Below are 57,671 nucleotides of genomic sequence, written 5' to 3'. Positions count from 1 at the left end.
CAGAAGCCCCGCGAGCAGCAGTCCGAAGAACGGCTGCAGCAATTGCAGTTGGCCGACTCCCGCGATGCCGCCAAGCGCGAGGCCGCGATACCAGAACACGAAGCCGATCAGCATGCTGAACAGCGACACGTACGCGAGGCCCCACAGCGCCGCATGGCTGACGCCCTCGAACGACGCGGGCCGGGTCCACCAAGCAAGCGGAAGCATCAGCGGAAGCGACAGCACCAGCGCCCACGAAATGACCTGCCAGCCGCCGAGGTGCCGCGATAGCCGCGCGCCTTCCGCATAACCGAGCCCGCACGCGACGATCGCCGCGAGCATCAGTGCATCGCCTACCGGAGACGCGTCGATGCCGTGGCGCATCGCGAACGCGACCACTGCGCCGCTGCCGAGCGCGGAAAACAGCCAGAACGCCGCTTGCGGACGCTCGCCGCCGCGCAGCACGCCGAAGATCGCGGTGGCAAGCGGCAGCAACCCGACGAATACGATTGCGTGCGCCGAGCTGACGTGCCGCAGCGCAAGCGCGGTCAAAAGCGGAAAGCCGACCACGACGCCGAGCGCGACGACCACGAGCGGAATCACGTCGCGGCGCGCGGGACGCGCCTCGCGAAAGAGGAGCAGCAGCGCGAGACCGAGCGTGCCTGCAATGGTTGCGCGCGCGACCGTCAGGAACACAGGGTCGAGCCCTTGCACGGCAATGCGCGTGGCCGGCAGCGAGCCGCTGAAGATCAACACGCCTATGAACCCGCTCAGCCAGCCGTTCGTCGTCTTGTCCATTCGAAAAGTCCGTGCGCAATGAAATGAAGCCTATAGCATCCGCTCCCGGCATGAAAACGTTAAGCTACGGATCAGTACAATTCATGCAAACTGTACCGACGAAGGAGCAGTACAGATGGGCGATAGTGGACAGAACGCCAACGGCGAAAAGCCGCAAGGCACGCGGGTTGGCATCGTCATGGACAATCTGCGTGAACGCATTGCCAGCCGCTCGCTGATGCCAGGCGCACGCGTGCCGTCGATCCGCGTGATGACGGACGCGCTCGGCGTGTCGAAGTCGACGGTGGTCGAGGCCTATGACCGGCTCGTTGCCGAAGGCGTGATCGTCGCGCGGCGCGGCTCGGGATTTTTCGTGTCGGGCCACGCGCCGCCGCTCGCGCTCGCCGATCTCGGGCCGCGTCTCGATCGCGAGGTCGATCCGCTGTGGCTCACGCGGCAGTCGTTGCAATCGGACTCAAAGGTGCTCAAGCCCGGTTGCGGCTGGATGCCGGCGTCGTGGCTGCCCGAGGACGGCGTGCGCCGCGCGTTGCGAGCGATAGCGCGCGATCCGCAGTCGCCGCTCGCCGATTACGCGAATCCGTACGGTCTGCCCGCGTTGCGTCAGCAACTCGCGTGGCGGCTCGCGCAGCACGGCGTCGACGCGCCGCCCGAGCAGATCGTGCTGACCGACGGCGGCACGCATGCGCTCGACCTCGTGTGCCGCTTTTTGCTCGAACCGGGCGACACGGTGTTGATCGACGACCCGTGCTATTTCAACTTTCAGGCGCTGCTGCGGGCGCATCGCGCGCGTATCGTCGGCGTGCCTTACACGCCGTCCGGGCCGGATCTCGCGGCCTTCGAGCGGGCGCTGATTACGCACCGTCCGCGGCTTTATGTGACCAATTCCGCGATTCATAATCCGACCGGCGCCACGCTCGCGCCGGCGATCGCGCATCGGCTGCTCAAGCTCGCGGGCGAGCACGATCTGATCGTGGTGGAGGACGATATCTTCGCCGACTTCGAAGACGAAGCCGCGCCGCGTCTCGCGGCCTTCGACGGGCTCACGCGCGTCGTGTCGATCGGCAGCTTTTCGAAAACCCTGTCGGCGGCGGCGCGTTGCGGTTATATCGCTGCGCGCGGCGAGTGGATCGAGCCGCTGATCGACCTGAAGCTCGCCACGACGTTCGGCAACGGGCAGCTTACGGCGAGCGTCGTGCATCGATTGCTGGTGGATGGGACGTACCGGCGTCATCTCGAGTCGATGCGCGCGAAGCTCGCGGACTCGATGGGCGAGACCATGCGCCGCCTCGGCTACGCCGGCCTCGATGTGTGGACGCGGCCGCGCGCGGGCATGTTCGTCTGGGCGCGTCTGCCCGATTCGCTCGACGCCGCCGACGTCGCGCGTCATGCGTTAGGCGCCAATGTCGTGTTCGCGCCGGGCAATGTGTTTAGCGTCTCGCAGTCGGCTGGCGGCTATTTGCGCTTTAACGTATCGCAATGCAATCGGCCGAAAGTGTATGAAACCTTGCAGCGGGCGATGGAAAGCGCGGCCACGCGCGGCGAGCGCGAGCGGGCGTGACGGTGCGTGAGGGCGCCTGTTTGCTCGCCCCCAATTCAATTCATTTGCACAGCAAAAGCAACCGCTCCTGGTTCGTACACGTGCTGCGCGGTTTTTGCGCGACCTGCGCGGCGGCGGCCGCCGCGTTGACGCTCGCGGTTCTGTTGGCGAGGCACGCACGCAGATGCTTCTCGACCGGCGGGTAATACTTCCAGCCGCGTACGAGCGTCGGCAACTCGAGCTTCACCTGCTTCCACTTCGGATGCCCGTGTTCCTGCAGGTTATCGAAGTTCGCGCACAGCGAGTCGGCAAAGTGATTCAGGTTGCCGACGGTATCGCGCAAGCCGTAGTCGTAAGTGACGAGGAAAGCCTTGACCGTCAGCGTCGGGACGTCTTCCTTCAGCCAGTTCGGATAGCTGGTTGCGCGGATCGTCGCCGGGAAATAGGTTTGCTTCGCGCGGGTCGTTTCCGGCGCGGCGGAATCGGCCTTTAGCAGACGGATTTGCTGCAACAGCTCCGGGTTCATGTCGTTGAACAGTTTCGCGGGCTGCCCGACGACGATGATTGCGACGTCCACTTTTTTCACGATCAGTGCGGCGAGTGCGTCCTCGTTGCTCAGATGCTGGACGTTCTGTTCGGGAATCGCCTGGCCGAACATCAGGCGATACAGCGTGGTCGCCGACTGCGCGGTGCCGCTGCCGAGCAGGCCGACGCTGATGGTTTTGTCCTTGATGTCGCCTAGCGTTTTGAGCGGCGAATCCGCGCGCACCACGACGTTTATCTCTTCGTCATAGAGCGGCATGATGAGACGCAGCGGACGAATCGCCGTACCGGCATCGGGATTGCCGGAGTTGGCCATGTCGATGTACGCCTGATACACGTCGGACTGCACGAGCGCGAGCTTGACCCCCGGCTCATAGCGCATGCGCTGCACGTTCTCGGCCGAGCCCTTGGACGCGACCACGGCGAGGTCGATGCCCACGGGTTGCGCGACCCATTTCGACAGGTCCTGACCGATCTGGATATACGTGCCCCGTTCGGGGCCGGTGACGATCTTGTAGTGCGCGGGTTCGGCACTGATCAGCGAAGATGCGAGGAGCAACGCCGCTCCGAGCCATCCCGTCAAAAGTTTATGTAGCATGGTTCGCACCTATCGGTCAGTTGGCACAACCTCGTCCGTTCGATTCGGCATCCGAAATATCTGTTTGATTAGTTGGTAGTCTGACGGACGGTTTTTGCACTGGACGCCGTCTGCGAGTTGAGCGGCGCCCAGCCCGTTTCGCGGATCACGCGCTCGAGGATCGTTTTCGCGGCGTCGCTGCCGCTGTCCAGCGCGAGCGCCTCGTCTGAATGCTCGCGCGCGCAGGGCCACGACTGCTGATCGGCGCACATTTGCGCGGCGAGCAATGCAGCGTCGCGGCGCGCCGTCAACGGCTTCAATCGCGCGGCGAGAGTCTGCGCCTCGCTGCTGTCCGGTTGCAGCAATTGCACCGCGGCGAGAGCGGCTTGCGCCGCGCTGAGATCGTTCGCGGCGAATGCGGTCCGCGCTGCCTGCAACGCCTGGCCGGCATCGCGGAATTGCGGCGTGGCCGCTTTCGTTGAAGGTATCGCGATCGGCACGGCGGCCGGCAACGCCTGCGTGGTGCTTCGTATGGCGCCGGCGCTAATCGGTTTGCCAGGCACGGCGCCAACACTCGTGTTCGCCGCCTGATCCGGCGAATACCGTGCGATGGTGCCCGTCGCGGTTCTCGCGTCCTGCGCGGATTCCAAAGCCTGGTCGCCGTTGCCATGCAGGTCGCGGCTCTCGCTCAATAGCGCATAGCCGACATACGCCAGGCCCGCGGCGACAACGGCCACGCTCGCCACCACCACGTGCCGCACACGCAGACCGGCGCGCTGCACCACCTCGCCAGTTTCGGTGACGGGCAGCAACGAAGTATCCGGCGCGACGAGCGGCGAAGGCGCCGTTTGAAGACTGGCCACCGGCGCGAAATTCAATCCGGCATGTAGTGCGCCGCCAGGGAAGTCGGGCTCGCTGAATGTCGGCACGGTGAAGCTGTCGTGCAACGTCGACATGTTCAGTGTATTCAACGTTTTCGGCCTGCTTTCATGCAACGCGCTGCGGGTAGACGCGTCGTCATCGAGCGGATGAAAAGCGCCGCAATACGGGCAGTGTTCGAGTTGCCGGTAGAGGGCGCCGCCACATCGGTTGCAGGGCGTCGGAAATTGATGGCCAGCTAAGGTTTGAGTGGACATGCTATGGCTCCACCTGTGGAAAACAATGCCGTTACGGCATGCTCCCGATCGCGTTTGAGGCGGGGTCGGCGTCCGCGGAAACCACGATCTACATGCGCCAGAGAGTCCGGGCATGCACGAAGAGAACGTTGCATGCCGTCGTTTTCAATATGTGGCGTTTCGAGACGCGCGTCAATGGACGATCGACCCTATGTTATGTGCGCTACCGCACATTACCAGGTAGGACGAATGATCGTGCATGTGAGGAAGACGAGCGCGCGCCGCTTTTTTTATGCTATTGGCGCGCCGCTCGAAGATGAATTTCGGGCGCTTGCAACTAACGTTGGCATTAAGCGACCGACAGAGAAGAAGCGCAATGCGATTACTTACTGCTTGCGCAGCGGATGATCTTTCAGCAGCCACGCGCATGCGAACGCAAGCAGCACCACGCACGCCGCTGACAGATACACCATATGCAGCGCGCCTGCGAATGCCTGCAGATAGTCGGCGCGCAATGCGTCGGGCAACTGGTGAATCGCCGCGGGTCCGAGTGCGTGGGGCAATTGGGTGTCCGGTGGGATCAGCTTCTCGAGCCGCGCGGCAAGGCCGTTCGAAAACACTGCGCCGAACGCGGCGACTCCGACCGAGCCGCCGATCGAACGAAACAACGTCGCGCCCGATGTGGCCACGCCCACATGCCTGAATTCGACCGTGTTTTGCACGGCGAGAATCAGCACCTGCATCACCATGCCGAGACCGCAACCGAGAATGCCCATGTCGAGATACATCACATGAATCGGCGTGTCGATCTGCAAGCGCGCGAGCAGCAACATCGCGACTGAGACCAGCAGCGTGCCGGCAATCGGGAACATGCGATAACGGCCAATCTTGCTGATCGTGCGGCCAGTCACCATCGACATGACGAAGAGGCCGCCCATCATCGGCAGCATTTGCATGCCGGCTTCTGTCGGCGTGGAGTTCTTCACCACTTGCAGATAAAGCGGCAGGAACGTGACGGCGCCGAACATCGACACGCCGACGATAAAACCGATCAGACTGCTCACGACGAACGTGCGCTGCCTGAACAGTTCGAGCGGCATGATCGGCTCGACGGCGGTGCGCTCCTCGTGGATGAAACCCCAGATCGCGACGAGCCCCATCCCGAGCGTGAACCAGAGTTCCGGCGACGACCACGGCAACGTCGTGCCGCCCTCGCTCGTGAAGAGGATGATGCAGGTCAGCGCGCCCGCGAGAAACGCGGCGCCCATGTAGTCGATGGTGTGCTTGACGTGGCGCACGTGCGGCTTGAACACGGCGCCGATCACCGCGAGCGCGACAATGCCGAGTGGCAGGTTGATGTAGAAAATCCAGCGCCATGTGAGGTGTTCGACGAGAAAGCCGCCGAGCAACGGCCCGACCACGGTTGCAAGACCGAACACGCCACCGAACACGCCTTGATAGCGGCCGCGCTCGGCCGGCGGAATCACATCTGCGATAGCGGCCATCGTCACGACGAGCAGGCCGCCGCCGCCGAGTCCTTGCAACGCGCGCAACACGATGAGCTGCGTCATGTCCTGAGCGATGCCGCACAACGCGGAGCCCACGAGAAAGAGTCCGATGGCGGTTTGCAGCACGATCTTGCGGCCGAACAGATCGCCGAGCTTGCCGTAGAGCGGCACGACGATAGTCGAGCTGAGCAGGTAAGCCGTCACGACCCACGACAGGTTATTGAGCCCGCCCAATTCGCCGACGATGGTCGGCAACGCCGTCGACACGATGGTCTGGTCGAGCGCCGCAAGCAGCATGACGAGCAGCAGCGCGGGGAACAGCAGGCGAATCGGCGGATGGCCGGCGGCTTGCGCGTCCGCCTGATTTTCCGCCTGCCTGTCTTGCCGCGAACCGGCGTGCGGCTCAGCGTTCAGCACGCGCTCGGGTTGTGTGATAGTGCACTCTTGCATGGGGGCGTATTGAAATTAATTAATGCAGAAATTAATATATGCGACATCCGGTCGCGCGTCAAACACGAGAGCAATGAAAAGGACTTCGTCGGTGGGCAAGAAGATGAGCAGTGGGAAGGCGGGCGCGAGTAGCGCGGGCGCGGCCAGGGTGCGCAAGAGCGCGACGCGCGGTGCGGGCCCCGCGGGCGGTGCTACGCGCGGTGCTGCGGCAAAGGCAGCGACGGCGGCGTCGGCAGCCGCGCCGCAAGACGTTGCCGCGCGACGGCCTGGCCGGCCTTCGGGCGCGGCGCGCGGAGCACAGCAGCGCGACCGTCTGCTCGACGCGGCGCTCGAGCTGTTCGCGCGCCAGGGCATCGTCGATACGACGCTCGGCGAGATTGCCCGCGAGGCCGGTTTCACGCCGGCGATGATGCATTACTACTTCAAGACGCGCGAGCAGTTGCTCGACGTGCTGATCGACGAACGTATCGGACCGTTGCGCGCGGGTCTCGGCGTGCCATTCCAGGAGCATGCCGACGATCCCGTCGCGGCCATCACGCAGCTTGCGCAGCGGATGGTGCGGGGGGCGGTGGAGCATCCGTGGTTTCCGTCGTTATGGGTGCGGGAAGTTATCAGCGACAGCGGTTTGTTGCGGCAGCGCATGCACGAGCGTTTCGGCGACACGAACCAGAAGATGTCGCTTGCCGCTATCGAACGATGGCAGAAAGAGGGGCTTCTCAATGCGGCGCTCGAACCGTCGTTGATGTTCGTCACATTGCTCGGGCTGACGGTCCTGCCGCTCGCCACGTCGAAGCTGTGGCGCAACGATCCGAAGCGCCGCCAGGTCGGCGGTGACGAGATCGCGCGCCACGCGGTCGCGCTGCTCACCCAGGGGATTGGTCCGAAGAAAGCTCAGTGAGCTGATTAAAAGCGATAACGCGCAACCGGTTCGCGCACGTTACGTTGCACCGATGCGCGGCACATAACGTGCTACCGATGGGATGAACGCGAACGCTGCGCAACGGGGCTGCGGGCGTCGCACAAAAATCTGCGGAAAGACGAAAAGAAGCCGCGGCGGCGAGCTACGTGCGGAGCATCGCACGCGCTGTCGCGGGAATCGGGTGCCGGCACCGGTTGTCCTCGCAAGGACTCCGGGAGCCGTTTTTTCATTGGCGTGCAATTTTGGCGCGTTATGGTGCGCGCGTTGCAGGGACCCTTGTTTACAATCGTGCGCTTTCCTGCAACTCGGCACCTGAAATCGAGTCGGAACCATGAACAGCAACATCGCGGCCGCACAAAACGGCGGCAAGCAGCAAAACCAGCATAGTCAGCAGGGCGACACGTTGGCCAAGCCTGACGGCCTAACCGGATTTTTAGAGCAACAACAGAAGATGAACGGAGCATTGAGACTCGATCAGGCCACGATCGTGCTCGTAGAAGACGACCCGGACAGCCGGGAGTCGCTGACCCTGCTACTCGAAGCGGAAGGGGCAAACGTCGTTGCAGTGGCGGATGCCGAAGAGGGCGTCGAAGCGGCCGTCCGGCTGCTGCCCGACGCGGTCGTATGCGACCTCGAACTTCCCGCCATGGACGGCTTCTACCTGATCCAGCGTCTGCGTGATCACGAGATTCGCGGAGATCATGCGCCGTCGGTGGCGGTTGCGCTGACGGGCCATACGGATGACGCTTACCGTCTGCGAAGTATCGGCGAGGGTTTCCAGCATTTCATGACGAAACCTGCGTTGCCGGAAGATCTGGTGACGCTGCTGCACGACGCGATTGGCGCGCGTGCGGCGCGTTGAGTAGGTGAATTAACACGCTGCCCTGGCACGCCGCCCTGGCCGGCGGCACTCCAAACGCCGCGGCGAAATGCGGCGCGAAGCCGATACCGCTTTGCGCCGCCGTTACAGTCAAACCGCCGTTATTTCGCGGCGACGGGCGCCGTTGCTCCCGCCTTTGAAGAAACCGCTGCGGCGGCCTCTGCCGCCTGGCAGGCGGAACACAATCCCTTCAATTCGATTTCGTCGCTGGCGACGCGGTAACCCGCGTCTTCGATCTGCTCGATGAGCGCCTGGCGCAGTTTCGGCTGATGCAGTTCCGTCACGTTGCCGCATTGCTGGCAGACCACGAGAATGCCGTGCTGGCATTGCGTCAGGTCGTGGCAGACCGTGAATGCGTTGATGGACTCGATGCGATGCACGAGCCCCGCCGACAGCAAAAAGTCCAGCGCGCGATAAACCGTGGGCGGCGCCGAGCCCGGATGAATCTGGCGCATTTCGTCGAGCAGCGAATACGCTTTAGTCGCGCGGCCCGAATTGAGCAGCAATTCGAGCACTTTGCGGCGAAGCGGCGTGAGCTTTTCCCCGCGTTCGCGACAATATTCCTCGGCAAGGGCGAGCGCCGCTTCGGGTGACTCGCCATGCGTGTGCGCCGGCGCGTGCGTATGAGCATGCGCGTCGGCGGAAGCGGCGGGTTTCTCCGTTTTCGCGGGACTGGCGGAATGGGCGGCGTTCGCGGCGGGCTTGGCGTTCTTCATGCGTCGATTATAAAGGCCAACGCGCTATTGCTGCCGGGGCGCAAATAGCATCGCCGTCCGGCCCTGGACGTTCCCACCTGGCCGAGGCAACGCGGTCGAAGCTCACGTCAACGGAAAGTCGACGTATTTCTTGAAGCCCGAACGCGTCGCGATGCGCGAATACCACCGCTCGAGATTGGGCAGCGGCGGACGCTCGACGCCATCCAGCCCGAACCACCGCTTCGCGTACGCGCCGATCACGATGTCGGCGAGCGTGAACTTGTCGCTCTCGAGGAAAAAGCGTCCTTGCAGATGCGTGTCCAGCAGGTGCCACAGCGCGGTGACGTTGCGTACGTCGTCGGCGAGCTTCGCGGCGTCGCGCTGTTCCGGCGGCGTGCGCACAAGCGCCCAGAATACCGGCCGCTCCGCCGGTTGCAGCGTGGACAGCGACCAGTCCAGCCAGCGGTCGATGCTCGCGCGCAATTTCGGCTCGTCAGGATAGAGCGGACTTGCGGCGCCGTATTGCAGCACCAGATAGCGCAGAATCGAGTTCGATTCCCACAGCACGAAGTCGTCGTCGACCAGCGTGGGAATCTTGCCCGTCGGGTTCATCGAAAGGTAGGCGGGTTCGTTGTTGCGCCCGAACTGCAGGCCCGCGTCGATGCGCTCGTACGGCAGCACCAGTTCATCGCAGCACCACAAAACTTTTTGCACGTTGACTGAATTCGCGCGTCCCCAGATCGTAATCATCCGGTCATCCTTTTTTGTCGACAGTTGGCAAGCCGCGCCTCGCGCGGCGTTCAACCAGTAACGATACACGATGCGCATGCTTTGCATGCGAGTGCGCCGCGCACGGCATGATGCGTTGCGTACAATGAGCGCACCGCAAAACGACGAGGCACCGCATGGCCCGCATTGTCCCCGACGACTGGAAGAGCCTCGCCGCCACCGGCGCGGCGGCGCGCGAACGCGAAACCCTTGCGCTGCTCGAAAAGGCGCTGCCTGAAAACTACACCGTTTATCACGGCGTGCACTGGACGCGTCTGAACCAGAACTTCTCGGTGTTCGGCGAGGCCGACTTCGTGATCGTCAGTCCCGCCGGACGCGTGATGATCGTCGAGCAGAAAACCGGCTTTCTGCGCGAAACGCCGAAGGGGCTCGTCAAGGTCTATCTGCAAACCGAGCGCAACGTGGCGATCGCGCTCGCGCATACCATCGAAGGGTTGCACCGGCGCTTTACCGCGGCGTTCGGCGCGGGCACCTATTTCATCGAGGAACTGCTGTATTGCCCGGACCATATCGTGAAGGACGCGGCGATTGCGGGCGTGAATCCCGCGCGGATCGTCGACGCAACCCGGCGCGATCGCCTCGCCGCAGTGATTCGTGAAGCGCTGCCCGCAGACGAGCCGCGTCTTCCGTGCGCGTCGAAAATCCATCACTTTCTCGCCGATGAACTGGCGCTCACGCCGGACGCAAGCGCGCTCGTCGGTCAGGCCGGCACGCTCGTCACGCGGCTCGCAGGCGGCCTTGCAACGTGGGCGCGGCGGCTCGAGTTCTCGCCGTTCCGGCTGCGCGTGGTCGGCACGGCCGGCTCAGGCAAGACGCAACTCGCGGTGCAGGTGATGAAAGACGCCGTCGCGCGCAGCCAGCGTCCTTTGTATGTGTGCTTCAACCGCGCCGCTCGCCGATCACATCGCGCGCGTCGCGCCGCCCGAGGCGAAGGTCGCGAACTATCATCAACTGTGCGACTGGATCGCGCGCGATGCGGGCCGTCAGCCCGATTTTCAATCGGGCCAGGTGTTCGATCAGCTCGAAGCGATGTTCGCCGAAACTCCAATCGACGCGCGCTGGCAATTCGACGTGCTGATCGTCGACGAAGGGCAGGACTTTCAGGAGCCGTGGGTCGCCGCGCTCGAACGTCTGCTGAGCCCCGGCGGCGCGTGGTGGTGGCTCGAAGATCCGCTGCAGAATCTGTACATGCGCGAACCGGTCGCCTTGCCCGGCTGGACGACGCTGAAGGAAACCACCAACTACCGCAGCCCGCGCGACATTCTCGATTACGTGCGCGAGGTAGTCGGCGGCTCGGTGTCGAGCGCGGCGGCGCTGGCGTCAGGCAGTCCGTTCGACGGCTCCGACATCTCGCTGTCCGTCTACGACGAAGCGAACGCGGCGGAGGGGCGCCATTGAGGCAACCAAGCGCGCCATCACGCAGGCGCTATCGCTCGGCTTTCGCAAGCAGGACATCGCAGTGCTGTCGTTTCGCGGACGCGAGGGCTCCGCGATGACCGCGCAGGATCATCTCGGCCCGCATCGGCTGCGCAGCTTCACGGGCAAGTACGATTTGTTTGGGAATCCGGAATATCGTGACGGGGACGTTCTGTTCGAGTCGATCTATCGCTTCAAGGGTCAGGCGGCGCCGTGCGTGATCCTTACTGAGGTCGACTTCGATACATTCGATGAGCGTATCGCGCGCAAGCTGTTCGTCGGCGCGACGCGCGCAACGATGAAGCTGATCATCGTCGCTTCGCAGCGTGCCGCGCGGCATCTGCATCTGCGTGACGCGAAGGACGGCAAGGAACGGGAGATGCGCGAAGCCTGACGCGCGCACTAGCTATTGCGCGAGTTCATGGGCAAGCGCGGGCCACGCGCGCGCGGCGACCAGCACACCGCTGCGCGTGTGCGCGTCCCACCAGATCACGCGCAACAGCGGCGCTTGTTGCGCGATCAGCAAGGCCTGCACCGGATCGCTTTCCACAAAGTGCGTGACGCCGCCCGCGAGCGCCGCCGACGCCTTGTGCGCGGCCGCGCCGGCCGGGCTTTCGTCGTGCGTGCCGGGCACGCGCATCACCAGTTGCATATGGTCGAAGCCATGCCGCTCGAGCCAGGCCTCGGTACGCGCGCGGTCCGTTTCCGGCCGGCCGGTGATGATCGTGCGAACGCGTTGCAGGTCGATCCCAGGCAGCACTTCGAAGGGCAGCAGCGCGTCGCGTTCGAGCAGCGCGGCAGCGAGGTCTTCGTCGTAGCGCGCGAGCGGCACATCGGGAAGCAGAATGCCGTCGAGATCGATTGCGTAGGTTGCGTAGTGATGGTCGTCCGCCATCGCGGGCGCTTCGCCGGCTTCAACGCGCGCCCAGTCGTCGCGATAACGCTGCGTGTAGGCCTGGCGTTCCCACGGAAATAGCGCGAAGTAGCCGCGTGCGTCGATCGCGTAGTCGGGCTGCGTGCGGCTCAGGTCGTCGACCGCGCCGGTCAGCGTCCTCACGACGAGGCCATGCTGCTCGAGGAACGCGATGCAATCGACGAGCGTAAAACCGCGCCCCGCAATGTCCTCGCACAACAGCACCTTGGAGCCGGCGGGCGGGATCGGCAGCGTCGAGTCCCACGCGACCTTGCGCGACGCGCGGTCGTAGCGCAGAAACGCAACCGGCGCGCCGGCCGAATGCGAAACCATCAGCGCGAGCGGCGCACCGCCGCGCAGAATGCCGATTGCCATCGCAAGACCTTCGGCGAGCAACGCGGGCTGCAGCGATTCAATCCAGTGATCGAGTTGCTCGTACGTGAGGGGCAAAACCGGCTTGTTCATAACGCTCGTTGAGTCGCTTAACGCGAGTGAGAAGGCGGCCGCCCAGCGGCGCGACGCGCTAGCGAAGGGCGCTTTAGCGAGCCTTCGTTTTTTCCCTGCAAAGAATTTTGACATATTATGCATGCCGTTCGGCAATCGCGCGTCGGGGTGATGCGCGTTACGGCAAGCCGGGGCACCGCGTTCCGCGAGGGCGGCGGCGCCGCAAAAGAACAGCTACGGATAAAAAGAAATGACCAAAGCGACAGCAACAGTGCAACGAGGATTCGGCGCGCCTGCGAGCGTGCGCTGGGCAATGGGGTTGATCCTCGCGCTGACCGCGTGGAGCGTGCAGGCGCAGACGGACGCGACGGCGCTCGCGCTCGACGTCACGGGAAAAATCGGCAAGACCAACGACGCCGCGCACCGTTCCTATCACTTCGACGAGGCGCAATTGCTGGCGCTGCCGGCTCGTTCGATCACGACCTCGACCACCTGGACGCCGCGTTCGAGCTTCACAGGACCGCTGCTGGCGGATATTCTGAAGACGGTCGGCGCGTACGGCACGCAGATCGAGATTCACACGCTCGACGACTATACGTACACGGTGCCAGTATCCGATTGCGACCGCTACGGCGTCGTATTGGCATACAGCATCAACGGCCGGCGTCTAAAAATCAGCGACTTCGGTCCGCTGTTTCTCATCTACCCGCGCGATGCGTTCCCCGATGAACTCGCGGGCGCCTCGGGCGATTCGAAATTCGTATGGCAGATCAAGGCACTCATCGTCAAATAAAGCGCCGTCCTGGGCGCCGGTTTTTTTATGTGCTGATCTGGCTCACCGCGCTTGCGGCGCCCGCCGGCGCGATCGGCTATCTGCTCTACGCGAACCTGCTCAATCCCGACACGACCGAGTCGCTGACGGGCTCTTACGACGGCTTCTACTGGGACGCGGCGCAGTTGCAGATCGCCTACGCGCGCTTCGAAAACCAGTTGCTGCTGTATCAGGCCGGCGTTGACGACGATTACCCGCGGTTGACGTTGCGCTATCAGTTGCTGCAATCCAAGCTGCATGTGATGGAAGGCTCCACGCGCCGGCTCACCACGCAGGTCGCGCTGGTGCAGCGGCAACTGGATGAAATCCACGCGCTCGACCGCATGCTCGCCGGTCTCGCGCCTGACGTCGCCGCGCTGCCGACCGATCGGGGCGGCGTCAACCGCATCGTCGCGCAATTGCGCCAGCACTGGAACGAAGTCAACGATCTCGCGCTGAGCCGCCGTTTCGCCGATGTCGCCGACCGTGAAGCGATGAACCGCGACTTCATCGACAAGCGCCGGCTGCTGTTTGCCGGCGGCATGATCCTGCTGCTGCTGTCCGCGGCGGCCACGTTGCTGCTCGTGGTCAACGGCCGGCGCCGCACGCGTCTCATGCATCAGCAGCACGCGGCGCTTCAGGCCGAGCACCAGGCGAGCCGCGCGGCGCGCGAGGCGAGTCTCGCGAAAGACGCGTTTCTCGGCATGATCAGTCACGAGCTGCGCACGCCGTTGCATGCGATCGTGTCGTCGATCGAACTGCTCGGCTTCAACTATCACTCCGAAGCCGACCGCAAGGTGATTCAGCGGCTCGAAACCGCGGCGCGGCATCTCGAAGCGCAGATGAAGGACCTGACCGATTACGCACGGCTCGGCGCCGGCAAGCTCGAGCTGCGTCACGAGCATTTCGAGCCACGCGAGTTGCTGGCGTCGATCGTCGACGAACATGCGATGTCCGCGGCCTCGCGCGGCCTCAAGCTCGAAAGCGAGGCAAGCGGCGTGACGGGTCTCGTCGATTCCGACCCGCACCGCATTCGTCAGATCGTCAACAACCTGGTGACCAACGCGATCCGCTACACGGAAACCGGCACGGTGCGCGTGAAGCTGATGCAGCGGCCGGCGCTATTGAGCTTCGTGGTCAGCGACACGGGGCCGGGCGTTCCCCAGGCGCAAATCCCGCTGATTTTCGAGGAGTTCACGCAACTGGACGGCTCGCGTACACGCCGCTTCGAAGGCGCGGGCATGGGCCTGACTATCGTGCAAGGACTCGTACGGCTCTTTGGCGGCACCGTCGAAGTCGCGAGCGTGTGGTGGGCGAGGGCACGACTTTCACCGTGACGATTCCAGTCACGCCGGTCGCGCCAGCGCCTTCGCGCGACGCCGCGGCGCAAACGGAGCCGGGCGACGCGCGGCCAGGCGTGCTGATCGTCGACGACAACCGGCTGATTCGCGAGTCGCTCAGCGAAATGGTCGCGCACATGGGCTACGACGCGCACGCCGTCGCCAACGCCGACGATGCGCTCGCGTGGCTCGACGCGCGCCGCTGCGATGTCGTGCTGCTCGATCTGCATATGCCGGGGCGCGACGGCTACGCGCTGCTCGCGGATCTGGCCGCGCGCGGCGGGCCGTCGTCAGGCGTGCCGGTGATCGTGGTCAGCGCTTATGCGCCGGAGCCCGGCGAACAACAGGAGGAAGAGAGGAACGGCGCGCAGCCGTTTTTTGAAGCGCTATTAAAGCCAGTACATTACGGCGATCTGCGCAACGCATTGCAGCGCGCGCTGGCTTCGCGGCATACCGCGTGAGGCGCCGCCCCTAAGCCTAGGCCGCAAGCCCAAGCGCAGGACTACTGCCTCAGGGCCGATTCAGCCGTTTCGACAGATCGGCGACGAGAATCGCCATCCGCGCGGGCTTTTCATAGCAGGCGACGTCGTAATTACGGATCACCTGGCTGATCTCCGACTCGCTCGCCTTGCCGGTCAGCAATTCGCCTGTCAGAACGAAGATCGGCGCGTCAGGATTTTCCGACGCCCGCACCGCGCGAATCGCGGCCGCCGAGGTTTGCGAGCCGAACAGCCAGTCGATCACGATGCCGTCGAACACCTGCGTTTGCAGTTGCTCGGCAAAGGCCGCGAGTCCGTAGATTGCCACCGCGGCAAAGCCGCTGCGCTCGAGGTAATCGCGCAGATTGTCGGCGCTCGCGTGATCGTCGTCGACCACGGCGATGGTCGGCTTGTCGGTCTCGGCGCGGCGCGGATAGATCTCGATCTTGTGGACTTCGTACGCGCTTTGATACAGCGCGCCGTCGTGCCGCGCGACGCGCCACTGGCCGAGCTTCGAGTAGGCGACGAAGTCCGGGCGGCTGCCGGGTTCCAGCGCCGCGCCCACCCAGGCGGTGCACGGCAATTCGATCGCGCCGATGCAGAACACGGCTTCCTGCGCGATCGCGCCGACCATGCCGGGGTCGAGCGACTGCGCGCCGAACAGCTGCGCGGCGGGCTCGCCGTACACCTCGGCGACCTTCTTGATTTGCGACAGCGTCCACGGGCTATTGCCGCGCAGCTTGCGGTGCCCTTGCGAAAAGCTCAGATCGAGGATGCGGCAAAGTTCTGTGGTTTGCTGTCGCTTGCCGATTCCGTGCCGGCTCATCAACTCGCGCACGCGCTCGGCGACTGCGATGGAGTCAGGTGAGTGTGTTTCGTTGGTCATACTGCGTGAGAATCCGCCGTCTTAAAGGGCTGTGGTGGGCGATACGGCAGGCGTAACGCGGCCATGCATCATGGACACGGCGCGACGCAGCTACGCGGGGGACAGCAAATGTACCGCAAAAAACATCGCGGTCGGCTTTTTGTGTTATGCGCTTTGCATAATCCCATTTTACCGATGAAACCGGGCCATATCCACCCAGGGCTCTTGCGAACGGCGTCAGTTCACCGGCATCTTGGCGAGTTTGGCCGCCGAGTTCCTCAGTCCTTTGAAGATCCGCTCGGCAACCCTGGCCGGGAACCGTTCCGGCAAATCCGCCGAGACCTGGTCGATCACGTTCGGCGTCCGTTCGATGAGGCGCTCGATCAGCGGTTCGGCGCTCGCGCCGTACGAGCATTTGAGCGCCATCGTGTTGAAGTGGCGCCGCTGCACGTCGCGAAACGCGTCGTGCTTGCTGCGCGACCACATGCCCATCGCAAGGCGCGCCTTGAACCACGACCACTGGTTCGGCCCGCTGCCTTCGACGGGCCAGATCGACATGACGTCGTAAAGCGGCGTCAGCCGGTATTGGCCGCCCGCAAGCAGGCGAATGCTGAAGTTCTTCGCGTGGCCGTCCGGCGCGGCGAGCATCCAGAAGAGAATCTGGCTGGCGAGCAGCGTTTCGATGTCCTGCGCGGCCGCGACCGATTGCTGCAAAACGCGCGCGAGGTCGAGCACGCCGGGACCGCCTTCATTCTCATACTTGCGATGCGACGGCACGCCGTACACCTGGCAAAAATCCTCTTGCGGCAGGCGCAACAGCCATTGCCCGCTCGAATGCAGTTGCCGGTCGAAGCGCTCGACGCTCAGCACGCGCTGTTTGCCGAACGTCACGACTTCCGTGTTCGCGACCGGCAAACCGTAGGCGCGCAGGATGCGCAGGCACAGCCATTCGTTCTCGACCGAGGTGCTGAGATCGGCCAGCTTGTTGCCGACGAGTCCGAGCGGCAGCTTGAAAATATGCGTGGTGGGCGTCGCGCCGTGCGGCCGTTTCCATTGTCCTTCGTGCCACAGCAGCGCGGTTTTTTCCTGCGCGCCGGCGAGTGAGATGCGGAAATCGTCGTCGCTTTGGTCCGCCGCGCCGAGCGTGGGCGTGCTCACCGTGCGCGTCAGCATGGTCTCGATTTCGGCCTCCGAGAGCGGCGTACCTTCGATCCGGTCGACGTGCTCCGGCACGTCGTCTTCGGGCAGCAACTGCACCGCGCCCACGCAATCGCGGCCGATGGCTTGCAGCAGATCGAAGGCGTCGAGCGTCTCGGTCTGATAGCGCTGCGCGATGCGCTTTCTGATGACCTCGCTGTCGGGCAGCAGGTTGTCGAAGTAATTGAGGACGCGCGGCCCTTTGTGCGCCAGGTTGCCGGGCGCGAAAGGCAGCGAGAGCGACAACGGCCTGCCGGCAGGCGAGGCGATCCACGCTGTGTCGTAGGAAAATTCCATTGGACCACGCGCCGGAATCCGCCAGACGCCGACGCGCTCGCCGTTTGCCCAAACGGAAAGTGCGCGCGAATGTGTAGGGCGGGTCATGCTCACCACTCGATCAGAGGCGCCGGTTCAAACTCCGGCTTGTTCTTGTCGCGCATTTGTAACTGCAGCCCGTAGGCGCCGCATAGCGCGAGCAGTTGAGCCACGGTCAGCGCGGCGGCGTCGGTTTCCCAGGTGGAAATGCGGCTTTGGCTCACGCCGACCCGCGCGGCGGCTTCCGCCTGAGTGAGACCTGCCTGCCGTCTGCTCGCGGCAAGCAACTGGGCGATCTGATTCGGGGTGGCAATGAGATGCAGCATGTCAAATATCCGTTTGGCGAATAAATGCATTTTATTCGTCTCGCGGATATTTGGCAAATATTCGCGAGACGAATATGCGTGCAAAATATCTGCCAGACGGATATTTGCCATTTATTCGTCTGGCAGATAATTTTCCCGCTCCGTCGTCCGTCCGCCAAACCCAATGCGGACGGGCTTTCCAGCGCTTTGCGCAGGTCGGCGTTGCAGGCAACCGCCTGTCCTGCGAAGATGATGTCCGCGCTTAAAACCTCCTTGCCCGATGACGACAACCTATCCGCTGCACGCCGGCTTCACCTCCGCCGACCAACCGTTTCCGCACCACGCCGACGTGGTGATCGCCGGCGCCGGCATCATGGGTTGCGCGGCGGCCTACTATCTGACGCGGCGCGGGCTGTCGGTGGTCGTGCTCGACAAGTCGCGCATTGCCGGTCAGCAGTCGTCGCGAGCGTGGGGTTTCGTGCGCCAGCAGGGCCGCGAATCGGCGGAAGTTCCGCTGATGATGGCGAGCATTCCGCTGTGGACCAGCCTCGAGCGCGAACTGGATTTCGATCTGGAGTGGCGTCAGGGCGGTTGCCTCTATGTCGCCACCGACGAGGACGACTGGACCTCGTTCCAGCAATGGATGGACGTGGCGCGGCAGCACGGGCTCGACACGCGCACGCTCGATCGCAAGCAGATCGACGCGGTGGTGACCGGCATGCAAGGCCCGGCGCTCGGCGGCCTCTACACGCCGAGCGACGGCCAGGCCGAGCCGCGCCGCGCCGCCGCCGCTTTCGCGGTGCGGGCCGCGCAAGCCGGCGCGCTTTTTTTCGAAGGCTGCGGCGTACTGGGCGTGGAACTCGCGGCCGGTGCGATTGCAGGCGTGGTGACCGAGCGCGGGACGGTCCGCACGCCGCGTTTCATTTGCGCCGCGGGCGCGAGCAGTTGGCGTCTGCTGAAGACGCTGGGCCTCGAACTGCCGCAGCAGGCGGTGCGCGGCACCTGCATGCGCACGAATCCGTTGCCGCATGTGAGCGCGTCGACTTTCTGGGGCCACGGGCTCGGCGTGCGGCAGCGCGCGAACGGGGCGATCAATCTCGCCGACGACATGCGGGTCGACGTCGACATGACGCTCGGGCATTTCCGTGCGCTCAAATGGTTTGTGCCGGAGCTCTGGAGTCAGCGCGAGAAGTTCAGCTTTCATCTGAACGGCGCGTGTCTGCGCGACTTGCGTGAGCGACTGCCGGGCGCCGTGCCGCCTGGCGAGCGCGTGCTGCATCCGCGCGATCCGCATCCGCAGCCGAACACGAGCCACGCGCCGCGCGCGCTGGCGAAGCTGCGCGCGCTCTTTCCCGCGTTGAAGGACGCGCAGGTCGTCGAATCGTGGGCCGGCCTGATCGACGTACTGCCCGACGGCATTCCGGTCATCGACGCGCCCCCGCAAGTCAGCGGTCTGACCATTGCCACCGGCTTTTGCGGGCACGGTTTCGCGATGGGCCCGATCGTCGGCAAACTGCTCGCGGAGATCAACGACAGCGGGCAGCCGTCGCTCGATCTGTCCGCGTTCCGTTTGCAGCGTTTCTTCGACGGCACGATGCAGCGGCCTCGCAGCATGCTATGAGCGCGCCTGCCGATTTTCTCCGCCCGCATTCTTCCGATCACGTCAGCATGAACGAACCGACTTTGCGTCACGCCGAAGTTCCGTACTACACCCAGTGGGGCAGCCCCGACTGGGTGCGCGCTATCGTCGAGCGGGCAGCCGATCCTTGCGACGATCCCGGCTGGCAGACGAGCGGCTTCACGGACCCGCAGCGCTACCGTTTCTGGGCGAAACGCCTTTGCGGGCTGACGTGCCTCGAATCCGCGCTCGACTATTGGCGTATCGAACACGCGCCGCGCGCCGCGCTGCTCGACGAAGCGTTGCGGCACGGCGTGTATCGCATGCGGGATGACGGCGGCGTCGACGGCCTGATCTATCGCCCGTTTGCGGCATGGGTGCAGGAGGCGTTCGGCGTACGCGTCGACGTGTTGCCGCAGGCGTCCATGGAGGAAATCGCCGCGCGTCTCGATGCGCGCACGCTCGCCATCGTGTCGGTGAGCCCGGAGATCCGCTATCCCGACGAGCCGAACCAGCGCCAGGGCGGGCACCTCGTTTTGCTGCACGGACGCGATGCCGGCGGCGTGTGGTTTCACAATCCTTCGGGCATCGGGCCGCAGCAGGCGAACGTCTATCTGCCGTTCGCGACGATGACGCGGTTCTACGCCGGACGCGGGATGACGCTTAGTTGGCCGGGGCGCTGAGCGGCGGCAAGCCGCTGCCGATCAGGCCCGTTTTCTGCTCGACCGTCCGTATCGACATCTGCGATACAGGACCCGACATGAAGAAAACTCACGCCCTGCTCGCCGCGAGCCTTGTCGCACTCAGCACCGTCGGCGCGGCGCATGCCGCCGCCCACGATGAGCAGGCCAAGGCCTGCCGCGGCGACGCCATGCACTTTTGCGCGTCCGAGATTCCGAACAAGGCGAAGATCACGGCCTGCATGAAGCAACACGTCGACGAACTGAGCCCGCCTTGCCGCGCGATGTTCAAAGGCGGCAAGAAGTCCGGCGACAGCGACGGGAAGTCGACCGCGGCGCAATAAATCCGCTTTGAGCGAAACAGCGTGCGCAACGCGCGGGGAAGCGCGTCGCGCATCGGCGCGGCATGCCGTGATGCGCTGCCGACGCTGTCCCGCGTCGTAGAATCGGTTATTCCGACTGCGACCACCTACCTCGCCCATGACCCGTCCGACCACGCAGATCTTCGACGCCGACGCGACCGCGCGGCTCACACCGTATGCCGCGCTCGTCGACGCGTTAAAGCGCGCCAGCATCGACTACGCGCAGCGGCGCATAGCGAGTCCCGAGCGCCTCGTCGTGCCGCTCAACGAAGGCGGCGTTCTGCTGTCGATGCCCGCGACCGCGCCGGACCTCGCGATCCACAAGCTGGTCAACGTGTGCCCGCGCAACGGGCCGCGCGGCTTGCCGACCATCCACGGCCAGGTGATGGCATTCGACGCCGACACCGGCGAGACGCTTTTCATCCTCGACGGCCCGACGGTGACCGGCCGCCGCACGGCGGCCATGTCGATGCTCGGTGTCGGCACCTTTGCCGCGGCCAGGCCGCGCGAGTTTCTGCTGATCGGCACGGGCACGCAGGCGCTCAATCATCTGCAAGCGATCGGCGAGCTCTATCCCGAGGCGCGCGTCTGGGTGAAGGGCAGTGCGCCGGCGCGCGCCGAGGCGTTTTGCGCCGCGCATCGCGGCAAGGTGTCGGAGTTGCAGCCGCTTGCGCAGCCCGACGCAGCGCTGCCGGAATCGATCGACACGGTGATTGCGCTGACCACGAGCCGTCAGCCGGTTTACGACGAGGCGGCGCGCGCGGGGCGGCTCGTGATCGGCGTCGGCGCGTTCACGCCCGAGATGGTGGAAATCGGCGCGCGCACCATTGCGGGCAGCGCGCTTTTCGTCGACGACGAGGCGGGCGCGAAACACGAGGCCGGCGATTTCATCCAGGCCGGCGTGGATTGGGCCAGCGTGCGCGGCATTGCTTCGGTGCTGGACACGTCTGCTCCGGCGCCTGCCCAAACACCGATCGTTTTCAAAAGCGTCGGCTGTGCGGCGTGGGATCTGGCGGCCTGCCGCGTCGCGCGCGAGGCTTGGTCGCGCGGATAAGCGAGCGACAGCGAGAGGCTCGCGCCAGAAAAACACCTTAAAAACAGCGCCTTGCCGCCCGCGTTGGCATATTGCGCCAACGTGCGGCGCATGTTGCCGTGCAAACAATCGCAAAACGTTGCACCATAGGCGTTTGCCGGAAAAACGTGCCGATGGGTGCCGTCAGGCCCAGCATCGGCTTCTTCCGCCTTTGCCCAGGGCCAGCGGTTGTCGCTGGTTCTTCGGCATCCGACGACGCCTTCCTTCTCACCACGCTGCGACCGCGCTATGACGACTCAACACGCTTCTGCGACTCCCGAGCTTCCGCTCGACATGATCATCTTCGGCGGCACCGGCGACCTGTCGTTTCGCAAGCTGCTGCCCGCGCTGTACATGGCGCATCTGCATTGCAATTTGCCGCCCGAGACGCGCATTCTCACGATCGGGCGCAAACCCTGGTCGCGCGAGGAATACATCGCCGAGTTCATGGAGCAGAAGGCCAAGCCCTTCATCGAAAAGAAAGCGTTCGATGCCGCCGCGTGGGACAAATTCCTCGCGCTGTTCGAATACGTGCGCATGGACGTCGATTCGGCCGACGACTATCTGCGCCTGAGGGAAGCGTCGCGCGACGGCGTGCGCCGCGTCTTTTATCTGGCGACGTCGCCGGATCTGTTCATGAACATTTGCGAGAACCTCTCGGCGGCGGAACTCGTGGACGACCAGTCGCGTGTCGTGCTCGAAAAGCCGCTCGGTCACGATCTCGCGTCCGCGCAGGAGATCAACACCGCGGTCGGCAAGCATTTCAACGAAGCGCAGATCTACCGGATCGACCATTATCTCGGCAAGGAAACGGTGCAGAACCTGATGGTGCTGCGCTTCGGCAATCCGATTTTCGGGCCGCTGTGGCAGGCGCCGTACATCAAGCGCGTGCAGATCACGGTCGCGGAAACGGTCGGCGTGGGCAGCCGCGCCGGCTTCTACGACAAGACCGGCGCGCTGCGCGACATGGTGCAGAACCACCTGCTGCAACTGCTGTGCATCGTTGCAATGGAGCCGCCCGTGTCGCTCGATCCCGATGCGGTCCGCGACGAAAAGCTCAAGGTGCTGCGTTCGCTGCGGCCCATGACGCCAGAGGACATCGCCCGTGATACCGTGCGCGGCCAGTACACGGCCGGCGCGGTCGACGGCGAGGCGGTGAAGGGCTACCTCCAGGAAGAGAATGTGCCGGCCGGCAGCCGCGCCGAGACCTTCGTCGCGTTGCGCGCGCATATCAACAACTGGCGCTGGGCCAACGTGCCGTTTTTCCTGCGCACCGGCAAACGCATGCAGAAGAAGGTGTCGGAGATCGTCATCGAATTCTCCGACTTGCCGTTCTCCATCATTCCGAGCGGCGGGCGCAACTACGGCAACCGTCTCGTGATCCAGTTGCAGCCGGAAGAGTCGATCCAGCTTCAGGTGCTCGCGAAGGAACCGGGCAGCGGCATGCATATGCTGCCGGTGAATCTGAACCTCGATTTGCAGCAGGCGTTCAGCGAGCGCCGCGCGGAAGCCTACGAGCGTTTGCTGATCGACGTAATTCGCGGACGCCTCACGCACTTCATGCGCCGCGACGAACTCGAAGCCGCGTGGGCCTGGGCCGAGCCGATTCTCGAAGGATGGGCGAAGTCCGGCGAGCGGCCGCGCAACTATACGGCGGGCACGTTCGGGCCGGCTGCGTCGACGGCGCTGATGGCGCGTGAGAATGCTGTTTGGGCGGAGGAGTCGCAGTAAGTTAAGCGCATGCGAGCGGCCGGCAATTGTCATTGCCGGCTTCTTGAGCGCAATGAAAAATGGCCTGCGCGATGCAGGCCATTTTTTTGTCCAGCGACGCGTCGCGTTATCGCGTTGCCGGGTTACGGCAGCGAAATCGTCAGCGTGGCCGATTGCGGCCCGAGCTTGACCACCTGCGAATACGGCGCCAACGTGCGCAACGTCTGATCACGCAGATAGGTATTCAAGCCGAGATACGCAAGCAACCCAACCAGCGCGAAAACCGCGCCGATCGACCACAACGGCACTTCACGCTTCAGACGATGCGCGACCTGATCGGGCAGCGGCCAATGCGGCGCGAACGGTGCGCGCTTGCCCTTCATATGCGCGATTTCATCGCCGATGCGCGCGGTCAGATACGCGAGCTTCTCCGGTCCTTCGAGCAGATACTTGCCCTGGAAACCGAGCAGCAGGCACATATGGAACACTTCCAGCGATTGCAGCCGCGCCGCGCCTTGCGCCCGGCATTCCTCGAGATACTGGAAGAACTTCTCGCCCGCGAGCTGCTCGCCGAACAGCACCAGTTGCAGCGGCCGCCGTTCCCATTCGGTGCGGATGCTGAAGCTGGACGACAGCACCGACTCGTCGATCGCCGCACAGAACGCAAACTTCGATGCGTACACATCTTCCGCCGATGCGTTCAGCTTCTTCGCGCCACGCTCAAAGTCGCCGAGAAACTGCTGGATACGCTGACTGAACTCATGCGCGTCGCCCGGCTCGCGGCCGTTCTTCAAAAGAAACAGCATGAAGAAGCCGTCGTACAGCAGGTCGAGCAGCGAGCGGACCTGATAGCTCGGCTCGGCCGCCGGTGCGGGCGTCGCGGCAGGCGTGCTGCCGCCGAAGAGTGAAGGCGCGTAGCTCATGATGTGACCGCGATCAGTTCAAGTTGAAGATCGTTGATGCCCGACGGCGCATAGATCATTGCCGATTGCGCCTGCAGCATGCGTTCGTACAGTCCGCCGCGCGGCTCGAACGAGAAGTAGCACGCGCCGGGTCGCACGGGAATGGCGGGCGGCACTTGCGGCGTGTAGACGAGCCGCACGCCCGGCATGGCCGAGAGCACGAGCTTGTCGACGTCGTCGGGAGCGCCGACCTTGAAGCGTGCGGGCACCGCTTCGACGAGCTCGGCCGTCGGCATGTCGGCGGACACGGCAATGTAGAACATCGTCTTGTCGTCGATCTTGCCGGAATCGAGCCGGCCCGCATGAAACGACGGACGCACTTCTTCGAGCGCGATCGCGAAGTAGCGCGTGGAGATCACCGTTTCGAGCAGATCGCGCAGGATCGTGTCGAGCCGCGCGAAGCCGGGGCCCGGATCGTCGTGACGATAGGCCGGCAGATCGGATAGCGCATAGCCCTTCGAGAACGTCATCAACTGGCCGGCGAGGCGCAGCAGTTCCTGAAAGAGCCGCTCGGGATGCAGCGCCGAATGCTGATACAGATGCGCAAGCGAAGCGAACGCCGCGCTCGCCGTGTGCAGCAGCCAGAACGACGCGATGTCGCCCGAACGGAACTCGATGATGTTCTTGGTCGGCTCGCGGTGAAAACCATAGAGCGCGTTGACCTTCGCCTGCAACGCGTCGATCAATTGGCGCAGCCGCTGATGCAGAACCGGCGACGCGTCGATGGCGAGACACGGCGGCACGAAGCTGTCGTCGATCTCGAAGCCCGACGTCGCCGTGCGGCGCACGCGCACGAGCGGCACCGACAACAACTGATCGCGCGGCTCGCTATGAGCGATCAACTTGACGCTCGTCTTGAGGAACGTAATGTCGGCTTCGGCGGCGTCGGTGAAATGATCGGCGACGGGCGTCTGCTCGCTCACGTACCGCGCGACGAAGCCCGCGCTGCTGTCCTGCGAATAGTTGGCGCCTGTCTCGCGCAGCGGATGCAGCGCGAGATAGAACGTGAATTCGTTGATGCCGTCGGGCAACGTGTCGAGCGCGATGGGCGGCGGCAGGTCGTCCGCTTGCGGCGCGGAGTAGAGCGCGCCGTCGGGAAACACCAGCGACAGTTCGCTCACGCGCAGCACGTTGCTGCCGAGCGCGTCGCGATCGAAGCGCGCGGAGCGCACGCCCCAGTTGTACGGCTGGATGGCCTGGATCGACTCGAAGAGGCGCGCCTCGTGATAGGCGTCCTGACGCTGAAAATGCTGCGGCCTCAGAAACAGGCCTTCTCCCCAGAGCACTTTTGCGGAATAACTCATGTCAAACCTGTTATATGGGTTCAGCGTGCGGCGCGCCCGGAATAACCCGATTCGGGCGTTGCATTGTTAATTCTCTAGAAAATGTTAAATCGCAATGGTCCGGCATCTTTAACCGCAGCTAACCGAAGAAAGCATATTCAGCGGCTGTGCGGGCAATCCCTGTTCCGGCGGGATCACTGTGCCGTTGGTCACGGTCATTGCACAGTTATGCAGGCCGACCATTATGCCGGATTTCTCCGACTTCGCCGGGTCGAAGGCGAATTTCCAACGCTGCATGGCCGGATCGCGGAATAGCGCGACGATACCCAATGCCTGCGCTTCACGCGACACCTTTTCGGTAACAACGTAACGTTGGCCGGGGATTAGCGTCACTTCGCGCACGCTGAGCAGATCGCCGCCGAGAGTGGTCTTTTCCTTGCCGACATCGGTAAATGCGTCGAATGGCGCCTGCTGGAATGAAGTCGGATCTTTCAAAGCGTAAAGACGCACGACCAGCGCCAAAGGCCGTTTGTCATTCGCGGCATTCAGATTGGGCGCCGCATATAACGTGAGCGCGACATTGCGCGGCGGTTTCTGCGCGTCCGGCAGTTCCGGCTTACCGAGGCCGCTTGCCTGCAAAGCCGCGTTGGCAGCGGCTCCGAGCACCGTCACGCCCGCGGCGCAACCGCCCAGAAGGGCGCATAAGGCGGCGTGAGTAATCAATAGCGATGCATGGCGAACAAGACGCGAATTCATATACATCGACCGGCTGCCGCCGTCCCCCGTCTAAACATCAATAACGAAATCATTCCGGCGCGATTTCAGCAACTAATGCCGCTTTCTGCCGTTTACTGCCGCTCTACTGCCGCTCGATGCAACGCGCATGTAATGCCCATGCCGAGCGCATCTTTCGGTCTGCCAGTGGAAATTTTTGCCGAGGCGCGAGCTGCTACTATTGCGCCAGGAAACAATTTCTGCTCGCCTGGTTTTAAAGATCCATGCGTATTTTTTTCGTGCAATGCTTCTTCACATGAAAGTTGAATTATCGAAATTTGGCCTGTACTATACCCGCGCACTTGAAGCAAAGCAAAACTCCGGTTTCTCCCTTGAATTAAAAAATCGCACGTCGGTGAAAAACGATGAATGACCGTCTGTTAGTAAAACTATCTGGGGTAGTGTTGGCTTGCGGCGTGATGGCCGGTTGCGCGACACAGGGCAACAACGCGGCAACCACACCGGAGGCTTTTAATAAGCAACTCGCGGACGCGGATACAGTGGCGAAAGGCGGCGATCAGGATCGCGCTATCGCGCTTTATCAGCAGCTTTCAAAATCCGATCCGACGCGCGAAGAACCGTGGTCGCGCATTGCGCAGATCCAGTTCGCACAAGGTCATTACGGGCAGGCTATCGTCGCCGCGCAAGAAGCGTTGCAGCGCGACCAGACGGATCGTCAGGCAAAGAGCGTGCTGGCCGTCGCGGGCCTGCGCGTCGCCACGCAATCGCTGGGCGAGTTGCGTCAGGACGCGTCGCTCGCAGGCGATGCGAAGTCGGACGCGCAGGCGCTCGCCAAGCAGTTGCGCGACACGCTCGGCGAGGCAACGCTGTTCCCGCCCGACCCGAACGACAAGCAGGCTCAGAAGAAAAAGCGCGTGATTCGCCGCGTCACGAAGAGCAAGGCCGTGGAAGCGCCGGAAGCAACCACCAGCGCCGCGGCCCCTGCCGCCACGCCGGCTGCTCCTGCCGCTCCCACTCCCGCACCTGCGGCGCCCGCAGCGCCCGCCAAGGCCGCGCAAAGCGGCGGCGCGTCAGATCCGTTCAGCGCGCTGCGCTGATCTTCACGCCTCACCATCAGCATTCGGGAGCCGACGATGGCGAAGAAAGAAAGCATACAGAAACGCTTGCAGAAAGTGCGGCCGCCCCGCGTGCAGCTCACCTATGAGGTGGAGCGCGGCGATGCGATCGAAGTCAAGGAGCTGCCGTTCGTCGTCGGCGTGGTGGCCGATCTGGCGGGGCAGTCCGAAGTCGAGCAGCCCAAGCTGCGCGATCGCAAGTTCGTCAGTATCGACCGCGATAATTTCGACGACGTGATGAAGGCGATCGAGCCGCGCGCGGCGTTTCAGGTCGAGAACCGCCTGAGCGAAGCCGGCGGCAAATTCGCAGTCGATCTGCGCTTCAAGTCGATGGCCGATTTCAGTCCGGACGAAGTGGTTGCGCAAATCGACCCGCTGCGGCGTCTGCTCGAAGCGCGTTCGAAGCTCGCCGATCTGCGCAACAAGCTGGCCGGCAACGACAAGCTCGAAGATCTGCTGTCCGAAGTATTGAACAACACGCAGCAGTTGCAGACGCTGGCGAAAGACCAGAGCAATGCGGCGAACCGGGACGGCGGCGCGCCGGATCAAGACAAGCAAGGCGAATAAGCACGGGGTGTGAGATGAACCAGCAAACGGCGGCAGCCCAACTCGCTACCGCGCAAAGCGGTACGGAATCCACGCTGCTCGACGAGATCGTCGAGAAAAGCCGCGTGGCGAAGTCCGATTCCGAGCATGCGCGCGCGAAAGACCTGATCGGCGAACTCGTGCGCGAGGTGCTCGACGGCACGGTGGTGGTCTCCGACAATCTGTCGGCCACGATCGACGCGCGCGTTGCCGAACTCGACCGGCTCATTTCCGCGCAATTGAGCGCGGTGATGCACGCGCCGGAATTCCAGCGCATGGAAAGCACGTGGCGCGGGCTCGACTATCTGTGCAAGGAGAGCAACACCGGTTCGACGGTCAAGATCAAGGCGCTGCATGCGCCCAAGCGCGACCTCGTGCGCGACTTCAAGACCGCGATTGAGTTCGACCAGAGCGCGCTCTTCAAGAAGATTTACGAAGAAGAGTTCGGCACGTTCGGCGGCTCGCCGTTCGGCGCGATCATCGGCGACTTCGAAGTCACGCGTCAGCCGGAAGACGTGTACTTCATCGAGCAGATGTCGCATGTTGCGGCAGCCGCGCATGCGCCGTTTATCGCATCGGCGTCGCCTGAATTGCTCGGCCTTGAAACGTTTGCCGATCTCGGCAAGCCGCGCGATCTCGGCAAGGTATTCGATACCGTCGAATACGCAAAATGGAAGTCGTTCCGCGACTCGGAAGACTCGCGCTACGTCGGCCTCACGCTGCCGCGTTTTCTCGGCCGCTTGCCGTTCAATCCGAAAGACGGCGCCACCGCGGAAGGCTTCAATTTCGTCGAGGACGTGGACGGCACGGATCACAGCAAGTACCTGTGGTGTAACGCGGCATGGGCATTCGCCGCACGCCTTACTGCTGCATTCGACGACTTCGGCTGGTGCGCCGCCATTCGCGGCGTGGAAGGCGGCGGTCTTGTCGAAGATCTGCCGACGCACACGTTCAAGACCGACGACGGCGAAATCGCGCTGAAGTGCCCGACCGAAATCGCCATTACGGACCGCCGCGAAAAAGAACTGAGCGACCTCGGTTTTATTCCGCTCGTGCATTGCAAGAACTCCGACTATGCCGCGTTCTTCGCTGCGCAATCGGTGCAGAAACCCAAGAAATACAGCACCGACAGCGCGAACGCCAATGCGGTTCTCTCTGCGCAATTGCAGTACATCTTCTCGGTATCGCGCGTCGCGCATTACCTAAAGGCGATGATGCGCGACAAGATCGGCAGTTTTGCATCGGCGCAGAACGTGGAAGTTTTCCTGAACCGCTGGATCTCGCAGTACGTGCTGCTGGATGACAACGCAACTCAGGAGCAGAAAGCGCAGTTCCCGCTGCGTGAAGCATCGATCCAGGTCTCGGAGATTCCTGGCAAGCCGGGTGTTTATCGGTCCGTGGCGTTCCTGCGCCCACATTTCCAGCTCGACGAATTGTCCATTTCCTTGCGGCTCGTCGCCGATCTGCCGAAACCGGCCAATTCATAAACGAAGTCAGAATACCCGGGCGGGCCGCCCGGGGTAGCTGTTAAAACCACCTCTTTGGGGAGTCGATGAGTTATGAAGGACATCTATTTAAAATTCGGCAATCCGGCGATCAAAGGCGAGTCTGCCGATAAAGATCACGCTGGCTGGATCGAGATCGATTCGTGGAGCCACTCCATCACGCAACCGCGTTCGGCGACGGCTTCGACGGCGGGCGGTCATACGTCCGAGCGTTGCGAACACGCCGACATGCAGTTCACGAAAGACATCGACGTGGTGAGCCCGCTGATTTATCAGCACGCATCGGGCGGCACGACGTTCGACGAAGTCACCATCGACTTCATGCGTTCGGACGGCGAAGGCAATCGCATCAAGTACCTGGAAGTAAAGCTGAAGTACGTGATCATTTCGAGCGTGACGCCGAGCGTCGTCGGCGAAGGATTGCCGAGCGAGCAGTTCTCGCTGAAGTACGCCGCGGTGCAGTGGAAGTACACGCAGCAGAAGATCGGCGGCAATCAGGGCGGCAATGCGCAAGGCGCGTGGAGCCTGACGAAGAACGACAAGACGTACGCGGTGTAATGCACGGGCGCACGCCGCGGCGCGCATTGCCTGAAAAGGTTGGCGCGCGCGGCGTGCGCCTGTCATGAACCGCTTCTTCGGACGCCGATGAAACGCTTCGAGCCCAGCTTTCTCGACAAGCTGTTCGACGACGAACCGCATCTGCCGGCTTCACCGGCGATGCGGCAATTGTCGTTGGAGGAACTGAAGGCCACCGTCGCGCGCGACGTCGAGGCGATTCTCAACACGCGAATTGCGCTGACCGAGCATGAACTCGCGGCCTTGCCCGAATGTCAGCGCTCGGTGCTGACCTATGGTCTGAACGACTTCGCGGGTTTGAGTCTCGCGAGTCACTATGACCGCACGTTCATTTGCAAATCGATTCAGCAGGCCATTGCACGGCATGAGCCGCGCTTGCAGCAGGTATCGGTCACACTCGAACTGAACGAACAATCGACCAACGCGCTTTATTTCGCGATTCAGGCGTTGCTGGTCGTTCATCCGGCAGAAGAACCGGTCAGTTTCGATGCGATGTTGCAGCCGTCCACATTGCAATACTCGGTGACGCGCGCACGCGCGAAACTGTAGACGCTGTTTTGTTTAATACGCTTGGCTTCAATACCGCCTGAGCGCCGCCGCGACGCGCAACGGCGGCGTTAGTTCAGGCGTAGAGGGTTCGGGTTCGGGGATAGATCGATGGAAGAATTGCTGCCGTATTACGAGCGCGAACTGTCATTTCTGCGGCGCTATTCGCGCGATTTCGCGGAGCGCTATCCGAAGATCGCGGCGCGTCTGGCGATGTCCGGCGAGCATTGCGAAGATCCGCACGTCGAGCGGATGATCGAATCGTTCGCATTGCTCGGCGCGCGCATCAACAAGAAGCTCGACGACGATTACCCCGAGTTCACCGAAGCGCTGCTGGAAGTGTTGTATCCGCACTATCTGCGGCCATTTCCTTCATGCTCGATCGCGCAACTGGGCACGTCCGCAGCGCTGAGTCATCTGACCGAGCCCGTTACGATAGAGCGCGGCACGGAACTCAAATCGCGGCCCATTCGCGGCGTGCAATGCCGTTTCCGTACCGCGTACGACGTCACGCTCGCGCCGGTTCGCATTTCGGAGGCAAAGTACACGTCAGTGGCCATGGCGCCGAGCGCGACGGTATTGCCCGGCAATGCAACCGCCATTGTGTCGATCACTTTCGAATCGACCGCTGCGCAACTCGATCTGTCCGCATTGAAAGTCAGTACCTTGCGCGCGCATCTGCACGGCGAGCAGTCGTTCATTGCGGCGCTCGCGGATTGCCTGTTCGTCAATGCGATGGCCACGTATGTCGAAGCGGACCGGCGCGGCGCATGGACGCCAATGCGCACGTCGCCGCTCGCGCAAGCAGGCTTTGACGAAGACGACGCGCTAATCGACTATCCCGCCAAATCGCACCCGGCTTACCGGCTTCTCACCGAGTACTTTGCGTTCCCGGAAAAATTCAATTTCGCCGACTTCGATCTCGCGGCAATGACGCGTGCGGCAGGCCGCTGCCAGCGTCTGACACTACACGTCGTGCTCAAGGAAGTACGCAGCGATTCGCATGTCGCGCGGCTTCTCGATGCGTTGTCCGCACATCACCTGCGGCTCTTTTGCACGCCGGTGGTCAATCTGTTCGAACAGCACGGCGAACCCATTCGCGTGAATCATCAGGCGATCTCCTATCCGGTGATCGCCGAAGCGCGCCGCGCATTCGCTTACGAAGTCTATTCGATCGATTCGGTGAAGCTCGTCAGGCAACAGGCGCATCAGGAATCGGTGACTGAATTCCGCCCGTTCTATTCGCTGCATCACGGCGAAGCGGCCCGCGCCGGACACTACTGGTTCGCACGGCGCAACGATTGGGTCGCGCAAAAAAGCCCCGGCTATGAGACGGAAATCTCCATTGTCGATATCGACTTTGAACCGGCCGCGCCGCAAACCGACACGCTGAGTCTCGACCTGACGTGTACGAATCGCGATTTGCCCGCCGGTCTCGCGGTGGGTCTGGAAGGCGGCGATCTGTTTCTCGAAGGCGGCTCGCTGACCGGCAACATTACGATGCTGCGCCGGCCCACGCCGACTGTGCGTTTCGAACGTGGGCGCGCGGCGCACTGGCGGCTCATTTCGCATCTCGCGCTGAATCACGTGTCGCTCGCGAATAGCGGTCTTTCCGCGTTGAAGGAAATGCTGGTGCTCTACGATTTGCGGCGCACGGCAGTATCGGCGCGGCATATCGACGGGCTCGTCGGAATCGAGCAGCGCGCAGCCGTGCAATGGCTGCCGGGCAAACCGTTCGCCACTTTCGTGCGCGGCATAGAAATTCGCCTGACGATCGACGAAGAACATTTCGTCGGCACGAGTCTCGCGTCGTTCGTGCGGGTGATCGACACATTCTTCGGGCTGTACGTGCATCTGAACAGCTTTGTGCAACTGGTCGTCGTGTCGAAGCGCACGGGCGAGGAGATCTTGCGATGCAAACCGCGCAGCGGCGAATCGATCCTGGCGTAGTCGAGCAGTTTCTCGACGAGCCGCACCGCTTTGAATTTTTTCAGGCGGTGCGTCTGCTCGAGAAGTGGTTCGCACAGCAATCGCCATCTACAGTCGGGCGTTCCGGCGACATCGTCGCGCAGCGCATTTCCTTTCGCAATTCGCTATCGCTGTCGTTTCCGCCGAGCGAAATTCACGGCGCGCAATCCTACGACGACGAAGGCTTGCCGCTAAAAGAAAAAGCGCAGCGCACCACGGCGCTCGAGGCGGGCTCACTGGATAAAGTCGACATAACCCCCGCGTTTTTCGGTTTGCTCGGCGGGCAAGGTGCGTTGCCGCTGCATTACACCGAGCAGATCATCGCGCGAGAGCAGATCAAGCGAGACCGTGCCGCGCGCGAGTTCTTCGATGTGTTTTCAAATCGCGCCACCGCGCTCTTTTATGCGGCGTGGAAGAAGTACCGTTTGCCGTTTCATTACGAACTGGATCGCGACGAGCGCTATTTGCCGTTGCTGCTCGCGCTTGCGGGCGTGGCCGACAACGACACGCGCAGCAGCCTGCAAAGCGGCGACGGCGCGCTATTCGACGAAGCGATTGCCGGTTACGCATTGCCCGCGCGGCACAGACCGGTGTCGGCAGCTTATTTACAACGCACGCTGTCGGACTACTTCAAGGTTCCTGTGCGCGTCGAACAGTTTGTCGGCAAGTGGTACGACGTACCGCGCGATCAATTGACGGTGCTGGGCAGCGTCAACGCGACGCTCGGCGCCACTGCGCTGGCGGGCGAGCGCGTCTGGCAGCGCGACATGCGGGCGCGGCTCGTGATCGGCCCGCTTGGCAAGGCCGATTACGAAGCCTTTCTGCCGGGGGCGGATCGCGCCGTTGCACTCGAACGCATGCTGACGCTGCTTGCCGGTATTACGCTGGAGTACGAAGTGTCGCTGGTACTGCGCCGCGAGGCGGTCGGACCGGCGCTGCTGAGCAACGGGGCGCGCCTCGGCTGGGACGCATTCCTCTGCACGCGCGATGCCGACCGCGATCGCGCTGATGCCCGCTACGAACTGCATGTGATTCACTGACCATAACGATAGAACCTGAACGGATCGCACGACATGAGCACGTCCCTCAACACCCTGATCGCGAAACTCAATCCGACCTGCCGGCAAGCAGCGTTGCTGGCGGCGAACAACTGTCTCGCGCGCGGTCATTACGAGGTCGACCTCGAGCATCTGCTGCTTGCGCTGCTGGACGAGTCGGCAAGCGATGTTGCGCTCGTTCTGCGTGCGAGCAGAATCGATCCGCATGCGTTGCGCGCGGACATCGAGCGCGAATTGCAGCGCCTGAAAAACGGCAATACGCGCACGCCGGTGTTCTCCAAGCATCTGATCGATCTGCTCGAGCAGGCGTGGTTGATCGCATCGCTCGATTCGCAGATTGGGCGCATCCGTTCCGGGCATTTGCTGCTTGCGTTGCTGAGTGCGCCCGATCTCGCGCAATTCGCGGAACGCATGTCGCCGCTGCTGCGCGATGTGCCTGTGACCGAGTTGAAGCATAACTTCGACGAGTTGACCGCGGGCTCGCGCGAAGTCGAGCGCGCTAATGACGCGCAAAACACGGAACACAGTACGAGCGATATAGCGGGTTCCGAATCAGTGCCTGGCGCTCCGTCAAAAACGCCCGCACTCGATACGTACACCAGCAATCTCACGCAGCGCGCGCGTGAAGGCAAGATCGATCCGGTGATCGGACGCGAAGGCGAGATTCGCCAGACTATCGACATTCTGATGCGGCGCCGCCAGAACAATCCGATCATGACGGGCGAGGCGGGCGTCGGCAAGACGGCCGTGGTCGAAGGACTCGCGCTGCGCATTGCCGCCGCCGACGTGCCCGCGCCGCTCAAAGGCGTCGCACTGCATGTGCTCGACATGGGCCTCTTGCAAGCGGGCGCAAGTGTGAAGGGCGAATTCGAGAACCGCCTGAAGAACGTGATCGACGAAGTGAAGAAGAGCCCGCATCCGATCATTCTCTTCATCGACGAAGCGCACACGATCATCGGCGCGGGCGGCCAGGCCGGGCAGAACGATGCGGCCAATCTTCTGAAGCCCGCATTGGCGCGTGGCGAATTGCGCACCATCGCGGCGACGACATGGAGCGAGTACAAGAAGTACTTCGAGAAAGACGCGGCGCTCGCGCGCCGCTTTCAGGTCGTGAAGATCGAAGAGCCGAGCGAAGCGCTTGCCGCGGCGATGTTGCGCGGCATGGCGTCGCTAATGGAAAAGCACTTCAATGTGCGCGTGCTCGATGACGCGATCACGGAAGCGGTGCGCCTGTCGCATCGCTATATTAGCGGGCGGCAATTGCCCGACAAGGCGATCAGCGTGCTCGACACCGCTTGCGCGAAAGTGGCGCTCGCGCATAGTTCTACACCGGCCGCAATCGACGATACGAAAAAGCGCCTCGAACGCATCGACGCGGAAATCGCCGCACTCGAACGCGAGGTCGCGAGCGGCGCGCAGCACGACGAACGGCTCGCGCAATTGCGCGAACTGCGCGAAGAAGATCTGAAGCATCTCGCCGCCGACGAAGCGCGCTACGACAAGGAGCGTGCGCTGGTGACCGAGATCGTCGGCTTGCGTTCGGACATCGACGCGGCTCGCGTGAGCAGTGCGGACGCGGAGCAGGCGCAGAAAGCGGCGCAAGCGCGCGAAACGCTCGCGCTGCGCGTGGCCGAATTGCATGCATTGCAAGGTACTCAGCCGATGGTGCCGTTGCAGGTGGACGGACACGTCGTCGCCGAAATCGTTGCGTCGTGGACGGGCATTCCGCTGGGCCGCATGGTGAAGGATGAGATCCAGACGGTGCTGAATCTGCAGCCGCTCCTTGCCGCGCGCGTGATCGGTCAGGATCATGCGCTTGAAGCCATCGCGCAGCGAGTGCGCACGGCCAGCGCGAATCTCGAAGATCCGAATAAGCCGCGCGGTGTGTTCATGTTCGTCGGGCCTTCGGGTGTCGGCAAGACCGAAACGGCGCTCGCACTCGCCGATGTGTTGTACGGCGGCGAGCGCAAGATGGTGACGATCAACATGAGCGAGTATCAGGAAGCGCATAGCGTCTCGGGGCTGAAAGGCTCGCCGCCCGGTTACGTCGGTTATGGCGAGGGCGGCGTACTCACGGAAGCGGTGCGCCGCACTCCGTATTCGGTGGTGCTTCTCGATGAAGTCGAAAAGGCGCATCCCGATGTACTCGAAATGTTCTTCCAGGTATTCGACAAGGGCACGATGGACGACACCGAAGGCCGCGAGATCGACTTCCGCAATACGCTCATCATTCTCACGTCGAATGTAGGTTCGCAAGCGGTCATGCAGGCTTGCCTGAATAAAAGTGCCGACGAGTTGCCCGACGCCGACGCACTCGCGGAAACCTTGCGTCCGCAACTGTATAAAGCGTTTAAGCCGGCGTTTCTCGGCCGCATGAAAGTAGTGCCGTACTATCCGATTTCCGACGACGTGCTCGCTGAAATCATCGAGTTGAAGCTGGAAAGAATTCGCCGCCGCATCGAATCGAATCACAAGGCGGTGTTCGAGTGGGACGAGTCGCTGGTCGATGCGGTGCTCGCGCGCTGCACCGAAGTCGATTCGGGCGCGCGCAATGTCGACCATATTCTGAACGGCACGCTGCTGCCCGAAGTCGCGCAGCAGGTACTCGAGCGCATTGCCAACGGCGCGGCCATCGAGCGCATTTCGGTGCGTGCGACCGAGGCGGGCGAGTTCGAATACGCCGTCGTATAAGCGGTTTGATGAATGAAACTTGAAAGCTCCATGCCATGCCGATCGATCTGAATACGCTGCTTGCTCCAATCAGTGAAGCCGCGCCCTGTGGCGAAGATCTTCTGTTCTCCGCCGACTTCGATGCAATCCAGCACGCCCGGCGTTTCGAAGACCCGTCGCTCGACCAGGGCGAATGGGTCACCGAAATCAAGGAGGCCGACTGGCCGCTGGTGATCGAGCGCTCCAGTGCGTTACTGCAGACGCAAACGAAAGACTTGCGCCTTGCCGTGTGGCTCACCGAAGCGCTCGCGATTGAAGAAGGCGTGGGCGGTCTCACGCAGGGCTACACGCTGCTCACGGCGCTGTGCGAGAAGTACTGGGACACCGTTCATCCGCTGCCCGAAGGCGACGACACCGAATATCGCCTTGGCAATGTCGTGTGGCTAGTCGGGCGAACCGGCGATCTGCTGCGTGCAATGCCGCTCACGTCGTCGCAAGGGAATGCGTACAGCACGATCGATTGGGACGTCGCCACGCATGTCGCGCAAGCGGTAAAGCGCGATCCCGATCATGCCGACGACATCGCGCGCGGCAAGCCGTCCATCGAGCAGATCGACGCGTCGAAACGTGCGACGCCGCCCGCGTTCTATTCGACGTTGCTGGCCGATCTCAAGGCGTTCGAAACGGCGATGCTCGCGCTCGAACAGGAACTGGATCGTCGCGCTGCGGACTTTGCGCCAAGTTTCCGTCAGGCGAAAGACGCCTATGAAAGCGTCTATCGTCTCGCCGAACGCTTTGCGCGCGAACTCGGTGTGACCGCACAAGCGCAGCAGACGCCCGGTAGTGGATCGAGTGCTTCGGCAAGTCATGAACACGCGCACGAACACGAACGCGCCGAGCCCACTTTCAAGACCTCACCGCAACGCGAGGAACCTGTGTTGACGACCACGCCGACCCACGCAGTCGCAGGAATCCAGAGCCGCGCGCAAGCCGTCGCGCAGTTGCGCGCGGTGGCCCGTTTCTTTCGCAGTACGGAGCCGCACAATCCGGCTGCGTACTTTGCCGAGAAGGCTGCGGAAGCGGCGGACATGCCGTTGCATCAATGGCTGTCGACGGTGGTGAAAGACGACGGCTCGCTCGCGCACATTCGTGAGTTGCTGGGTGTGAAGCCTGAAGAAAACAGCTAGATGTCCGCGTCGAAATTAAAAAGCCTGGCCTGGGTCGAGAGAACCCAGGCCAGGCTTTTTTCATGCTTCATGCGTGCCTTTGCAGCAAGCACGCAGTAATCTGCTTAAGATCCGGCGCGGAACTCGATGCGCCGGTTGCGTGCGCGTCCGTCGGCCGTATCGTTCGATGCAATCGGCTGATCGGGTCCGACTCCAGTGGTGCTCATTTGTTGCGGCGGAATGCCCTTGGCGACGAGATAGCCCTTCACGGCATCGGCGCGTGCCTGGCTCAGCGCGATATTCGACGTGCGATTACCCGAGTTGTCAGTGTGACCGATGATCGCGACAGTCTTCGTCGCCATCTTCAGCATTGCTGCCGCCATCTGATCGAGAATCGCGCGGCCTTGCGGCGTGAGCGTTGCACTGCCGGTTTCGAATTCGATCGTGCGATTCGCTAGCGTCTGATCAAGCAGGCCCTGTTCGGATGCACTGACGCGCAGGCCGTTCTTGATCGTATACGTCGGATTCAGCGCATTCGCCATGTCGCTTGCGAGTTGCTGACGCTGCGACTCGTTGCGCACCTCGCCTTTCACGTCGATCTGCGTGCCGTCTATCTTCAACTGTCCTTTACTGATCTGCTTGAGTTGCGGGCCAATCAGTTTTTGTACATTGGCGGACCAGTTCGGCGGCGTCGCGACGTCGGCGACTTCGATCTGATCCACTACGTTGGCCGAGCCATACGTGTCGCGAAGACGCGCGAGCACCGCGGCTTTGGTCGCCTCGTCCGGTACTTTTCCGCCGACCACGACCTGGCCCGGCGCCGCGTTCGCGGGCGGAGGCGAAGCCGTGACCGCGCCGGTGCCGGCGCCGGTCGTGCCGCTTGCGAGGCCCGCCGTATTCACTGCGGGACCCGCACTGCCTGCCGTAGTGGACGAAGGCGAGGGGAGCGCCGTCGTGCGAATCGAAATGCCGCTGTTGTCGACCGGCGTGACGCGTGCGGGGCCGTCGTTGTCGGCGTGAGCGAGCGTGCTGAACAGGCCGCTAACCAGCAGGCTCGCGAGCAGCGCGCCGATCGCGGTGCGTGAATAAGTCATCGCGTCACGCTCCCGTGAAGGCTTCGCGGAACGTGTCGATGCTGACGCGCAAGGACAGTTGCGGTTGGTCGAGGTAACTGACGAGCTTGCTGATGCCATGATCGTTCTGTGCGTGTTCGTCGATCCACTCGGGGTCGTCGATATCGATGTTATGGGCTGCGTATGCTTGCGGATCGACCACACTGTGCAGCGTTTTCGCGGACGCACCGTTAAAGCCGATGATGAGCCGCTCGCGCTCCGCGATCGTGCCGATAAAAATAGCCAGTTCGAAATCCGCTTGCGCGACGAACGGCGCGATCAGTTCGAGCCAGAATGCGGCGACGAGGCTGCGATAGAACGGATCGTTCGGCAACGGCAGCGTGAGCCCGCGTTCGAGATGCGACGAACCGCTTTGCATCACGGGGCGCAGCAGCGAACCGAGCGCGAGCATCGCGCCGCGCAAGCGCACCGGATGCCCGCTTGCGAGCAGCATCTGTTCGAGTCCGGCGAGCGTCTGATGTTCGACGAAGTCGTTGAACGTGCCGTCATGCGGATTGCCCGGACCGCCGCCGATTTCGATCGGCACCTGCGTTTCGCCGAGCGCCTGCAATGCGCCGGCCGGCTCGCTCACGCCAAGCAATGGTTTCATTTGCGCCGACACGCGCGACCACAAACGCGCGAACGCAAGCGGACTGTGCGCGAGGAACGTGAGCGGCTTTTCGACTTCGAGCGCGGTCGCGGCAAGAAATGGAAAGCGTCGCGACGACTGATCGTGACTCGCGACCATGTGCCCCGCAATCGCGAGCTTGCTGCGCGAACCGAGAAACGCGAAATGCATCGGCTTCGCGTTTTCGTAGACGATCTTCCAGCGCGGGTCGTCGGTGAGCAGTTCCATTGCTTCGGCGATCCAGCGGTCGAGCGTCGCAAGCAACTGCGGGTTATGCGCGCTTTTCACGAAGTCGCCGCGCGACGGAATCTTGCCGAAGTACGCGATTTGCGCCTGCACGGTCTGCGTCATTGCGCACCTCCTGTGTTCGAAACCGCGGTCGTCGCCGGTCGCGCCGCTGTTGCCGCTGTTGCCGCCGTTGCCGCGGGCGTTGCGTTCGCGGCCGTGGCCGTGACCGAATTCGCCGCCGCGCTGACGTCGGCCACCGACGAAGGCAACCGCAAGCCGCGCAGGCTCTGCTGCTGCGGCGCGTCGCTGCTGCCGCCCGATGCTTGCGACGTGCTGATGATGCGCATGCTGACCGCCACCGTGATGTTGCCTTGCGTCCACGACAGGTCGAACGTGCCGTCAGGCCGGCGCTTGCGCTGCGCCGAATTGATCAGCTTCTCAAGACCGTAGCGGCCCGGCTCGTTGACGAGCTGCAGCGTGCGGCCGTCGAAAGTCGTGGCATTCAACGTCGCGCCTGGCGAGCCCGACGGATTCGGCCACACGAAGTTGGTCCATTGCGGCGGCGTGTTGCGATAGCGCATCTGCTGACCGTCGATCGCAAGCGTGTACTCGGTCGTGCCGCTGCTCGGTTGCGGCAGGATCTGGAACACGGTCTGCGGTTCCGCGGAGCCCTGGCCTGCCGACGCGCCCGCTGCGCCGCCCGCCAGCGGCGCGACCCAGCGCGCGAATCCGCTGGTGAAGTCAGGCGTGAGCGCAAGGCCCATGTCGCCCCACGTGCGAGCGGTGAGGGTGTCGCCGCGGCGCACTGCAAGCGGTCCGAGCGTGGTGCCGACGAACTTCGCAATCGAGCCGTCCGGTCCGAACACCTGCGCGATTTCACCGGCGCCCGCTTCGACTTTCGCATCGCCGGCAAAGGGATATTTGTTGGCGAGCGAGTTCTGGAACGTCTGGTACACCTGCGCGTTCCACACCTTGTTGACTTCGACGCTGGCCGGCTGGATCACGACCGCATACGCGGCCATCAGCGGACGCACGAGCAGCGGACGCAGGGCTTTGCGTTGCGAATCGGTGAGGCCCGTCAGCATCTGCTCATCGACGTACTTCAGCGAATCGGCAAGTTCGGAGCCGCTGCCGTCGAGCGTCTGCTGCATGAGCTGACGCGCGCCCGGTCCAGGATCGCCCTGATTCTTGATCACGTTAAAGCGCGTACGGACTTTCGACAGCGTGTCCATATAGCCCTTCAGCATCGAGCCGTTATCGCCGGTCTGAACCATGCGGCCGAGCGCCGAGAACTCCTGGCCGATCGGGCCCATCGGCATTTCGACCGGATTGCCGTTAATGTCGATGTTCGCATTCAACTGACCCGTCGGCGCGCGCGAGAACCATTGCTTGAACCAGCTCGTCACGCCGCTTTGCGCGCGCTTCAGGTTTGCATTGAAGAGCGACGGGTTATCCCACGAGGTCTGGTCATACGCGGTTTCGAGTACTTTGCGAATCGGCGAATCTTGCGGATCGCCGAGACGGTTCATGGCATCCACTGCCTGACCGAAGCTGCCGAAGCTCTGCACCGCAATGCCTTGCATGATCTTCTGCCAGTGCATTGCATAGTCGGTCTTGTACATCGTGACCAGTGCTTTCTGTATCTGTTCGGGACTGCCTTCGAGCGTCAGGTCGTCGTGCGCGGAGGTATTGAGCACCCAGTCCTTTGCTTGCAGTTCTTTTGTTGCGGCCTCGCGGATCGCGGGCTGCACATACTGGAACCACGCTTCGCGCGTGAACGTGCCGGGAATTGCATAGCTGCCCGCCACCAGCGCGGTATTGTTTTCACCGACGATGCGCGCGATCGTCATCGGCGCGAAGCGGGTCGACGCACGTGCCTTGATCTCTTCATAAACACGCTGACGCGCCGGCATGCCGCGCACGACACGGCGCAGGTTCTCACGCGTTTGATCGACGAGGCCGAGGTTCTGGTCGATCATCGGCCAGTCGTCGTCGGATACGCGCGCCAGGTAGAAAGTAATCATGCGCTCGGCGCTGCGGATCATCTCGTCGCGAGGCATGTTGCCGCGATTCGTTTCGAGCCAGCCGCGCCAGAAGCGCGCCACCTGATCCGTCAGATGCGCCGTTTCCACATGACGCTTGTCGCTTAGCATCAGATACGTCTTGAGCGCGTTGTACGCGTCTTCCACATTGGTCGGCGATGCGTCGCTGTAGAGTCCGCCCTGGCTATTCGCCGCCATTGCGTTGTGCGCGGAGACCGGAATCGCGGCTGCATCCGGCGTGCGATTGAGCGGCGTGAGCTGATCGGGATGCGCGTTGACGTCCTTCAGGAACGACGCGAGGTTCTGCGAAACCGGATCGAGCAGGATCTGGCGCACGCCGTTGTAGTACTCGGTGAGAAGACGCTGCTCCAGACGATCGCCCTGATAAAGACCGAACGACACAGCGAGCGGCTTATCGCGGCGGAACTGTTCGAGCTGGTCGATGCGGTCTTCGAGAACATCCATGGCCTGCAGGCGCGATTGCAGATCGTTGCGGTTCTGCTGCAAACGCACGACGTTGTCCAGATCGGCTTTGACGTTCTCCGCGAGTTGCTGATTGTTAATGGTCGACCACGTCCAGCCGCCCAACGCGAGCGCGAGGACCGCGACAAAGCCGAAGAAGGTCGCGTAACGCATACGCGTTTTCGCGGGACTGGCGAATTGCCTGACCGTTTGCCGGTCGGCGAAGATGACTTTGGAAAACAGATCGCGCAGGAAGAAGCCGTTCTTCGAAAACGCGCTGTGCGGTTTCGGCATGCTGTCCGCGCTCAAACCGAAGCGGTTCGCGATGCGCGTGGCCGCGGCGCTATTGGTTTCGCCTTCCTGCAATGCGCTCGTGAAATAGAAGCCGCGGAAAATCGGCTTGTACTGGAACGGGTTCGTTTCAAACAGCGTGGCGAGAAATGCGCGGAGTGCGGGCTTGATTGTCGAGAACTCGAGCGGGAAACTCAGTTGACCTGGCGAGAGCTTGTTGCCGCGGTTGATCGACATCTGCGCGACGCTGATTTCTTTCAGGCCGTCGTAGAGTTCCTCGAAATGTTCATCGAAAAGGCCCACCACGTCGCGCTTCTCGTCCGGCTCGTAGGGCAGGGTGGCGCCCCATACGCGGTCGTATTCGTGACGCTCGCTGCCGCTGAAGAACTCGGTGAAGCCGGTAATCAGATCGGCCTTCGTGAACATCACGTAGACGGGCGCAAAGACTTCCAGCTTCTCGGTCAATTCCTGCACGCGCTGGCGCAGGTTCTTCGCGAGATTGATCGCAAACTCGGGCTTGCTGCTGGTGAGTTCCGCGATGCTCGCGGTCACGATGATGCCGTTGATCGGCGCTTTGGGCCTGAAGCGCTTGAGCAGGCCGAGAAAACCGAGCCATTCGGTGCGGTCTTCCTCATGCACCGAATAGCGGCCTGCTGTGTCGAGCAGAATGCCTTCCGTTGTGAAGAACCAGTCGCAATTGCGCGTGCCGCCAATGCCGTGAATCACCGCGCTGTTCTTGTCGGCGAAGGGGAATTGCAAGCCCGAATTGAGCACGGCGCTGCTCTTGCCCGCTGCGGGGTTGCCGATCACGATGTACCACGGCAACTCATACAACGCGGAGCCGCCCGACACCTGGCCGATCTTCGAAGTCTTGATCGTCTTCACTGCATCGACGAGGCGCGTGCGCAGTACGTCGAGTTCCGCCTGACGCGCCGGCGTAGGCGCGGGTCCGGCTTCGACGCTTTGTTTTTCAGCCTGCTGCTCGAGCATTTCGCCGAGTTTGTTATTCGCGCGACGCGCGCGCAGGCGGCGCACCGCCCATACCAGCAGCCATAACGCGACGACCGCGCCGAGCGCGATGGCCGGCCACATCAGGTCGATCTGCAAGGTATCGGCGCCGACGAACAACACAGCAGCGAGCGCGAGCAGGCCGATGATCGAGAGCGTGCGTGGATGGGTCAACACGTTGAGAAAGCGTCGCATAAGCCGTTCAGGTCTTGGTGATATGTGTTGTGGCGCGTGCTGTGGCAAACGGCATCACGCGCGTGCGGCGTTTGAAAATGGAGCGAAAGAAATCGAAAGCCGATTCACGCGGAACGGTAAAACGGCCGAATTGTTAAATCCGCGATTGCCGGCGCTGCAAAAGCGGGCGGACGAATGCGACGCTGTATGCCGGATTGCGGTTGGTATTGCCGCTTTTTGCCAGAAATATTGATTGAACGCCCCATTTTCCAACCTCTTGTGCCGCCGCGCTTAATGACCCCGCCCGAGAACGAAGCCGGGTTTGTGATATTCAACGTGCCCGAGATCCATCATTTTCCAGCGGCCGCCCCATGTCAGGCCGACCTGCTCGGCTGTTTGTCCATATAACTGATAGCCTCGCATGGCCCAGGGATCTTTTTCTGAAATGACGAGCTTGCCGTCGCGCAGAAACGCATTGTCCGCCGCGAGGCCGTATTGGTGATAGCTTTGAAACGCAGCGGCATTGGTGACATTGCTCCCAATTTGCGCGAGCCGGTTTTGCCGCTCCGGACTGCGATAACCTTCCAGCAGGGCCATTTCGTAGCCGTACTGCTCGTGCATGATTTTGTAGACGAGCAATAGACGGGTTCGGAAATCCGCATCGAGCAAATTCCAGTCGCGGCTTGCGTCTTTTAGCGCTGGCCGGATCTGCTCGACTTCCCGCGTGGCGAATACCTCCGGCGGCAGCGGGCGGCGGGGGCACGAGCTGTTCGCCGTTCAATAATGCGGCAATTTTCTCATCCGGCACCCGCGCGGTTTCGTCGAATTGGAATAACTGACGACCCCGTAATCCCAATGCCACCAATGGCGGCGTCGCAAGAATACCTGTGGTGGTAAAAATCAGCAAGCGCCGGCGCGCCAGTAATTTTTTCATATCCACTACGGTAGATTGCGAAATTCTTGCCGAGCGTGCTAATTGACCGCGCGCATGCGATGCACGGCGCGATGCCCCGCGCATAACCCGGCCGTGAATTGTCTGCGCGGCGCCTAATAAAGAAGCGCGCACCGCCGGCAAAAGCAGCATTGCGGCGATGAGCACTGCGACGGCGAAATAGGCAAGAAGTACTACGGCAATCAATGGAGACCCCGGAAATTGGAAACAATTGTATTTTGTAATGCTTGCTCTTAGAATCAGGCCTGCTCGGAGAGGAGCCGGAGCGGTATTATCACGGCGAAATAATCCAGGATTCAATGAGACAGTGAATGAGTGCGCCGGAAAATTCAAATTCCAAAGCCCCGCCAAGCCTGTTATCCGATAAGGCTAAAGGCGCCGACGGCAATGGTTCGCGAATTCTCGCGAATCTGGAAGGCCGCGTCGCGCCGCCTGCCGATAAACCACGCCGGTCCCGAACGCCGCTTGCGCTTGTCGCATTGCTCGTGATAGCGGCGGGCGGTTGGGGCGCGTGGCACATGCAGCAACGCGGGCAAAACGAGTCACTGGCTGCGGCCGCGCCGGCGAGCGCGGTGAACGTCGGCAAGGCGGCGGTGCCGGCATCGGCGGTGAACGGCGCGGTGCAGGTCGCCGCGAATGCGCAAGCGCCGGCGCCTGCTTCGTCGCAAGCCGCGACGATCATCGCCGATGACAGTGACAGTAAAGCGGCAACTGCGTCGTCTGCATCGGCGGGCGCCGCGGAAAGCCGTCTGTCGCGCGCGTTGGCCGATGGTGCGGAGCCGAGCGGCGCTTCCGTGCCGGTTGCTTCGGTTGCTTCCGGTGCTTCGGCCTCGTCGGCGCACGTTGCATCGACGGCGAAGCACGACAAGAGTCCGGCAATCGCGAGCAAGAGCAAGCACGAAGCCGGCGCGCACGGCAAGAAAGAAAGTGCCACGGCAAGTGCGAGCAGTCATCGTTCGAGTACGACGACTGCCGCCGCGCAATCGAAGAAAGCAAAGCCGGACGCAGCGTCGAAAGATGATTCGGATGCCGATCTATTGGCCGCGCTCGTCGCACGCACCAAGCCCGCCGATAGCAAGACAAGCGCCAATAATTCGGCGACGAAGGTAGCAACCTCGGCTGCGCCCGGCAATGCGAAGCTCGCCGAGCGCGTCAAAGAATGTGGGCAGCGAGGCTTTTTCCAGGACCAGTTGTGCCGCTGGCGTGTGTGCGATGGTCATTGGGGCAAAGACCCCGCATGCCCCGGCTCGACGCCGCAAGCGCGTCAGCCCTGACGTTCGCCGCGCGGGCGGTTTACTCGAAAGACGGATCGTGAGGCTCGTGTTGTTTGCGAGCCTCGTCGACGCACACGTTTGACGCATGTTTGATTTGGCCGCCGTTGCGTTTATGATGACTCTCCTTAGTCGCACACCGATGCGATAGAACAGGAGACATCAATGAAGCGGTTTCTCGTGGCATTGAGCTATGTAGCAAGCGTCGTGACTGCTCTCGCAATCGCGGCTTGCGGCGGCGACAATCTGAACGCAACCAATCCCCCGAAAGTCATTATCGACAGCGACTACAACACGCTGAGCGACGACGGCCAGCTTGGCGTCATGGCCGCGCAATTGCAGGCGCAGGGATCGTTGAAAGTACTCGGCATTACGGTCGTGTCGGGCAATCAGTGGTTGAAGCAGGGCGTCGCCGATGCATTGAAATCCGTCGAACGGCTAGGCGTCGAAAAGCAGATCGGCGTTTATGCCGGTGCAAACTATGCGTTGTCGCACGATTTCGCCACGATCCAGGCTGAAATGGCCCAATTCCCCGGTGGCGACGGTTATCTCGGCGCGTGGGGAACACCCGAACCGAAGTCCGATAGCGACCTCGTCGCGCCGCCTGACGGCTTCGCAACGCATACGAAAGTGCAAAGCAAAAGCGCGGTGGATTTCATCGTCGACTCGGTGAAGCAGAATCCCGGCGAGGTGACGATTCTTGCGATCGGACCGTTGACGAACATCGCGCTTGCCGCGCGTCGGCATCCCGAGATCGTGCCGTTGATCAAGCAGATCATTTATATGGGCGGCGCGATCGACGTGCCGGGCAATACGACGCCGACCGCCGAGTTCAACTGGTGGTTCGATCCGCAAGCCGCGAAAGAGGTGTTGCGTCTGCCGATCAAGCAGGTTGTCGTTCCGCTCGATGTGACCGACACCGTGAAGATGGATAAGGCGCTCTATGACCGGATCGCGCATGACCCGTCGAAGCAGACCATCATTACGCAGTTGTTCAAGACGTTGAACGGTTATGGCTTCGACGGCAAGAACGGTTTCGAGACGAACCCGAACTACACCACGAACATCTGGGACACGCTGACTCTCGGCTATTTGATGCATCCTTCGTTCGCGACGCAAACGGTCGACGAGTGGGTCGATGTCGATATGAGCTTCGGCGCCAATGATGGAAAAGCGACCGGCTATACGAGTTCGCCGCCGGCTGGTCTGCAGAAGATGACGATCATCAAGCGCTTCGACAATCAGAACTTCTTCAATTTCTATGTGGACTTGCTGACGCGGCCAGTGCCGGTGCCGGGCTGATCGATTGATTGATGCGTTGAACGTGCTGCGAGCCTGCATCGAATCCGCTTCAGGCGGGATGCAGGCCGCGCAACAACTGGCGCACGCGCGAGAGATCCTGATCGACGTGCTCGGTCTTTTCGAACAGCTCCGCAAGCCAGTCGACGAAAGCACGCACGCGCGGCGACACACGGCGATTCTTCAGATAAGCGACCGAAACCGGCATCGGCACGGGTTTCCATTGCGGCAGTACTTCGCGCAATTGTCCTGAGTCGAGGTACGGTTGCGCGGCAATTCGCGCGGGTTGAATGAGCCCATGGCCTTGCAGTCCGCAGGTGAGATACGCCTGCTCGTCGCTCACTTTGATAAAGCCGTTCACCTTGACGCTTTGCGCTTCGCCGTCGACTTCGAAATCGAACGCCACTTCGCGGCCGCTATTTGGCGACATGCAATTGACAGCCACATGTCCGCGCAAATCGTCGAGGTCGGTCGGCGTGCCGTAACGCGCGAGATAGTCGGGACTCGCGCAGGTCACATGTTCGAGCGTGCCGAGTTGTCGCGCGACCAGATTCGAATCGGGCAGTTCGCCGAGCTGGATGCTGCAATCGATTCCTTCGGCAACCAGATCGACGGTGCGGTTGCTGACGCCGATGGCGAGATCGAGATTCGGATAGCGCGCGTGGAAGTCGTCGAGAGCGGGCAGCACGATTGCGCTCGCCACCGAGCCCGGCATTTCGATGCGCAGGCGGCCTGTGAGGTTATCGGTGGCGTGACGGATGCTGGCTTCCATCTCGTCGATGTCCGCGAGGATTTGCGCGCAACGTTCGTAGTAGGCGGCGCCTTCGGGCGTCACGCTGATGCGCCGAGTGGTGCGTGCGAGCAGTTGCGTGCCGAGTAGGGCTTCCAGGTTCTGGACAATGGTGGTCGCTGTCGCGCGCGGAATGTTCAGGGATTCCGCTGCGCGGGTGAAGCTGTTCGTGTCCACGATTCTTAGGAAGGTGCGCATTGCTGTTATTCGGTCTAGCATTTGGGCCTCTCGGGGTTGGGTTTTTTGCCTGCGGCGGGGCTTTTTTTGGTTGGGTTTTTTCGGCTTTTGTTTTTGGCCTTTTGTTTTTGGCCTTTTCTTGAATTCGTTGTGGTCTATTTGCGTTGCCCCTGTGCGGGGCGGCACCTACTTTCTTTGCCGCCGCAAAGAAAGTAGGTGCCGCCCCGCACAGGGGCAACGCAAATAGACCACTATGAATTCAAGGAAAGGCCAAGGGCTCACCCAAAAAAGCCCCCAGCCGCACGGCAAAAAAAACCAAAATCACTTCCGCATGGAATCCAGATCAACAACAAACCGATACTTCACATCACTCTTCAACATCCGCTCATAAGCATCATTAATCTTCTGCATCGGAATAATTTCGACATCCGAAGTAATTCCATGCTCGCCGCAGAAATCCAGCATCTCCTGCGTTTCGGCAATCCCGCCGATCAGCGAACCGGCCAGCCGGCGGCGCTTGAAAATCAGGTTGAACACTTGCGGCGACGGATGATCGTGCTCGGGCGCGCCCACCAGCGTCATCGTTCCATCACGCTTTAGCAGGTTCAAGAACGGATTCAGGTCGTGCGGCGCAGCCACCGTATTCACGATCAGATCGAAGCTGTTCGCATGCGCTTCCAGCTCTTCGGCGTTCTTCGAAATCACCACCTCGTGCGCGCCAAGCCGCTTGGCGTCCTCGATCTTCGACGGCGATGTCGTGAACAGCACCACATGTGCGCCCATTGCGCGCGCCAGCTTCACGCCCATGTGGCCGAGGCCGCCCAGGCCGACAATGCCGACCTTCTTGCCAGGACCCGCGCCCCACGTGCGCAGCGGTGAGTACGTGGTGATGCCCGCGCACAGCAACGGAGCGACGCCGGCAGGGTCGAGGTTTTGCGGCACACGCAGCGTGAATTCCTCGTCGACGACGAGTTGCGTCGAATAACCGCCGTAGGTCACTTGACCGTCGACGCGGTCCACGCCGTTATACGTGCCGACAAAGCCGTTCTCGCAGTACTGCTCGAGGCCTTCCGCGCAGCTCGCGCAGGTCCGGCACGAATCGACGAGGCAGCCGACGCCCACCAGATCGCCCGCCTTGTACTTTGTCACGTCCGGGCCCACCGCGGTCACACGGCCGACGATTTCATGACCCGGCACCACCGGATACATCGTGTTCTTCCATTCGTTGCGAGCCTGATGCAGGTCGGAATGGCACACGCCGCAAAACAGCACTTCCATTTGCACATCATGAGCGCGCAGTTCGCGGCGCTGGATTTCGAACGGGGCGAGCGGCGCGCTGGCGTCGGTCGCGGCATAGGCATAAGTCGTGCTCATGGGTAGTTCTCCAGCAAAAGATGGGTGATGTCAGAAGGCGCCGGCAATGGGCAATCCGCGACGGGCGACGGTAATGGCAATCGGCAACGGACAACGCATGTCGCGCATGCGCCTAACCGCACGGTTCGGGTCGCGGCGCGTGATGAAAGCGCGAATGAAGGTCGTCCAACAAACGTCGCGCAGCAAAGCTCATCCGACAGGGTTCCCATAGTAGAAGCCGACGGCGAGCCAGTGAATACCTGAATGTCTTGAAGATTTGCCTAAAACTCCTGGGGCGAAGCGCGCCAGGCAGTTTGATGCTAAATTTCAAGCACTATTCTCTTGTACGTCACTATTTCGTCATGTCGCCGCACCTATCGCAACCGTCGTTGTCTTCCGCCGAATTTCCACTCGCGCACGCCGCTCATGCTGCGCAGCAACGCCTGATCGAAGTGTTCGACGCACTCGCGCCCAAGCCGGGCATGACGCGCTCGAGTCTTGAAGGCGTCAATCTGATGCGCGCGAATAGTCCGTTGCCGCGCATGCCGGTGATGTACGAGCCGAGCATTGTGATCGTGTGCCAGGGGCGCAAGCGCGGCTATCTCGGCGACCAGGTGTTCCAGTACGACGCGCAGCAGTACCTCGTGCTGTCCGTGCCGCTGCCGTTCGAATGCGAGACTGAGGCGACCCCGGACGAGCCGTTCCTCGGCATCTCCATTCGAGTCGATCTGACGATGGTTGCCGAGTTGCTGATGGCGCTCAACGAAACGCAGGGCGCGGCGCGCAACGAACCGCTCGGCATTTATTCGACGCCGCTCGATCCGGCATTGAGCAACGCGGTGCAGCGTCTGCTGGACGCGTTGGTGTCGCCGCTCGACGCGCGCATTCTCGCGCCGGGCATCGTGCGGGAGATCTGCTATCGCGTGTTGACCGGCGAGCAGGGCGATGCGATTCGCGCGGCGCTTACGCATCAGAATCATTTTGGACGCGTTGCCAAGGCGCTGCGCCGCATTCATGCCGACTATCATGGCGCGCTCGACGTCGATACGCTCGCCGCCGAAGCCGGCATGAGCCTCGCGGTTTTTCACGCGCAATTCAAGGCCGTCACGGCGACCTCGCCGATGCAATACGTGAAGACCACGCGTTTGCATCACGCGCGTTTGCTGATGGTGCAGGATGGTTTAAACGCGGGCGCCGCGGCCGCAAGAGTCGGTTATGAAAGCGCGTCGCAATTCAGCCGCGAATTCAAGCGTCTTTTCGGCCTGAGTCCTGTCGACGAAGTGAAGCGCATGCGCGCAATTTACGACTCACCGCCGCCGCGCATCGTGAAGCCCGTTGCGCGTTATGTGACGGCGGTGTAGAGAAAGCGCTTCGCGTTCATTAACCACCGCTAATTTTCGCATCCGCCTGATTGGCGTAATGCGAGCGCTTTTCGTCGTACATCTGCAGATCGGCGCGCTGCACGCCGGCTTCAAGACGGTCGCCGCGTTGGCACGTCGCCATGCCCATCGAAAAGCTGAGCGGCGAACCCGGATAGAACTGGTTGTTCATTTCGACGAGTTTGCCGACCGCATCGATCATCGCCGCGCCGCCGCGCTCGTCGGTGCCCGGCATCAGAATCGCGAATTCGTCGCCGCCGATGCGCGCGGCCTGAAACGGCGGCTCCATCGCTTTGGCCAGCACTTCGCCCGCACGGCGCAGCAGCGCATCGCCGGCGGCGTGGCCGAGCTGATCGTTCACGCGCTTCAGCCCATTCAGATCGGCGATGATGATCGTGACAGGCCACGGCCCCTTGCGTTCGAGCCGATTCAATTCGTCGACATAGAACGAGCGGTTGCGCAGCTTCGTCAGCACGTCGTGTTTGCCGAGAAACTCCAGGTACGCCTCAGCCTTCTTGCGGGCGGTGATGTCGGTCAATGCGACCAGCACCAGGTCCCAGTTGTTCTCGTGCCCCGGCAGCACCGAAAATTGCAGGTGCACATGCACCTCGTTGCCGTCGAGCGAATAGTTGAGCACTTCGCGCTGCTGGAACAGGTTGCCTTCCCACAGGTCGAGCAACTGCTCGCGGAAATGCGGACGCATGTCGTCGCGGAACACATCGGGCAGATGCGCGAGCAGCGTTTTTTTATCGGGCGCGGCGAACATCTCGAGCGTGTGCTGGTTCACGTCGAGTACGTGAATCTCCTGCATGCAGCGCTCGACGAACTCAGGGTGCACGTCGGTGAACACGCGAAAATCGCTAATGCCTGCCGCGCGCGCCTGATCGAGCAGTTGCTTGACCGCGCTGAAGTCTTCGACCCATAGCGACACCGGAGAATGTTCGAAGAGACCGCGCGCGTATTCCTCGGCGAGCGTCATACGATGCCGCGCGCTTTCCAGTTCGGTGATGTCTTCCACCGACACCAGCACGCGGTCCCAGCGTTCTTCGTGGCCCGGCAGAATAGAGCCTTTGAGCAGCACATCGAGTCGCCGTCCAGCGAGCGTGTAATTGACCGTCTGGCTCGTGAAATGCGATTGCCCGGCCCACAACTGGCAGAGTTCCTCGAGATGCGTCTTGAGCATGTCGTCGCGGAACACAGCGGCGAGATTGCCGTTGAGCGTGTCGAAGTCCGCGGCCTCGAACTGCGTCAGCGTCTTCTGATTGACCTTCACCACGCGAATGCTGCGCGCGCATTCGGCGACCTGTTCGGGCGCTTTGGCGAAGTACGCGCGCAGATCGCTCACGCCCTCGGCGCGCCAGGTATCGAACAGATCGCGCACGCCGCTAAAGTCCTCGACCCACAGCGAGACGGGCGCGAGATCGAACATTTTCGAATCGTCGTTAGCGGGCTTGGTAACGCCTGGCGAAATATCCAGCATGAGAGTCTCGTCGCGGAAAGTGCGGCTATTCTACGGCTGGTTGCGCATCGGTCTAAAAAACAACCAGCTTTCCAGTGTCAGCACTTTCGACAGGTGCAATAGCGGGGCGAGAGACCCGCTAACGCTAATTCACCCGCACGCTCCCACTTCGCCGCAGGCCGTGCAGAAGTCGCATCCGTCCTTGCGGATCACGGCGTTCGCGCCGCACGATCCGCATTTGCGACCGAGCATCGTATGCAATCCCGGCATCACGCCGGGCTGCGTCAATTCCGCTGTGTGCGCGTCGGCGGGAGCGGGACGGATGCCGAAGTCCGCGGACAGCGCCGTTTCCGCTTTCATCTGTCCGCGCGGCAAACGTGCGAGCAGACGCGATGGAACCTGATTGCCCTCGGCGTCGAGAAAACCGCGGCGATGCAGAATCTGCTGGATCGCAAACGCGAGCGCGGCCACTTCCGAATCGTGCCAGCGCGGCGTGCGATGACCGTCCAGACGCTGCACTTCGCCAAGCCGCACTTGCCCGCGATCCCACGAGACCTTGCGCATGTCCTGCAGATTACGCGCGACGAAACCGCCACGCGCGGCGAGCGACAGCGAACGCATGGTCGCCGTGATCCATTGCTGCGATTCGTCGCGCTGACCGGTCGGAATGAAGAACTCGATGGGCCGCTCGATCGTCACGTCTTCACCGCCGAGACGGCCGGTCACTTCAATGAACGACACCGCCACGTACAGCGATTTTTTGCCGGCTTGCGTCAGGTACTCGACCTTTTCGATGATCGCCGGCAATTCGCCTTTCGGCCGATGATCGATCGCGATTCGCAGTGGATCGAGGTCGCTTTCTGCGAGCGTGTCGTCGGCTTGCGCCGGACTCACGCTCAGCACGGCGCCGAGCGTTTCGTTCGGGCGATAAGTCGCGAGACCTTTCAGGCCGCTTTTCCATGCATCGAAATAGAGGCTTTCGAACGCTTCGAACGGATAGTCGGCGGGCACGTTGACGGTCTTCGAGATCGACGTGTCCACATAAGGCTGCACCGCCGCCATCATGTCCAGATGATCGCGTGCGGACATCTCCAGCGCGCTGACGAAGTAGTCGGGAAGCCTGGTCACATCGCCGCCGAACTCGCGATAAAGCCGGTACGCGTAATCTTCGACATCGAACGATTCGCGGCCGCCGTCGGCCATCACCTTCATGCGCGTGTAGGTCCACGAGAAGGCCGGCTCGATGCCGTTCGACGCGTTGTCCGCGAACGCGAGGCTCACGGTGCCGGTCGGCGCGATCGACAGAAGATGGCTGTTGCGGATGCCGTCGCGGCGAATCGCTTCCTTGATGTCGTCGGGCAGCCGCGACGCGAAGGTGCCGGCTTCCAGGTAGCGCGCGGCATCGAAAAGCGCAAACGCGCCGCGCTCCTTCGCGAGTTCCACCGACGCGCGATACGCCTCGTCGCGCATCAGCCGCGCAATGCGCACCGCGAAGTCGCGGCCTTCCTGCGAGTTGTAGCGCAGCCCGAGCATCACGAGCGTATCGCCGAGACCCGTAAAGCCCACGCCGATGCGGCGTTTTGCTCGCGATTCGTCGTATTGCTGCGGCAGCGGCCACAGCGTGACGTCGAGTACGTTGTCGAGAAAGCGCACTTGCGTGCGCGTGCGTCGAGCGAGGCCGTCCCAATCGAACGAAGGCTCGCGGCCTTTGAGTTGCGCGAACGGGTCGATCACGAAACGCGTCAGATTGAGCGGCCCGAGATTGCAGCAACCGTAAGCCGGCAACGGCTGTTCGCCGCACGGATTGGTCGCGCGAATCGTTTCGACGGCACGCAGGTTGTTGTCCTCGTTCATGCGCGAGATGAACACGATGCCCGGTTCCGCGACGTCGTACGTGGAGCGCATGATGCGGTCCCAGATCTCGCGCGCCGGCCGCTCGCTGTAGACCCACAGGCCGTCGTCGCGTTGCCGCACGTCGCCGGCCGCACGCAGCGCCGGCGACGGTTCCGCGCGATGCACGAGTTGCCACGGCTGGTCTTCTTCGACGGCGCGCATGAATTCGTCGGTCACGCCGACGGACACGTTGAAGTTGTTCCAGCGTCCCTTCGAATGTTTGGCCTCGATGAATTCGAGCAGGTCGGGATGATTGCAGTCGAGCACGGCCATCTGCGCGCCGCGCCGCGAGCCGGCGCTTTCCACCGTGCGGCACGACGCGTCGAACACATCCATATAACTGCACGGACCGGACGCCGACGAACTCGTGGTGTGAACCCGCGCGCCCTTCGGCCGGATCGCCGAGAAGTTGTAGCCGACGCCGCCGCCGCGCCGCATGGTTTCCGCGGCTTGCAGCAGCGCGACGTAGATGCCCGGCAGCCCTTGTTCGTCGACGCCCTGAATCGCGTCGCCGACCGGCTGCACGAAACAGTTGATCAGCGTGGCGGCAATGCCGGTGCCCGCCGCGCTCATGATGCGGCCCGCGCCGAGCGCACCGTGCCGCAGATTGTCGACGAAGAGCGCCTCGACCGATTCGCGCAGCGCTTCCGGTTCCGCCTCGGCGACGCCGCGGGCGACGCGCTTGAAGACGTCGTCGGCGGATTGCTCGTCGCCTTTGGCGTATTTCTCGAGCAGGACGTCGGTGGAAAACTGCTGGGGAGCGATGAGCGGAGCAGGGGGCGCGCTGGCTGCGCGAGTCTCCGGCCGGGTCGACGTGTGCGGCGTGTCTTCTGCCATGGTGTGCCCTCAAACGGCGCCGTGCCGCGCACGGCGCGATGGGTGGAGATGCGCGTCACTTTACCGCCGGGCGTCGGGCCGGCAGGGTGATTTGACGCAAGCAGGTCCACCTTAACGCACGCGACGAAGGGCCGCAATCGGGGCGGTTTTTATGCGTGCGGCGGCGTTAGGGACTCGATGGCGGAGTCAGCGCGAGCGGGCAGGCGCAGGGCAGGTGCAGGGCACGCGTGACGGCACGCGCGAGGGCGCGCGTGGGCAGGATTGACGGCGAAATCAGGCTTCGGCGGGCAGCGCGCCGAGAATTTCCGCGCAGATCATCGCGGAGGCATTCGACGGCGCCGGGCGCTCGGCCGGCTTGAAGACGGCATCGCCGCGGCGAATCTTGCGGCGCGATACCGCGCAGGTTCCCGACGTATGCGCCGACCTGCGACGCCACCGCTGCTCGCCGTAATGACATCGTCCGGGCTCGACCCAGCGGATCACCAGCGTGGTGTCGGAGCGCTCGAGGATCTCGATGCGTATGCCGTTAGTACCGTCAAGGGGGATGGACTCCAGGGTCATCATCGTCGGCTCCGAATTTGTGGTGTGCCCGAATTTAGTCCCCCAACGGCTGCAGAGCCATTGTGTCTACGTTGAAACACTGTTCCCCAATTAGCAACAATCCGACTTGACTTTCGACGGCACTTGAATTGGCGGGGCTTGGCGAAGGGCGTGTCGCCCAAAAATGAGATAAGAGCGCTTTTTGCAACGCAGTGTTGTAGCTGGCGAGACAGCCAAAGCAGGCCGCGAGGGCTCTGCGCGCTTCCATTAAGATGTCGTTGTTTATTGGGCGAGCGCGTCCCGCAGTTTAGCGGGTCTGCTTTTTTCGGGTCGGCTCGCGCACATACCGGCATCCACACACGAACCACATGAATTCACGTCCCCCCGTCGGCCCGTCCAGATCGACGCACCCGCCGCGCTCGTCGCATCCGACGCAGTCGCTGTTGACGCCCGAGCGCGTCAAAAAACAGAGGGCTGCTTCGCTCGCGCTGTACATCGGGCTCGTGCTGCTCGCGTTGTGGGTCGTGCGCGACTTTCTTCCGGTGGTCGGCTGGGCCGCCGTGCTGGCGATCGCGCTATGGCCGCTTCTGCGCAAGGTCGAAGGCAGCCGCTGGCTGACCGGGCGCACCACGCTGATTGCTGCCGTGCTGACACTGGCGATCGCGTTGCTGGTGGTGTTGCCAGTGGGCGTGGGCATCGCGCAGGCGTTGCGCGAAGCGCATGACCTCACCGACTGGTTCAAGGCCGCGCAGGAGAACGGCATCGCGATGCCGGACTTCATCCACCGTTTGCCGTTCGGCGCGCACCAGGCCGAGGCGTGGTGGCAAGCCTATCTGACGCCGCCGTTGCGCGACTCCGCGGCGATGAAGGGCTTGCACAGCACGACGGTCGTCACGCTTGGCCGCCATTTCGGGGCGCGCGCCGTGCATGCGGTCACCGTGTTCGCGTTCATGCTCGTGACGCTGTTCGTGATCTTCCAGGCGGGGCCGCGTCTGTCGGGCGCATTGGCGAGAGGTCTGCAACGCGGTTTCGGCGAAGACGGCGCGCAACTCGTCCAGCGGATGGCCACGGCTGTGCGGGGCACCGTGTCGGGGCTGGTCGTGGTCGGACTCGGCGAGGGCGCGTTGCTCGGCGTCGCCTATTTCGTGACGGGCTTGCCGCACGTCGCGCTGCTCGCGCTGATCACCGCGATCGCCGCGATGTTGCCGTTCTGCGCGCCGATAACCTTCAGCCTCGCCGCGTTGTGGCTGTTCTCGCAGGGATCGGTCGCGAGCGCGATCGGTCTTCTGGTGTTCGGGTCGATCGTGGTCTTCGTCGCCGAGCATTTCGTGCGGCCGGTGTTGATCGGGAATTCCACGCGACTGCCGTTTCTGCTCGTGCTGTTCGGCATTCTGGGCGGCGCGGAGACCTTCGGGCTGCTCGGCCTTTTTATCGGCCCTGCGCTGATGACGGTCTTGATGGTGCTGTGGACCGACCTCGTGCAATAGCCCGGCCGGGTGTCGTCCGATTCGCGATTTTCGCGAGTGCTTTACTGATTCAAGGCCGCTGGTTCGACGGATGTTCCTGCGCCGGCAGCCTCGTGCAACCGAGCGTGTATTTCAGCGCGCCGGGCAGCAGGGCGCTCCACACGTCCCACGTATGGCCGCCGTCGATAATGCGCAGCGCCGCCGGATTGCCCGCCAGGCGAAGCTGCGTATAAAGCAGTGATGCATCGGCCTGGATCGCGAGGTCGTCGTCGCCGGCAGCGATAAAGACCGGCACGCGATACGGCCGGCTCATATAGCGCTCCCACTGCGCCGGGTAGTTCAGCTCGTGCCAGATCCGCGGATCGAACTGACGTTCGCCGAACACGCCGACGCGGCGCGCGGCCGAACCGCGCGGCGGTTCGTCGGCGTAGATGGCCGGGCTCAGCAGCAGCGCGCCGCAAAAGCGCTCGGGCTGCGTCATCACGTAGCGCAGTGCGCCGAAGCCGCCCATCGACACGCCGCCGATCATGCGCCCCGCGCGCTGCGTCGACACCGCGTAGTGCGTTTCGATTTCGGGCAGCAGATCGTCGAAGAACGCCGTCTCCATTTTTTCCTTGCGGTCCACGTACCAGTCGGTGCCGCCTTGCGGCATCACGACGGCGAGCGGCGGAATATCGCGATGTTCGATGAGCGCGTCGACGGTGCTTTGCAGATGGCCGCGGCTGATCCAGTCGTTGGCATCGCCGTTGTTGCCGTGCAGGAGATAGATCACCGGAATGCGCGCGGCGTCGGGGCGATAACCGGTCGGCAGATAAAGCGTGTAG

General features: G+C 62.7%; 44 protein-coding genes and 3 pseudogenes (2 of these 47 cut by a window edge). 24 read left to right on the top strand and 23 right to left on the bottom strand.

Features of this window, described 5'->3' with window-relative positions; translation table 11 throughout:
* On the bottom strand, positions 1-777 hold the 5' portion of the coding sequence (locus ABIE53_RS31565; protein ID WP_029968674.1) for a DMT family transporter. 111 nt of this gene lie to the left of the window's left edge; only the first 777 of its 888 coding nucleotides appear in the window; its start codon is at positions 775-777; its stop codon lies off the left edge, out of view.
* A gap of 115 nt (positions 778-892) precedes the next feature.
* Here ABIE53_RS31565 and ABIE53_RS31560 point away from each other — a divergent pair, with 115 nt between their 5' ends.
* A complete protein-coding gene (locus ABIE53_RS31560) occupies positions 893-2,335 on the top strand; it encodes an aminotransferase-like domain-containing protein (RefSeq protein ID WP_192700304.1) in 1,443 nt (480 codons plus the stop codon).
* Positions 2,336-2,375: 40 nt separating this feature from the next.
* Here the strand turns inward: ABIE53_RS31560 and ABIE53_RS31555 are convergent, their stop codons facing one another.
* The 3 genes from ABIE53_RS31555 to ABIE53_RS31545 all read right to left on the bottom strand — a co-directional run bounded on the left by ABIE53_RS31555 (position 2,376) and on the right by ABIE53_RS31545 (position 6,507).
* The gene (locus tag ABIE53_RS31555) at positions 2,376-3,455 is read right to left on the bottom strand and encodes a TAXI family TRAP transporter solute-binding subunit (protein WP_192700303.1); all 1,080 of its coding nucleotides are present in this window, start codon (positions 3,453-3,455) and stop codon (positions 2,376-2,378) included.
* A 68-nt stretch (positions 3,456-3,523) separates the two neighbouring features.
* On the bottom strand, positions 3,524-4,570 hold the full coding sequence (locus tag ABIE53_RS31550) for a hypothetical protein (protein ID WP_192700302.1): 1,047 nt from the start codon (positions 4,568-4,570) through the stop codon (positions 3,524-3,526).
* A 365-nt stretch (positions 4,571-4,935) separates the two neighbouring features.
* Positions 4,936-6,507 (bottom strand): MDR family MFS transporter, encoded by a 1,572-nt coding sequence (locus tag ABIE53_RS31545; RefSeq protein WP_192700301.1) that lies wholly within the window; start codon positions 6,505-6,507, stop codon positions 4,936-4,938.
* A gap of 73 nt (positions 6,508-6,580) precedes the next feature.
* Here ABIE53_RS31545 and ABIE53_RS31540 point away from each other — a divergent pair, with 73 nt between their 5' ends.
* Positions 6,581-7,405: a TetR/AcrR family transcriptional regulator gene (locus ABIE53_RS31540; protein WP_192700300.1), complete on the top strand. Its 825-nt coding sequence runs from the start codon at positions 6,581-6,583 to the stop codon at positions 7,403-7,405.
* A 352-nt stretch (positions 7,406-7,757) separates the two neighbouring features.
* Positions 7,758-8,288, top strand: a complete 531-nt coding sequence (locus ABIE53_RS31535) for a response regulator (RefSeq protein WP_029968684.1) — start codon at positions 7,758-7,760, stop codon at positions 8,286-8,288.
* 119 nt (positions 8,289-8,407) lie between these two features.
* On the opposite strand, the gene ABIE53_RS31530 is transcribed toward ABIE53_RS31535, so the two are convergent.
* Both ABIE53_RS31530 and ABIE53_RS31525 read right to left on the bottom strand, forming a co-directional pair.
* Positions 8,408-9,022 (bottom strand): Fur family transcriptional regulator, encoded by a 615-nt coding sequence (locus tag ABIE53_RS31530; protein WP_006053227.1) that lies wholly within the window; start codon positions 9,020-9,022, stop codon positions 8,408-8,410.
* A 102-nt stretch (positions 9,023-9,124) separates the two neighbouring features.
* A complete protein-coding gene (locus tag ABIE53_RS31525; RefSeq protein WP_006053226.1) occupies positions 9,125-9,751 on the bottom strand; it encodes a glutathione S-transferase family protein in 627 nt (208 codons plus the stop codon).
* Positions 9,752-9,906: 155 nt separating this feature from the next.
* Between ABIE53_RS31525 and ABIE53_RS31520 the strand changes: the two are divergent.
* A pseudogene (locus tag ABIE53_RS31520) lies at positions 9,907-11,600 on the top strand (ATP-binding domain-containing protein).
* Between the two features lie 12 nt (positions 11,601-11,612).
* On the opposite strand, the gene ABIE53_RS31515 reads toward ABIE53_RS31520, so the two are convergent.
* Entirely contained in the window at positions 11,613-12,584 is a 972-nt protein-coding gene (locus tag ABIE53_RS31515; RefSeq protein ID WP_192700298.1) for a phosphoribosyltransferase, read from the bottom strand.
* Positions 12,585-12,813: 229 nt separating this feature from the next.
* On the opposite strand from ABIE53_RS31515, the gene ABIE53_RS31510 reads away from it, so the two are divergent.
* Both ABIE53_RS31510 and ABIE53_RS31505 read left to right on the top strand, forming a co-directional pair.
* Positions 12,814-13,356, top strand: coding sequence for a putative pterin-binding protein (locus ABIE53_RS31510; protein ID WP_006053222.1), 543 nt, complete (start codon positions 12,814-12,816; stop codon positions 13,354-13,356).
* A pseudogene (locus ABIE53_RS31505) lies at positions 13,326-15,175 on the top strand (ATP-binding response regulator). Before ABIE53_RS31510 ends, ABIE53_RS31505 begins: the two are co-directional and overlap by 31 nt.
* 49 nt (positions 15,176-15,224) lie before the next feature.
* Here ABIE53_RS31505 and ABIE53_RS31500 read toward each other — a convergent pair.
* The 3 genes from ABIE53_RS31500 to ABIE53_RS31490 form a co-directional block, all read right to left on the bottom strand.
* Positions 15,225-16,079, bottom strand: coding sequence for a helix-turn-helix domain-containing protein (locus tag ABIE53_RS31500; protein ID WP_006053220.1), 855 nt, complete (start codon positions 16,077-16,079; stop codon positions 15,225-15,227).
* Between the two features lie 216 nt (positions 16,080-16,295).
* Entirely contained in the window at positions 16,296-17,639 is a 1,344-nt protein-coding gene (locus tag ABIE53_RS31495) for a type II toxin-antitoxin system HipA family toxin (RefSeq protein ID WP_192700296.1), read from the bottom strand.
* A gap of 2 nt (positions 17,640-17,641) precedes the next feature.
* Positions 17,642-17,896 (bottom strand): helix-turn-helix domain-containing protein, encoded by a 255-nt coding sequence (locus tag ABIE53_RS31490; protein ID WP_029968691.1) that lies wholly within the window; start codon positions 17,894-17,896, stop codon positions 17,642-17,644.
* Positions 17,897-18,155: 259 nt separating this feature from the next.
* Between ABIE53_RS31490 and ABIE53_RS31485 the strand changes: the two genes are divergently transcribed.
* From ABIE53_RS31485 to zwf, 5 genes are all read left to right on the top strand, one after another.
* Positions 18,156-19,496 carry an NAD(P)/FAD-dependent oxidoreductase gene (locus ABIE53_RS31485; protein WP_192700295.1) on the top strand — a complete coding sequence of 447 codons (1,341 nt, stop codon included), beginning with the start codon at positions 18,156-18,158 and terminating at the stop codon, positions 19,494-19,496.
* A gap of 47 nt (positions 19,497-19,543) precedes the next feature.
* A complete protein-coding gene (locus ABIE53_RS31480) occupies positions 19,544-20,176 on the top strand; it encodes a cysteine peptidase family C39 domain-containing protein (RefSeq protein ID WP_192700294.1) in 633 nt (210 codons plus the stop codon).
* A 77-nt stretch (positions 20,177-20,253) separates the two neighbouring features.
* Entirely contained in the window at positions 20,254-20,517 is a 264-nt protein-coding gene (locus ABIE53_RS31475) for a hypothetical protein (RefSeq protein ID WP_192700293.1), read from the top strand.
* 136 nt (positions 20,518-20,653) lie between these two features.
* A complete protein-coding gene (lhpI, locus tag ABIE53_RS31470) occupies positions 20,654-21,589 on the top strand; it encodes a bifunctional Delta(1)-pyrroline-2-carboxylate/Delta(1)-piperideine-2-carboxylate reductase (protein ID WP_192700292.1) in 936 nt (311 codons plus the stop codon).
* Between the two features lie 267 nt (positions 21,590-21,856).
* On the top strand, positions 21,857-23,338 hold the full coding sequence (zwf, locus tag ABIE53_RS31465; protein ID WP_029968698.1) for a glucose-6-phosphate dehydrogenase: 1,482 nt from the start codon (positions 21,857-21,859) through the stop codon (positions 23,336-23,338).
* Between the two features lie 122 nt (positions 23,339-23,460).
* On the opposite strand, the gene icmH is transcribed toward zwf, so the two are convergent.
* From icmH to tssJ, 3 genes are all read right to left on the bottom strand, one after another.
* Positions 23,461-24,240: a type IVB secretion system protein IcmH/DotU gene (gene icmH / locus ABIE53_RS31460; protein WP_029968700.1), complete on the bottom strand. Its 780-nt coding sequence runs from the start codon at positions 24,238-24,240 to the stop codon at positions 23,461-23,463.
* Complete coding sequence (tssK, locus tag ABIE53_RS31455) at positions 24,237-25,583, bottom strand: type VI secretion system baseplate subunit TssK (protein WP_029968702.1); 1,347 nt, start codon at positions 25,581-25,583, stop codon at positions 24,237-24,239. Before tssK ends, icmH begins: the two co-directional genes overlap by 4 nt.
* 108 nt (positions 25,584-25,691) lie before the next feature.
* On the bottom strand, positions 25,692-26,318 hold the full coding sequence (gene tssJ / locus ABIE53_RS31450; protein WP_029968704.1) for a type VI secretion system lipoprotein TssJ: 627 nt from the start codon (positions 26,316-26,318) through the stop codon (positions 25,692-25,694).
* A 383-nt stretch (positions 26,319-26,701) separates the two neighbouring features.
* Between tssJ and ABIE53_RS31445 the strand changes: the two genes are divergently transcribed.
* The 9 genes from ABIE53_RS31445 (at position 26,702) to tssA (ending at position 37,507) form a co-directional block, all read left to right on the top strand.
* On the top strand, positions 26,702-27,394 hold the full coding sequence (locus tag ABIE53_RS31445; RefSeq protein WP_006052926.1) for a tetratricopeptide repeat protein: 693 nt from the start codon (positions 26,702-26,704) through the stop codon (positions 27,392-27,394).
* A gap of 36 nt (positions 27,395-27,430) precedes the next feature.
* Entirely contained in the window at positions 27,431-27,979 is a 549-nt protein-coding gene (gene tssB / locus ABIE53_RS31440; RefSeq protein WP_006052925.1) for a type VI secretion system contractile sheath small subunit, read from the top strand.
* A 14-nt stretch (positions 27,980-27,993) separates the two neighbouring features.
* Positions 27,994-29,484, top strand: coding sequence for a type VI secretion system contractile sheath large subunit (gene tssC, locus ABIE53_RS31435; RefSeq protein WP_006052924.1), 1,491 nt, complete (start codon positions 27,994-27,996; stop codon positions 29,482-29,484).
* 72 nt (positions 29,485-29,556) lie between these two features.
* On the top strand, positions 29,557-30,060 hold the full coding sequence (locus ABIE53_RS31430; protein ID WP_006052923.1) for an Hcp family type VI secretion system effector: 504 nt from the start codon (positions 29,557-29,559) through the stop codon (positions 30,058-30,060).
* Between the two features lie 87 nt (positions 30,061-30,147).
* Positions 30,148-30,627, top strand: a complete 480-nt coding sequence (gene tssE, locus ABIE53_RS31425) for a type VI secretion system baseplate subunit TssE (protein ID WP_006052922.1) — start codon at positions 30,148-30,150, stop codon at positions 30,625-30,627.
* Positions 30,628-30,735: 108 nt separating this feature from the next.
* Entirely contained in the window at positions 30,736-32,574 is a 1,839-nt protein-coding gene (gene tssF, locus ABIE53_RS31420) for a type VI secretion system baseplate subunit TssF (RefSeq protein WP_192700291.1), read from the top strand.
* Positions 32,538-33,632 (top strand): type VI secretion system baseplate subunit TssG, encoded by a 1,095-nt coding sequence (gene tssG / locus ABIE53_RS31415; RefSeq protein WP_006052920.1) that lies wholly within the window; start codon positions 32,538-32,540, stop codon positions 33,630-33,632. The genes tssF and tssG overlap by 37 nt, the downstream gene beginning before the upstream one ends.
* A gap of 33 nt (positions 33,633-33,665) precedes the next feature.
* Positions 33,666-36,341, top strand: a complete 2,676-nt coding sequence (gene tssH, locus ABIE53_RS31410; RefSeq protein WP_192700290.1) for a type VI secretion system ATPase TssH — start codon at positions 33,666-33,668, stop codon at positions 36,339-36,341.
* Positions 36,342-36,376: 35 nt separating this feature from the next.
* Positions 36,377-37,507, top strand: coding sequence for a type VI secretion system protein TssA (gene tssA, locus ABIE53_RS31405; protein ID WP_192700289.1), 1,131 nt, complete (start codon positions 36,377-36,379; stop codon positions 37,505-37,507).
* A gap of 104 nt (positions 37,508-37,611) precedes the next feature.
* Here tssA and ABIE53_RS31400 read toward each other — a convergent pair whose 3' ends face one another.
* The 4 genes and pseudogenes from ABIE53_RS31400 to ABIE53_RS31385 all read right to left on the bottom strand — a co-directional run bounded on the left by ABIE53_RS31400 (position 37,612) and on the right by ABIE53_RS31385 (position 44,569).
* Positions 37,612-38,580 carry an OmpA family protein gene (locus ABIE53_RS31400; protein WP_006052917.1) on the bottom strand — a complete coding sequence of 323 codons (969 nt, stop codon included), beginning with the start codon at positions 38,578-38,580 and terminating at the stop codon, positions 37,612-37,614.
* A gap of 4 nt (positions 38,581-38,584) precedes the next feature.
* Positions 38,585-39,577, bottom strand: a complete 993-nt coding sequence (gene tagF, locus ABIE53_RS31395) for a type VI secretion system-associated protein TagF (RefSeq protein ID WP_006052916.1) — start codon at positions 39,575-39,577, stop codon at positions 38,585-38,587.
* Positions 39,574-43,452: a type VI secretion system membrane subunit TssM gene (gene tssM, locus ABIE53_RS31390; protein ID WP_192700288.1), complete on the bottom strand. Its 3,879-nt coding sequence runs from the start codon at positions 43,450-43,452 to the stop codon at positions 39,574-39,576. Before tssM ends, tagF begins: the two co-directional genes overlap by 4 nt.
* A gap of 270 nt (positions 43,453-43,722) precedes the next feature.
* Positions 43,723-44,569, bottom strand: a pseudogene (locus ABIE53_RS31385) (M15 family metallopeptidase).
* A gap of 125 nt (positions 44,570-44,694) precedes the next feature.
* Here ABIE53_RS31385 and ABIE53_RS31380 point away from each other — a divergent pair.
* The gene (locus tag ABIE53_RS31380; protein ID WP_006052913.1) at positions 44,695-45,657 is read left to right on the top strand and encodes a hypothetical protein; all 963 of its coding nucleotides are present in this window, start codon (positions 44,695-44,697) and stop codon (positions 45,655-45,657) included.
* Positions 45,658-45,819: 162 nt separating this feature from the next.
* Positions 45,820-46,956 (top strand): nucleoside hydrolase, encoded by a 1,137-nt coding sequence (locus tag ABIE53_RS31375; protein ID WP_006052912.1) that lies wholly within the window; start codon positions 45,820-45,822, stop codon positions 46,954-46,956.
* A gap of 49 nt (positions 46,957-47,005) precedes the next feature.
* Here ABIE53_RS31375 and ABIE53_RS31370 read toward each other — a convergent pair whose 3' ends face one another.
* Together ABIE53_RS31370 and ABIE53_RS31365 are read right to left on the bottom strand one after the other, a co-directional pair.
* Positions 47,006-47,962 carry a LysR family transcriptional regulator gene (locus ABIE53_RS31370; protein WP_006052911.1) on the bottom strand — a complete coding sequence of 319 codons (957 nt, stop codon included), beginning with the start codon at positions 47,960-47,962 and terminating at the stop codon, positions 47,006-47,008.
* Between the two features lie 279 nt (positions 47,963-48,241).
* Positions 48,242-49,294 (bottom strand): NAD(P)-dependent alcohol dehydrogenase, encoded by a 1,053-nt coding sequence (locus tag ABIE53_RS31365; RefSeq protein WP_029968720.1) that lies wholly within the window; start codon positions 49,292-49,294, stop codon positions 48,242-48,244.
* Between the two features lie 341 nt (positions 49,295-49,635).
* Here ABIE53_RS31365 and ABIE53_RS31360 point away from each other — a divergent pair, with 341 nt between their 5' ends.
* Positions 49,636-50,634, top strand: a complete 999-nt coding sequence (locus tag ABIE53_RS31360) for an AraC family transcriptional regulator (RefSeq protein WP_029968722.1) — start codon at positions 49,636-49,638, stop codon at positions 50,632-50,634.
* Between the two features lie 19 nt (positions 50,635-50,653).
* Here the strand turns inward: ABIE53_RS31360 and ABIE53_RS31355 are convergent, their stop codons facing one another.
* The 3 genes from ABIE53_RS31355 to ABIE53_RS31345 form a co-directional block, all read right to left on the bottom strand.
* Positions 50,654-52,132, bottom strand: coding sequence for a sensor domain-containing diguanylate cyclase (locus ABIE53_RS31355; RefSeq protein WP_192700287.1), 1,479 nt, complete (start codon positions 52,130-52,132; stop codon positions 50,654-50,656).
* A 129-nt stretch (positions 52,133-52,261) separates the two neighbouring features.
* Positions 52,262-54,841 (bottom strand): adenosylcobalamin-dependent ribonucleoside-diphosphate reductase, encoded by a 2,580-nt coding sequence (locus tag ABIE53_RS31350; RefSeq protein WP_192700286.1) that lies wholly within the window; start codon positions 54,839-54,841, stop codon positions 52,262-52,264.
* A 273-nt stretch (positions 54,842-55,114) separates the two neighbouring features.
* Positions 55,115-55,402, bottom strand: coding sequence for a DUF3331 domain-containing protein (locus ABIE53_RS31345; protein ID WP_029968727.1), 288 nt, complete (start codon positions 55,400-55,402; stop codon positions 55,115-55,117).
* Positions 55,403-55,749: 347 nt separating this feature from the next.
* On the opposite strand from ABIE53_RS31345, the gene ABIE53_RS31340 reads away from it, so the two are divergent.
* Positions 55,750-56,868: an AI-2E family transporter gene (locus ABIE53_RS31340; RefSeq protein WP_029968728.1), complete on the top strand. Its 1,119-nt coding sequence runs from the start codon at positions 55,750-55,752 to the stop codon at positions 56,866-56,868.
* A gap of 49 nt (positions 56,869-56,917) precedes the next feature.
* Here ABIE53_RS31340 and ABIE53_RS31335 read toward each other — a convergent pair whose 3' ends face one another.
* A protein-coding gene (locus ABIE53_RS31335; RefSeq protein WP_053860274.1) for an alpha/beta hydrolase crosses the window boundary here: on the bottom strand, positions 56,918-57,671 show its 3' portion. It continues 119 nt past the right edge of the window; 754 of the gene's 873 nt are visible here — the last part of the coding sequence; its start codon lies beyond the right edge, outside the window; it ends in the stop codon at positions 56,918-56,920.

This window comes from Paraburkholderia sp. OAS925, from assembly GCF_040543975.1.
In the GTDB taxonomy this organism is placed as follows: domain Bacteria; phylum Pseudomonadota; class Gammaproteobacteria; order Burkholderiales; family Burkholderiaceae; genus Paraburkholderia; species Paraburkholderia graminis.
The sequence above is the reverse complement of the archived record's forward strand: the minus strand, read 5'-3'. Positions and strand labels throughout refer to the sequence as shown.

Bases quoted from the DNA above. Each gene is read 5' to 3' on its own strand.
- ABIE53_RS31560 (WP_192700304.1), top strand. From the start codon at position 893: ATGGGCGATAGTGGACAGAACGCCAACGGCGAAAAGCCGCAAGGCACG.
- ABIE53_RS31555 (WP_192700303.1), bottom strand. From the start codon at position 3,455: ATGCTACATAAACTTTTGACGGGATGGCTCGGAGCGGCGTTGCTCCTC.
- ABIE53_RS31550 (WP_192700302.1), bottom strand. From the start codon at position 4,570: ATGTCCACTCAAACCTTAGCTGGCCATCAATTTCCGACGCCCTGCAAC.
- ABIE53_RS31545 (WP_192700301.1), bottom strand. From the start codon at position 6,507: ATGCAAGAGTGCACTATCACACAACCCGAGCGCGTGCTGAACGCTGAG.
- ABIE53_RS31540 (WP_192700300.1), top strand. From the start codon at position 6,581: ATGAAAAGGACTTCGTCGGTGGGCAAGAAGATGAGCAGTGGGAAGGCG.
- ABIE53_RS31535 (WP_029968684.1), top strand. From the start codon at position 7,758: ATGAACAGCAACATCGCGGCCGCACAAAACGGCGGCAAGCAGCAAAAC.
- ABIE53_RS31530 (WP_006053227.1), bottom strand. From the start codon at position 9,022: ATGAAGAACGCCAAGCCCGCCGCGAACGCCGCCCATTCCGCCAGTCCC.
- ABIE53_RS31525 (WP_006053226.1), bottom strand. From the start codon at position 9,751: ATGATTACGATCTGGGGACGCGCGAATTCAGTCAACGTGCAAAAAGTT.
- ABIE53_RS31515 (WP_192700298.1), bottom strand. From the start codon at position 12,584: ATGAACAAGCCGGTTTTGCCCCTCACGTACGAGCAACTCGATCACTGG.
- ABIE53_RS31510 (WP_006053222.1), top strand. From the start codon at position 12,814: ATGACCAAAGCGACAGCAACAGTGCAACGAGGATTCGGCGCGCCTGCG.
- ABIE53_RS31500 (WP_006053220.1), bottom strand. From the start codon at position 16,079: ATGACCAACGAAACACACTCACCTGACTCCATCGCAGTCGCCGAGCGC.
- ABIE53_RS31495 (WP_192700296.1), bottom strand. From the start codon at position 17,639: ATGACCCGCCCTACACATTCGCGCGCACTTTCCGTTTGGGCAAACGGC.
- ABIE53_RS31490 (WP_029968691.1), bottom strand. From the start codon at position 17,896: ATGCTGCATCTCATTGCCACCCCGAATCAGATCGCCCAGTTGCTTGCC.
- ABIE53_RS31485 (WP_192700295.1), top strand. From the start codon at position 18,156: ATGACGACAACCTATCCGCTGCACGCCGGCTTCACCTCCGCCGACCAA.
- ABIE53_RS31480 (WP_192700294.1), top strand. From the start codon at position 19,544: ATGAACGAACCGACTTTGCGTCACGCCGAAGTTCCGTACTACACCCAG.
- ABIE53_RS31475 (WP_192700293.1), top strand. From the start codon at position 20,254: ATGAAGAAAACTCACGCCCTGCTCGCCGCGAGCCTTGTCGCACTCAGC.
- lhpI (WP_192700292.1), top strand. From the start codon at position 20,654: ATGACCCGTCCGACCACGCAGATCTTCGACGCCGACGCGACCGCGCGG.
- zwf (WP_029968698.1), top strand. From the start codon at position 21,857: ATGACGACTCAACACGCTTCTGCGACTCCCGAGCTTCCGCTCGACATG.
- icmH (WP_029968700.1), bottom strand. From the start codon at position 24,240: ATGAGCTACGCGCCTTCACTCTTCGGCGGCAGCACGCCTGCCGCGACG.
- tssK (WP_029968702.1), bottom strand. From the start codon at position 25,583: ATGAGTTATTCCGCAAAAGTGCTCTGGGGAGAAGGCCTGTTTCTGAGG.
- tssJ (WP_029968704.1), bottom strand. From the start codon at position 26,318: ATGAATTCGCGTCTTGTTCGCCATGCATCGCTATTGATTACTCACGCC.
- ABIE53_RS31445 (WP_006052926.1), top strand. From the start codon at position 26,702: ATGAATGACCGTCTGTTAGTAAAACTATCTGGGGTAGTGTTGGCTTGC.
- tssB (WP_006052925.1), top strand. From the start codon at position 27,431: ATGGCGAAGAAAGAAAGCATACAGAAACGCTTGCAGAAAGTGCGGCCG.
- tssC (WP_006052924.1), top strand. From the start codon at position 27,994: ATGAACCAGCAAACGGCGGCAGCCCAACTCGCTACCGCGCAAAGCGGT.
- ABIE53_RS31430 (WP_006052923.1), top strand. From the start codon at position 29,557: ATGAAGGACATCTATTTAAAATTCGGCAATCCGGCGATCAAAGGCGAG.
- tssE (WP_006052922.1), top strand. From the start codon at position 30,148: ATGAAACGCTTCGAGCCCAGCTTTCTCGACAAGCTGTTCGACGACGAA.
- tssF (WP_192700291.1), top strand. From the start codon at position 30,736: ATGGAAGAATTGCTGCCGTATTACGAGCGCGAACTGTCATTTCTGCGG.
- tssG (WP_006052920.1), top strand. From the start codon at position 32,538: ATGCAAACCGCGCAGCGGCGAATCGATCCTGGCGTAGTCGAGCAGTTT.
- tssH (WP_192700290.1), top strand. From the start codon at position 33,666: ATGAGCACGTCCCTCAACACCCTGATCGCGAAACTCAATCCGACCTGC.
- tssA (WP_192700289.1), top strand. From the start codon at position 36,377: ATGCCGATCGATCTGAATACGCTGCTTGCTCCAATCAGTGAAGCCGCG.
- ABIE53_RS31400 (WP_006052917.1), bottom strand. From the start codon at position 38,580: ATGACTTATTCACGCACCGCGATCGGCGCGCTGCTCGCGAGCCTGCTG.
- tagF (WP_006052916.1), bottom strand. From the start codon at position 39,577: ATGACGCAGACCGTGCAGGCGCAAATCGCGTACTTCGGCAAGATTCCG.
- tssM (WP_192700288.1), bottom strand. From the start codon at position 43,452: ATGCGACGCTTTCTCAACGTGTTGACCCATCCACGCACGCTCTCGATC.
- ABIE53_RS31380 (WP_006052913.1), top strand. From the start codon at position 44,695: ATGAGTGCGCCGGAAAATTCAAATTCCAAAGCCCCGCCAAGCCTGTTA.
- ABIE53_RS31375 (WP_006052912.1), top strand. From the start codon at position 45,820: ATGAAGCGGTTTCTCGTGGCATTGAGCTATGTAGCAAGCGTCGTGACT.
- ABIE53_RS31370 (WP_006052911.1), bottom strand. From the start codon at position 47,962: ATGCTAGACCGAATAACAGCAATGCGCACCTTCCTAAGAATCGTGGAC.
- ABIE53_RS31365 (WP_029968720.1), bottom strand. From the start codon at position 49,294: ATGAGCACGACTTATGCCTATGCCGCGACCGACGCCAGCGCGCCGCTC.
- ABIE53_RS31360 (WP_029968722.1), top strand. From the start codon at position 49,636: ATGTCGCCGCACCTATCGCAACCGTCGTTGTCTTCCGCCGAATTTCCA.
- ABIE53_RS31355 (WP_192700287.1), bottom strand. From the start codon at position 52,132: ATGCTGGATATTTCGCCAGGCGTTACCAAGCCCGCTAACGACGATTCG.
- ABIE53_RS31350 (WP_192700286.1), bottom strand. From the start codon at position 54,841: ATGGCAGAAGACACGCCGCACACGTCGACCCGGCCGGAGACTCGCGCA.
- ABIE53_RS31345 (WP_029968727.1), bottom strand. From the start codon at position 55,402: ATGACCCTGGAGTCCATCCCCCTTGACGGTACTAACGGCATACGCATC.
- ABIE53_RS31340 (WP_029968728.1), top strand. From the start codon at position 55,750: ATGAATTCACGTCCCCCCGTCGGCCCGTCCAGATCGACGCACCCGCCG.